This is a genomic window from Streptomyces sp. HUAS 31, assembly GCF_028198125.1.
Lineage (GTDB): Bacteria > Actinomycetota > Actinomycetes > Streptomycetales > Streptomycetaceae > Streptomyces > Streptomyces chartreusis.
On record NZ_CP116353.1, the window covers coordinates 2,393,452 to 2,448,101 of the forward strand.

The following is a 54,650-nucleotide window of genomic DNA, read 5'->3' on the forward strand; positions in this document are numbered from 1 at the left end:
TGGAGGTCTGCGAAGAGGTCGACGAACTCGCCCTTGCGCTCGCGCACCAGCGGCGACAGCACCTGGAAGCGACTCCCCTCCGGCAGCTCCAGGACCCTGTCGACGATGGCCTGCGGCGACTGGCGGGAGATCGGCCGGCCGCACTCGGGACAGTGCGGCTTGCCGATGCGCGCGAAGAGCAGCCGCAGGTAGTCGTAGACCTCGGTGATGGTGCCGACCGTCGAGCGCGGGTTGCGCGAGGTCGACTTCTGATCGATGGAGACGGCCGGGGACAGACCCTCGATGAAGTCGACGTCCGGCTTGTCCATCTGGCCGAGGAACTGCCGGGCGTACGACGACAGCGACTCCACGTAGCGCCGCTGTCCCTCGGCGAAGATGGTGTCGAAGGCCAGCGAGGACTTGCCCGACCCCGACAGGCCCGTGAAGACGATGAGCGAGTCGCGTGGCAGGTCGAGCGAGACATTCTTCAGATTGTGCTCGCGCGCGCCACGGACGATGAGACGGTCGGCCACGCCGGTCCGCACCTTTCTTGAGAGAAGTGACACGAAGGCGAGGCCCCCGTGTGTTCTCGGACTCGAGTCCCCCGTGCTTTCTCAGACTAGGGGGCGCCACTGACAACGCCGGTCCGATTCCCGGATGCGTCAACAATCCCCGACCATCCAGCATGCCCGACGCCACGACCGACCCTATAGCACGCGCATTCGATTTACGGCACTCGTTCACCACCTTCACCCAAAGGTGTGGCGGGGCTAATGTCAGCACCATGATTGATCACGCTCGTGACCTGGTGTCTGTACGTGAAGCGACCGATCGGCTGCTCACCGCAGCGGCAAAACTGGACAACGCGTCAGTGGCCGAGGCGTCACGGCTCCCCGGCTGGAGCCGCGGCCACGTCCTCGCACACATCGCCCGTAACGCGGACGCCCTCGTGAACGTCCTTCAAGGGCGTCCCATGTACGTCTCCGCCACCGCCCGGGACGCCGACATCGAGCGCGACGCCCCGCGCCCCCTCGACGTCCAGCTCACGGACGTGCGCGAGAGCGGCAGCCGCTTCCAGGAGGCGGGCGCCGTGCCCGCGGACTGGGCGCGCACGGTGGAGCTGCGCAACGGCGTCACCGACGCGGCGGCCAGGGTGCCGTTCCGGCGGTGGGTCGAGGTGGAGCTGCACCACGTCGATCTCGGGATCGGATACGAGCTGGAGGACCTCCCGGCGGAATTCGTGGAGCGGGAGATCGACTTCCTCGCGGACCGGTTCTCCGGGCACGCCGACGTTCCGCCGACCCGGCTCACGGACGGTACGCGCGCGTGGAGCACGGGCCGGGAGGCGGACGCCGCCGAGGTCACCGTCCGGGGCACCGCGCCCGGCCTGCTCGGTTGGCTCGCCGGGCGCCGCGACGGGGCCGGGCTGAGCGCGGAGGGCGGCGCGCTGCCGGCGCTTCCGCCGCTGTAGTGCCGGGGGCCACCGGCCGCTCCGCCAACGCTTTCGCCGCCGCAGCGCCTGGGGGCCACCGGCCGCCCGGCCGCTATAGGCTGCCGCCATGACGTACAGCGGACAGGTGACGGTCGGTGGCCCCGCCGACGTGCATGAGCTCAAGGACCTGATGATCACCAAGATCGCGGTCGGCCCGATGGACAACAACGCCTATCTGCTGCGCTGCCGGGCCACGGACGAGCAGTTGCTGATCGACGCCGCCAACGACGCGGACACGCTGCTCGGCATGATCGGGGACGACGGCATCGCGTCCGTCGTCACCACGCACCAGCACGGCGACCACTGGCAGGCGCTCGCCGCGGTCGTCGAGGGCACCGGCGCTCGCACGTACGCCGGCCGGGACGACGCCGACGGCATTCCGGTGCCGACCGACGTCCTGGTCGACGACGGCGACACCATCCGAGTGGGGCGCGTGGAGCTCACCGCGCGCCACCTGGTGGGGCACACGCCGGGTTCGATCGCCCTGGTCTACGACGACCCGCACGGGCATCCGCACGTCTTCACCGGCGACTGCCTCTTCCCCGGCGGCGTGGGCAACACACGCAAGGATCCGAAGGCGTTCGCCAGCCTGATCCACGACGTCGAGACGAAGATCTTCGGCACGCTGCCCGACGAGACGTGGGTCTACCCCGGGCACGGCAACGACACGACGCTGGGCGCCGAGCGGCCGCATCTGCCGGAGTGGCACGCGCGCGGTTGGTGAGCCCGAACCGGGTGCAGGCGTGGGGCCTTTGAACGAGTAGGAGCGCGGGACCAATCACCGCGCGCCCCGCGCACGCGCCCCGTGTGAAGCGTTCACACACTCTGGTGTCATGCGCGCGCTCCCGGCGCGCGTTGTTGCGCAGTCAACTGGAAGCAGCCCCGCGAAGGATGACGGCTCCTGAGCGGAAAGGGCCGCCGGTCTCTCAATCCCCGCCCTCGACCGGCGGCCCCGGCGGTCTCTCGCGCGAGTGTTCACAGGACCGCAACACCCGTTCCCAATATGCGGACATTCACCGTCGTGACCTCGACAAAGTCGACGATGTACTGTCAATCTCGCGCCATGCACCCTGCCCCTCGCGCGCTGCGCCGCGCCGTCGCCTTCGCAACGACCGCCCTGCTCGCCACCGCTCTCGGCTGTGCTCCGCAGCCGGACGAGAAGGCCGCCGACGCGCCGTCGGGTGCGGCCGGGAACACCTGCGCCAAGGGCAAGTTGGCCACGAAGGCCTCCGGCAAGCTGACCGTCGCCACCGACGAGCCCGCGTACGAGCCCTGGTTCAAGGACGACAAGCCCGCGGGCGGTGAGGGCTTCGAGTCGGCGGTCGCGTACGCCGTGGCGAAACAGCTCGGCTACGACAAGAGCGCGGTCGTCTGGCAGAGCGTCCCGTTCAACAAGGCTTTCGCGCCCGGCGAGAAGACCTTCGACTTCGACATCAACCAGGTGTCGATCAGCGACGAGCGCAAGAAGGCCGTGGACTTCTCGTCCGGTTACTACGACGTCCGCCAGGCCGTCATCGCGCTGAAGGACAGCAAGGCGGCCAAGGCTAAGAGCGTCGCCGACCTGAAGGGCCTCAAGCTGGGCGCGCAGGTCGGGACCACGAGCCTCGACTACATCGACGACGTGGTGAAGCCGACCCAGGACGCCGCCGCGTACGCCAAGAACGACCAGGCCAAGTCGGCGCTGAAGAACGGGCAGGTGGACGCCATCGTGGTCGACCTGCCGACCGCCTTCTACATCACCGCGGCCGAGGTGACGGACGCGACGATCGTCGGCCAGTTCGAGAACCAGGGCGGTAGGCCCGAGCAGTTCGGGCTCGTGCTCGACAAGGGCAGCGCGCTGACCCCGTGTGTCACGGACGCGGTGGACGCCCTGCGCAAGGACGGCACCCTGGACAGGCTCGAGCAGCGGTGGCTGTCCGACGCCGTCGATGCCCCGGTGCTCAAGTGACGGTCACCAAGGAGGAGTCCGGCCAGGAGGGAGCGGACGGCGACGGCGGCATGTCCGGCGCGGGTGACGACTACGTCCCCTCGCAGCGGCGGCTCGACCGCGAGCGCCACAAGCGGGCCCGGGCCCGCCGTGCCACCGCCATCGGCGCCCTCTCCACCCTGGTCACCGGTGTCGTCCTCTACCTGGTCGTGGTCAACGCGCCGGGCTGGCCGCGCACCAAGGAGACGTTCTTCGACCAGGAGTACGCGCGCGAGGCGTTCCCCAAGGTGCTCGAAGGGCTGTGGCTCAACGTCCGGCTGCTGCTGATCTGCGGCGCCTGCGTGCTGGTCCTCGGAATGCTCATCGCCGTCGCACGCACGCTGCGCGGCCCGGTGTTCTTCCCGCTGCGCGTGCTGGCCGCCGCCTACACGGACTTCTTCCGGGGCCTCCCGCTCATCATTAACCTCATGATCGTCGTCCTCGGCGTCCCCGCGCTGCGGCTCCAGGGCGTGACCGTCGATCCGGTGCTGCTGGGCGGTACCGCCCTCACCCTGACGTATTCGGCATACGTGGCCGAGGTGTTCCGCGCGGGCATCGAGTCCGTGCACCCCTCGCAGCGCGCCGCGGCACGCTCGCTCGGTCTCACCAACCGGCAGGCACTGCGGCACGTGGTGCTGCCCCAGGCGGTACGCCGTCAGGTGCCGCCGCTGCTGAACGACCTGGTGTCGTTGCAGAAGGACACCGGGCTGGTGTCGATCGGCGGTGCGGTGGACGCCGTACGGGCCGCGGACATCATCGTGGGCCGCAGCCTCAACTACACGCCCTACATCGTCGCCGGCCTGATCTTCGTGGCGCTGACCATTCCGATGACGCGCTTCACGGACTGGGTGACGGCGCGCATGGACCGCCGGCGCGCCCAAGGAGGTGCTCTGTGAGCGACGCAACCGTGAGCGACGCACCCGTGCTGCGCATGGAGTCCGTCCGCAAGACCTTCGGCGGCTCGGTGGTGCTGCGGGACGTCGACCTGGAGGTCGCCCCGCACACGGTGACCGCGCTGATCGGCGCCTCCGGCTCCGGCAAGTCCACGCTGCTGCGGTGCGCGAACCTGCTGGAGGAGATCGACGACGGCGCGATCTGGCTGGACGGCGAGGAGATCACCGACCCACGCGTCGACCAGGACGCCGTACGCCGCCGTATCGGCGTGGTGTTCCAGGCGTACAACCTCTTCCCGCACATGACGGTCCTGGAGAACATCACCCTCGCCCCGCGCCGGGTGCACGGGCAGTCCCGTGCCGAGGCCGAGGCACACGCGCGTGAGCTGCTGGAGCGGCTGGGGCTCGCCGAGAAGGCAGGCGAGTACCCGGACCGGCTGAGCGGCGGCCAGCAGCAGCGGGTCGCGATCGTCCGCGCGTTGGCCGTACGTCCGCGGCTGCTGCTGCTCGACGAGATCACCGCCGCTCTCGACCCCGAGTTGGTGGGTGAAGTCCTCGCCGTCGTCCGTGACTTGAAGGCGGACGGGATGACGATGGTGCTGGCCACGCACGAGATGGGGTTCGCCCGAGAGGTCGCCGACCAGGTTTGCTTTCTGGACGGAGGCGTGGTGCTGGAGCGCGGCACGGCCGAGCAGATCTTCGGTGATCCGCAGCAGGAGCGCACTCAGCGCTTCCTGCGACGCATCGTGGAGGCCGGGCGGCTGTAAGGACTGCACCGCTACGGCGGGCGGTCCTTACATCTGCGCCTCCCGCGTCCGCGGGACCTCTCGGGACATCCGCGCCTTCCCGTGTCCGCGGGCCGGCCGCGTCAGGTGTTCGCCTGTCCCGCCCCCACCAGCGCCGCGACCCGCTCCACGCCGAACACATAACCCTGCACACCGCACCCGGCGATGACCCCGTCCGCGCGCAGTGAGACGTAGGAGTGGTGCCGGAAGGACTCGCGCTTGTGGATGTTGGAGATGTGGACCTCCAATACAGGAATGCCATCGCAGGTGTTGAGCGCATCCAGGATCGCCACGGAGGTGTGCGAGTAGGCGCCGGGGTTGATGACGATCCCGCAGTGGTTCAGCCGTGCCTCATGGATCCAGTCGACCAGCTCGCCCTCGTGATTGGACTGCCGGAGGTCGATCGTGCCGCCGTGCGCGGCAGCCGCCTTGGCGCACAGGGCCTCGACATCGGCCAGGGTCTCGGAGCCGTAGATCTCCGGCTGGCGCTGGCCGAGCAGGTTCAGGTTGGGGCCGTTGAGGATCATGATCGGGGCGTTGGCCAGGGTGCGGGGCACGGTTCCTCCGGTCCGTTCGAAGTGCGGCGGTGCGTCGATGACCGCTGCTCAGACCCCGGTTTATCACGATGCACCGAGCACGCATCGCGCCCTACCCTCCGGACATGACCACGATCTCGTACCCTGCCAAGCCCTCCCCGGGCGACCGCGTCGCCGTCGTCTCGGCCGCCGCGGGCCTCCCCGGGCTGTTCCCGCTGCCCTTCGAACTGGGCCTGGAGCGGCTGCGCGAGGAGTACGGGCTCGAGCCGGTCGAGTATCCGACGACCCGCAAAATGGGCGCGACGCCGCAGGAACGGGCCGACGACATCCACGCCGCCTTCGCCGACCCCGGCATCAAGGCGGTCATCGCCTCGATCGGCGGCGACGACCAGATCACCGTGCTGCCGTTGCTGGACCGGGAGTTGATCCGGGCGAACCCGAAGCCGTTCTTCGGGATGAGCGACAACACGAACCTGCTGATGTTCCTGCGCAACACCGGGATCGTCGGTTATCACGGCGCCACCGTGATGTGCGAGCTGGGCCGTCCGGGCGCGATGCACCCGCAGACCGCCGACTCGCTGCGGGCCGCGCTGTTCACCTCCGGCGAGTACGAACTCGGGCCCGCCGAACGCTGGAACGACATCAACCGCGACTGGGCCGACCCCGCGACCTTCGACGCGGAGCCGGAGACACGGCCCGGCGCCGGCTGGACCTGGGTGAACGCCGACCGGGTGGTGGAGGGCCGTACCTGGGGCGGCTGCCTGGAGATCGTCGGCTGGCTGCTCATGGCCGACCGGGAGATCGCGCGCGACCTCTCGGAGTACGACGGCGGGGTGCTGCTGCTGGAGACGTCGGAGGAGATGCCGAGCGCTTCCGAGGTCTTCTGGACCCTGCGCAACATGGGTGAGCGCGGGCTGCTCCAGCGCTTCTCCGCGCTCCTGATGGGCCGGGCGAAGACCTGGTCCTTCGAGCGCCCCAACGGCCCGGAGGAGGCTGCTCGTTACGCCGCGGATCAGGGTGAGGCCGTGCTGCGGGCCATGCGTATGTATGCCCCGAACACCACCATCGTCTTCGACGTGGACTTCGGCCACACCGATCCACAACTCGTGATCCCCTACGGCGGCACCGTCCGCGTCGACGGCCCCGCCCGGCGCATCACCGCCACGTACTGACGAAACCCCAGCGCGCCCGCACGCCCCCGTAACCGCCGATCACGGTGGGTAGTTGACGCAGCATGCACGATGCACGCACAGTTAAGGCACCCCCGTCCATGCTGCGGCTCGCGGCCGCCTCGCTCGCCGGGACGGCCATCGAGTTCTACGACTTCTTCGTCTACGGAACCGCGGCGGCGCTGGTCCTCGGGCCGCTGTTCTTCCCGACGTTCTCGCCGGTGGCGGGAACCCTGGCCGCGTTCGCCACGTTCGGGGTGGGCTTCGTGGCACGGCCCCTGGGATCGGTGTTGTTCGGGCACATCGGGGACCGCCGCGGGCGCCGGCCGGTCCTGGTCGCCTCACTGCTGCTGACGGGGGCGTCCACGGTCGCGGTCGGCTGCGTACCGACATACGAGACGATCGGTGTGGCAGCTCCCCTGCTGCTGCTCGTGCTGCGTTTCCTCCAGGGACTGGGGCTCGGCGGCGAGTGGGGCGGGGCCGTCCTGCTGACCGTCGAGCACGCGCCGCCCGGCCGCCGGGGTCTGTGGTCGAGCTTTCCGCAGGTCGGGCCCGCGCTGGGTTTCCTGCTCGCCAACGGTGTGGTGCTGGGCCTGTCGGCGACGCTGTCCGACGCGCAGTTCGCCTCGTGGGGCTGGCGTGTGCCGTTCTGGGCCGCGGGGGTGCTCGCGCTGGTGGGGCTGTGGCTGCGGTCGTCGCTCGCCGAGAGTCCCCGGTTCCTGGAGATCGACGACCACGCGCGCGTGCCACTCACCGAGGTCGCGCGCGACCACTGGCGGCTCGTTCTGCTGACGGCGGGCGCGCTCGCGATCGGGTACGCGATCTTCTACGCCGTGACGACCTGGTCCCTCGCGTACGCCACCGAGCGGCTCGGTGTGAGCCGTGGCGTCATGCTGACGTGCATCATGGCCGCGGTGGTGGTGAAGGGCTCGCTGACACCGCTGGTGGCGATCCTCGGCGACCGGTACGGACGTCGGCCGCTGTGCCTCATCGGGTGCACGGCGTCCGCGCTGTGGATGTTCCCGCTGGTCGCGCTGCTCGCCACGGGTCAGCCGCTGCTGATGTTCCTGGGCTTCCTCGGGGCGATGCTCGCCTTCATCACGATGTTCGCCGTGATCGCCGCGTATCTGCCGGAGCTGTACGAGCCCCGGGTGCGCTGCACGGGCGCCGCGGTGGGCTACAACCTCGGCGGGGTGATCGGGGGCGCGCTCACGCCGATCGTGGCGACGGCGCTCGTCGAGCAGAGCGACGGGCGGGTGCCGTGGGGTGTGGGGGCGTATCTGACCGGGGTCGCGCTGCTGAGTCTGTGGTGCTTCACGCTGCTGCCGGAGACGCGTCCGGTGCCTGCCTCGGCTGCGGAGCCCGCCACCGGGTGACGGGCTCCGCAGTCGGGGCGGGTTCACGGATTGATCGCGAGCTCCAGGTAGGCCGCGAACAGCACCAGGTGGACGCCGCCCTGGAGCGGCGTCGCCCGCCCCGGTACGACCGTCAGCGAGCTCACCACCACCGTCAGGGCGAGCAGCACCATATGGGTGGGGCCGAGGCCGAGGACGAGCGGGCCCGTGAGCCAGACGGAGGCCAGGGCGACCGCCGGGATGGTCAGTCCGATGCTGGCCATCGCCGAGCCGAGCGCGAGATTGAGACTGGTCTGCACACGGTCACGGCGGGCGGAGCGCAACGCGGCGATCGTCTCCGGGAGCAGCACCAGCAGGGCGATGACCACGCCGACGGCGGCATGGGGCAGGTCGGCGGCGGCCACTCCGTCCTCGATGGTCGGCGACACCCCCTTGGCCAGACCGACCACGCCGATCAGGGCGAGACCCAGCAGCCCCAGGCTCACCATCGCCGTGCGCGCGGAGGGCGCGTCGGCGTGGTCGTCACCGTCGATCACGTCGCCCTGCCGGGTGATGGGGAGGAAGTAGTCGCGATGCCGGACGGTCTGTGTCGTCACGAAGAGGCCGTACAGGATCAGTGAGGAGACCGCGGCGAACGTCAGCTGCACCGTGGAGAACTCCGGGCCGGGCTTGCTCGTGGTGAACGTCGGCAGCACCAGGCTGAGCGTGGCCAGGGTGGCGACGGTCGCCAGGGCGGCGCCGGTGCCCTCGGGGTTGAAGACGGCCGTGCGGTGCCGCAGCGAGGCTACGAGCAGGCACAGGCCGACGATGCCGTTGCAGGTGATCATCACGGCCGCGAAGACCGTGTCGCGGGCAAGGGTGGCGCTCTTGTCGCCTCCGTCGACCATCAGGGTCACGATCAGGGCGACCTCGATGATCGTGACGGCGACGGCGAGGACGAGGGAACCGAAGGGTTCGCCGACGCGGTGCGCGACCACTTCGGCGTGGTGAACGGCGGCCAGGACGGCACCCGCGAGGACCAGCGTCACGACTGCGACGACCGCGCCGGGCAGGTCCCGTCCCCAGGTGAAGGCCAGCAGGACGACCGCGAGCACCGGGACGAAGTACGTCCAGCCCGTCGCGAGCGACCTGAGCCGATCGATCATGGAGCGATCGTCGCAGAGGGGTTGAGGGTTCGCATTCTGGTCCGTGTGGTTGTCAGGACGGTGGTCGGGCGGCCCCGCGCCCTCGGGGTGCGGGGCGCCTGTGCTTCTTATGTCGCTACGCGAAATCGGTCATCTCCTGTACGTCGCAGTCCGTGAAGGACGGCGGCCTCGTGCACAGCGCGGCCATCTGCTCCGCGAACTTGGTCGTCTCGGGGTCGTCACTGTTGCGCATCGCGTCCTCGTGGGAGTCGAACTCGATCACCACGAGGTAGCGGTTGGCCTGGGCCCGGTCCTTGATGACGAGGCGCCGTGTGGGACCGCCGTCGCGGCCCGCGAAGCGCTGTTCCGTCTCTCGGGCCAGCTCCCGCATCTCGTCGATGCGCTCGGTCTCGAAGTCGATGATCTGTACGAACTTCATGGGTGCGTCCACAGGTGCCTCCACCCCCGGCCGTGGTGTCCCCCGGCGAGGACATCCAGCACCCAAAGAAGCACCGGGAGCGGTGCTCGGCAATTCGCTGAGCACCACTCCCGGTGATGGTTCTTCCTACGTCCGACATGGTCAGACGTCGATGCTGTCCTTCGGAGCGCCATCGCTCCGCTCCTGCGCCGCCTCGGCCGCCGCCTGCTTCTTGGAGGCCCTCAGGCTGGTGATCGTGGTGACGATCAGGACCGAGCAGATCACGCCGAGCGAGACCGGAATGCTGATCTCGGGGACATGGACCCCGGACTCGTGCAGTGCGTGCAGCACCAGCTTCACACCGATGAAGCCGAGGATGATCGACAGGCCGTAGCTCAGGTGGACCAGCTTCTTCAGCAGTCCGCCGATGAGGAAGTACAGCTGTCGCAGACCCATCAGCGCGAACGCGTTGGCCGTGAACACGATGTACGGGTCCTGCGTCAGGCCGAAGATCGCCGGGATGGAGTCCAGGGCGAAGAGCACGTCCGTCGTGCCGATCGCGAGCATCACGACCAGCATCGGGGTCATGACCCGCTTGCCGTTCTCCCGGATCCACAGCTTGGTGCCGTGGTAGCGGTCGGCGACACCGAACCTGCGCTCGGCCGCCTTCAGCAGCTTGTTCTCCTCGAACTCCTCTTCCTCGTCGCCGGACCGGGCCTCCTGGATGAGCTTCCAGGCGGTCCAGATCAAGAAGGCGCCGAAGATGTAGAACACCCACGCGAAGCTCGCGAGGATCGCGGCGCCGGCGGCGATGAATATCGCTCGCAGCACCAGGGCGATGAGGACACCGACCAGCAGCACTCGTTGCTGGTACTGGGACGGCACGGCGAACTTCGCCATGATCAGAACGAAGACGAAGAGGTTGTCGACGCTCAGCGACTTCTCGGTGATGAAGCCGGCGAAGAACTCACCACCGGCCTGTCCGCCGCCGAAGATCAGCAGGCCGAGCCCGAAGAGGCCCGCCAGCGCGATCCAGACGACCGTCCAGATTCCGGCTTCCTTGATTGATACGTCGTGCGGCTTTCGGCCGATGAAGAAATCGACCGCGATCAGGGCGGCAAGGCCCACGATGGTCAAGACCCATAGGGTCGTGGAAACTTCCACTGCGCCTCCGGCAGTACGTAACGGCAGATGTCAGCGTCGTCGCGCGCCGGAGGTCTCTTCCACCCACGATGGGCCGACGCCCCGGGATCTGGCCGGATCCGTATTGACGGGTACGTCGCAGCAGACAGGGAGTACTCCCCTCCGTGCGACAAACAGTACCCCAATCACCAAGGAAAGGTAAAGCGATTGGCAAAAGAAGTATCAAGTTGGCTGGTCAGGAGCCTTTTACCAGTGCTTGGCCCGGGCTGCCGCGACCTGTGTGAGCACCTGCTGGAGGACCTGGCTGCCGGGCGGCACGAGCGAGGGCTCGTAGGTCCAGGCATGCCCCACCCACGGGTCGGCGAGGTGGTCGTCGGCCACCGGCGTCAGACGCAGCAGGGCACGCCACAGCGGGTCGAGCAGCGGGCCGTAGCCGGCCGCCTCCTCGCGGTCCGCGACCATCATGAGGTGCACGCCGACAGCGGGGCCCTCGTCCGCGAGGTAGCGCAGCTGGTTCACGGCCCGGTCGTCGAAGCCGTGCGGGAAGTCGTTGACGATCAGCAGTTGCTGGGAGGTGTCGAAGCCGGGCGGCAGGGAGTCGGGCGCACCGGCGCGCAGTGCCATCTGCACCAGGTCGACGCGCTGTGTGAGGCGCGCGAGGACGTCCGCGACTCCGGCCGCGCCCACGGCGGGCGGAGCCGCGAGCACACCGGTCTGCACCAGGGGTGCGAGCGCCTGGGCGCCCGAACCGGCCGGGTCGATGACGTGCACGGTGAACTCACCGGCCGGGTAGACGGCGAGCAGCCGGGCCGCGTGCGCCACCGCCGTCTCCATCGCGAGGCGGCTCAGGTCGTGGGAGTCGTGGAAGGAGCCGTCGAGCGAACCGCTGCGTCCGCTGTCGATCCACAGGCCGCGCTCCAGCGGCAGCCGGACCAGCATCGGGATGCGCAGCTCGGCGCTCTCGGGCAGGTGGAGCTCACCCAGGCGCAGGGCCATGGGGATCTCCATCGGTACGCGGTAGCCGTGCCAGACCGGGTTGTCCCAGCGGGCGTAGGCGGGCGGCAGCGCGGGCTCGACGACCTGGGACTCCGCGCTGAGCTGGGCGAGGTCCCGGTCGAGCGTCGCCCTGGCCTGGTTGACGAGCTGTGAGTGCTTGGCCTGGGCCGCCTCACGGGCGGCGTCGCCCTGTCCGCCGATCCGGCTGCGCGGGTCCGACAGGACCTGGTCGAGTTCCTTCTCCATGCGCGATTCGGCGAAGTCGACCGCGCTGCGATAGGCGGCGGTGGTGCGGGCGAGGTCCTCGAACATGCCCCACACCTGGTTGTACAGCCGCTCCTCCATGGACCAGCCGGTGGCGTCGCCCGCGACGGGCTGCGCGGGCTGGCCGGGCTGGGCCGGGGGCGCGGTCGGCGGGGGCGGCGGCGGAGCCGCGTTCTGCCGGCGCGGGTGGCTGTAGTCGATGGGTCCGCCGGACGTGGGGGCGGACGGCTGGGTGGGGTCGGTGGTGCCGTACGGAGAGTTCGGCGGAGGCGTCGGCTGGCCGGGCGTCTGGTTGCCGTAGGGCGAAGTCGGCTGCGGTGCCGTGGCACCGGAGGTGCCCTGCTGTGCCTGGCCGGACTGGTCCGGGCCGACGGCGGGTGCGGCGGCCTGCCGGGAACGGTCGCCGTCCGGGCGCGGCGGCGCCGGGATCGAGCGGGCGACGCCCTGGGCCACCGCGTCGTTGATGCCGCCGGCGAGCTGGTGGGCCTGGGCCAGGCCCTGGTCGTTGAAGAGGTCGGCGAGGCCACCGGCGTACCCCTGGCCGATGGCGCGCACCTTCCAGGCGCCCTGGCGGCGGTAGAGCTCCAGGGCGACGACGGCGGACTCGGACTCCAGGCCGGCGACGGTGTAGCTGGCGACCTCGGCGCCGTCGAGGCCGGTGACCGCGAGGAACGGGGCGGGGACGGCGCCGAAGCTGGTCGGACCCCCGACCCCGGTCGGCAGGGCGAGCAGCACACTGACACGGTGGACGGCTTCCGGCATGGCGTCCAGGTCCACCGCGAGGCGATGGTCGGCGGCCGCCTGCCGGGAGACCTCCAGGCCGGGCAGGGTCGGGGCGCCCGGGTGGGCCACCCATTCGACGCCGTGGATCCTGCCCTGCTCGTCGCCGAGTGCGGCGGCGGCCACGATCGGCGTGCCGGCCGAGACCCGGATCTCCAGACGGGCCTGGGAGAGCGGGTGGTTCTGCCCCCGCACCAGCTCGGCCGTCATGCCTTCGTCCCCCTGTGTCAGTTGTCGTGTGCCGCCCGCCGGGCCGCCTTGCGTGTCTTACAGGTGCGGCAGGATCGCCGGCATCAGGTCCTGGAAGGTACGGCCGTTGGCCGGGGTGCCGAGGGCCGTCATCGCCCAGCCCGGACCCGAGCGGTGCACCTTCGCCATGATCTGGGCCGTGTAGGCGCCGCCACCCGCGAGCGTGTAGCGGGCGAGCTCCTGGCCGTTGGTCTCGTCGACCAGGCGGCAGAACGCGTTCTGCACCTCCTGGAAGGTCTGGCCCGTGAAGGAGTTCACGGTGAAGACGATCTGGTCGATGTGGACCGGGATTCGGGCGAGGTCGACGAGGATCGCCTCGTCGTCGCCGCCCTGGCCGACACCGCCGACGAGGTTGTCGCCGGTGTGGCGCACCGAGCCGTCGTCGCTCACCAGGTGGCGGAAGAAGACGACGTCGACCGGCTGCTTGTCCGCGAACAGGACGGCCGAGGCGTCGAGGTCGACCTCCCGCGTGCGCGAGCCGAACAGGCCGCGCCGGGGAGCCGCCTGCCAGCCGAGACCCATGCGCACCGCGGTCAGGCTGCCTCCGTCGTTCTTCTGCAGACTGATTGCCTGACCCTTGGTCATGTTGACGGTCACGTGCTGATTCCCCTCTCGAGCTGTCCCCTGTTGGCCGCGGAGTCCGCGGATGACGAGAACCCTACGCAGGGGCACTGACAGTGACGTACCCCGGTCCCCACTTTGTGTCGGTCTTGCAACACAGCGAGTACGGAAAGCCGCTGGACGGCCGTTCGGGCGGCGCCGGTGCCGTGCTGCGGACCGGCGTCATGGGCCCCGTCAGGCCAGTCCCGCCTCCTTCATCTGCCGCAGTTCCTTCTTCATCTCGGACACCTCGTCGCGCAGTCGTGCCGCGATCTCGAACTGGAGGTCTGCCGCGGCTGCGCGCATACGCTCCGTCAACTCCTCGATCTGCTCGGCGAGTTCCGCCGCCGGCCGGTCGGTCGGCACCGTCTCCTTGGCCTTGCCCTTGGCGGACTTGGCCGACTTCGCGCCCTTGGCCGCCTTGTCGCCGAGGGAGGGCACTGGGGCCTTTGTGCCCCGGCCGTCCTTCTTCGCGCGGTAGCCGGTGCCGAGCAGCTGCTCGGTGTCGACGTCCTCGCGGGCGATCTGCGCGACGATGTCGTTGATCTTCTTGCGCAGCGGCTGCGGGTCGATGCCGTTCGCCTTGTTGTACGCGACCTGCTTCTCCCGGCGGCGGTTGGTCTCGTCGATGGCCTTCTCCATCGCCGGGGTGATCTTGTCGGCGTACATGTGGACCTGGCCGGAGACGTTGCGCGCCGCGCGGCCGATGGTCTGGATGAGGGAGGTCCCGGAGCGCAGGAAGCCCTCCTTGTCGGCGTCGAGGATCGCGACCAGGGAGACCTCGGGCAGGTCGAGGCCCTCGCGCAGCAGGTTGATGCCGACCAGGACGTCGAACTCGCCGGCGCGCAGCTCTCTCAGCAGCTCGACACGACGCAGGGTGTCCACGTCGCTGTGGAGGTAGCGCACATGGATGCCGAGCTCCAGGAAGTAGTCCGTGAGGTCCTCGGCCATCTTCTTGGTGAGGGTGGTGACCAGGACCCGCTCGTCCTTCTCGACGCGCGTACGGATCTCGTGCACCAGGTCGTCGATCTGGCCCTCGGTCGGCTTGACGACGACCTCCGGGTCGATGAGGCCGGTGGGGCGGATGATCTGCTCGACCTGGCCGTCGCCGCGGGACAGCTCGTAGTTGCCGGGGGTCGCCGAGAGGTAGACGGTCTGCCCGATGCGCCCCTGGAACTCCTCCCACTTCAGGGGGCGGTTGTCGAGGGCGGAGGGCAGGCGGAAGCCGTGGTCGACCAGGGTGCGCTTGCGGGAGGCGTCGCCCTCGTACATGGCCCCGATCTGCGGCACCGTCACATGCGACTCGTCGATGACGAGCAGGAAGTCCTCGGGGAAGTAGTCGAGCAGGGTGTTCGGCGCGGAGCCGGGCGAGCGGCCGTCGAAGTGCATCGAGTAGTTCTCGACGCCGGAGCAGGAGCCGATCTGGCGGAGCATCTCGAGGTCGTAGGTCGTGCGCATCCGCAGTCGCTGGGCCTCCAGGAGCTTGCCCTGCTTCTCCAGTTCGGCGAGGCGCTCGCCGAGCTCCTTCTCGATGTCGTTGACGGCCCGTTCCATGCGCTCGGGGCCGGCGACGTAGTGGGAGGCCGGGAACACGTACAGCTGCTCGTCGTCGCTGATGATCTCGCCGGTCAGCGGGTGCAGGGTGGACAGGGCCTCGATCTCGTCGCCGAACATCTCGATGCGGACGGCGAGCTCCTCGTAGACCGGGAAGATCTCGATGGTGTCGCCGCGCACGCGGAAGGTGCCGCGGGTGAAGGCGAGGTCGTTGCGCGTGTACTGGATGTCCACGAAGCGGCGCAGCAGCTGGTCCCGGTCGATCTCCTCGCCGACCTTGAGGGGGACCATGCGGTCCACGTACTCCTGCGGTGTACCGAGGCCGTAGATGCAGGAGACCGAGGCGACCACGATGACGTCACGGCGGGTGAGCAGCGAGTTCGTCGCCGAGTGGCGCAGGCGCTCGACCTCCTCGTTGATCGAGGAGTCCTTCTCGATGTAGGTGTCCGACTGCGGGACGTAGGCCTCGGGCTGGTAGTAGTCGTAGTACGAGACGAAGTACTCGACGGCGTTGTTCGGCAGGAGCTCGCGGAACTCGTTCGCCAGCTGGGCGGCGAGCGTCTTGTTCGGTGCCATCACCAGGGTGGGCCGCTGGAGCTTCTCGATCATCCACGCGGTGGTCGCGGACTTGCCTGTGCCGGTCGCGCCGAGCAGGACGACGTCCTTCTCGCCGGCTTCGATGCGCCGGGCGAGCTCGGCGATGGCCGTCGGCTGGTCGCCGCTGGGCTGGTAGGGGCTGACGACCTCGAAAGGCGCCACCGTGCGTTCGATGCTGGAAACGGGCCGCATGGGATCCACCGTACGACCCCCCACTGACAACGCGGTCCGATCAGTGGTTCTGCGGGGTCCTGGAGCCTCGGGTTCCGGCGGTGCGGCGGGTGCGCAGCGTGGCGCGGCGGACCTGGTGCGGGACGGTGGGGTGGGCCGGGACGCCCGGCTTGTCCACGACGGGGGCCTCGGTCGGACGCCCCATGATCATCTTCGGGTCGAACAGCACGACGGCGCCCGCGAGGAGCAGGAAGGCGAGCGGGCCGACCAGCATCGGGGCGAGCAGGGCGGCGGGTGAGTCGCCCCCGGCGGGCGCGCCCGTGCCATGGAGGTGGACGTTGAGGGCGGCCATGCCGGTGTAGTGCATGCCGCTGACGGCGAGGCCCATGACGAGGCTCGCGCCGACGCTCCACATGAGCCCTCTGACCTGCCCGGCGGCCCACAGGGCGGCGGTCGCGGCGCCCATGGCTATGACGACGGAGACGGCCACGGTGAAGGTGTTGTACTCCAGCTTTCCGTCGAGCCGCATGCCGGCCATACCCAGGTAGTGCATCGACGCTATTCCGAGGCCGGTGATGGTGCCGCCGGTGAACAGGGCCGCGCCTCTGGCGCCTCTGTAGCCGACTATGAAGATCCCGACACCGACCATGACGACGGCGACTGCGAGGCTCGCGAACGTCATGGCCTTGTCGTAGTGGATCGGCGTCTCCTTGACGGTGAAGCCCATCATGGCGACGAAGTGCATCGTCCATATGCCGGAGCCGATGGCCGCCGATCCCAGGGCGAGCCAGCCGGGGCGCCAGGAGCGCGAGACGAGCATCGATCTGGTGGTGCAGCGCAGGCCGAGCGCACCGCCGAGGCAGGCCATGAGGTAAGCCACCAGAGGTGTGACGAGTCCGTAGCTGAATCCGTCGATGGTGCCCTGCATACGCGGCTGCCCTTCCCGCCCTTTTACGTCCCGGAACTCCGTGAAATGCGCCCCCTCCCAGGACCGCCCGAACGGTCAGGGTTGAGGCTGAGGGTAACCCCCACCGGAATGGTCGAACGATTTTCCGGCAAACAAACACGGCCTTGCCCCAGTTGTGCCGCACGAGTGAGCGAGCACAGGCAACTCCATTCAATCTGTGGTCATTCTGTACTCCTCCGCCGTTGACCCTCTGCTGTCACAGTTGAGCTGTTCGTGATCGTCCGAAGCGAGGAGTACGCATGCACGCGCGCGCTGTAGCCGCCACGACGACCGCACTCCTGGGAACAGCCACGCTGCTCGTCCCCGCCCCTCAAGCCCGGGCCGGTTCGGCCCAGCCAACGGTCATCGCCCACCGGGGAGCCTCCGCCTACGCCCCCGAGAACACGCTGGAAGCCGTCGACAAGGCCGCCGAGCTGGGCATCGACTGGGTCGAGAACGACGTCCAGCGCACCAAGGACGGAGAGCTGGTCGTCGTCCACGACGACAACCTCCGGCGGACGACGGACGCGGAGGAGGTCTTCCCCGACCGCGCGCCCTGGAAGGTGAAGGACTTCACGGCTGCCGAGATCGCCCGGCTGGACGCGGGCAGCTGGTTCGGCCCCGCGTATGCGGACGCGCGCGTGCCGACACTGAAGCAGTACATGGGCCGTGTGGAGCTGCACCACCAGAAACTGCTGCTGGAGATCAAGAACCCTGAGCTGTACCCGGGCATCGAGCAGGAGACCCTCAAGGCGCTGGACAACGAGGGGTGGCTCGACGGGCCCCACCTGGAGGGCAGGCTGATCGTGCAGAGCTTCAGTGCCGACAGTGTGCGCACCGTCCACGAGCTGAAGCCCGCTGTGAAGACCGGTCTGCTGGGGACCCCTGCCGTGGCGGACCTGGACGGTTACGCGGCCTTCACAGATCAGATCAACCCCGACTACGGCTCCGTCTCCCCGGGTTACGTCGCCTCCGTCCACGCTGTAGCGGGCGCGCACGGCAAGCCGTTGGAGGTCTTCACCTGGACGGTGAACGACGCCGGCACCGCACAGTTGGTCGCCGGGTACGGCGTCGACGGCATCATCACGAACACTCCCGACGTGGTGCGGGACGCCCTGCCCGCGAGCTGAGGCTCGCACGGCGCCCGCTCCCGGGGCGTTGTCAGTGGTGGGCCGTACGGTGGGCGCATGGACAGCCATGGGCAGTACGAGCAGCAGGCCGTGTGGGCCGTCGTCGGTTCCGACATCGGGCCGCTGATGCTGGCCGCGACCCGCGACGGCCTGGTCAGCGTCGTCTTCCACGCCACGCCGAAGGTGCGCGACACGATGCTCGACCGGCTGGCGTCCCGGCTGGGCGTCGAGCCGGTCGAGGCACCCGACTCCCCACTGCTGTCCGAGGCGATACGCCAGATGGAGCAGTACTTCGCGGGTACGCGACGGGACTTCGAGCTGCCGCTGGACTGGTCGTTGATCTCCGGTTTCAACCGGCAGGTGCTCCGTGAGCTGGCGACGGGTGTCCCGTTCGGCACTGTCGTGGGGTACGGCGACCTGGCGGGGCGGGTCGGGCAGCCGGGCGCGGCCCAGGCCGTGGGGGTGGCGATGGGCGCCAATCCGCTGCCGGTCGTCGTGCCCTGTCACCGGGTCGTGGAGAGCGACGGCGGCATCGGCGGGTTCGGGGGCGGTCTGGAGACCAAGCGGAAGCTGCTGGCGCTGGAGGGCGTACTGCCGGAGCCCCTGTTCTGACGACTCCCCCGCTGTTTCGCGGGGTGGGCAGGCGAGAGCAGAGGGGGGAGACTGCGCCTGTGACGACACCTTTCACCCACATGTACGCGGCCGGTCCGGTGTGCTGTCCCCGGCGGCCGGCCGTTCGGAGGCGTCGTAGCGCCGGGTGCCCGGCGTGACCGCCGTCGAGCGTCAGGTCGTCTTGTCGGTCCCGGCCGACCGGCTGCCGGCCCTGCGGCGACGTATCTCGGCCGTGCTGATCACGACGCAGATCCTGGGCGGGCTGGGCGTCGCCACCGGCATCGCGCTCGCGGCCGTGCTGGCCAAGGAGGTCAGCGGCACCGAGTCGTTGTCCGGGCTCGCGCCCACGGCCACCGTCGCCGGCACCGCGGTGCTGTCGATGCCGCTGGCCGCGCTGATGACCGCACGCGGCCGCCGTCCCGGGCTCGTCCTGGCGTATCTCATCGGTGCCGTGGGCGCCGCCGTCACGGTGGTCGCGGCCCGCGTCGGGAGCTTTCCGCTGCTGCTGTGCGGGATGGCCGCGTTCGGCGCGGCGTCGTCGGCGAACCTCCAGGCGCGGTTCGCCGCGGCGGATCTCGCCGAGCCGGACCGGCGGGCACGGGCGATCTCGCTGGTCGTGTGGGCGACCACCATCGGGGCTGTCCTCGGCCCGAACATAGCCGCGCCCGCCGGGCGCAGTGTCACGGGCCTCGGGATACCGGCGACGGCGGGTCCGTTCCTGTGGGCGGCCGGGATCTTCCTGATATCCGCGCTGGTGGTGGCCGTACTGCTGCGGCCGGACCCGCTGCTGACGGCGCGTGCGCTCGCGCCGGCCGAGGAAGGGTCGCCCGCGGCTCGTTCGCTGCGCGCGGGCATGGCCGCCGTGGCCGCCTCGCCGCGGGCGCGGCTCGCGGTGGTGTCGGTGGCCGTGGCGCACACGGCGATGGTGTCCGTGATGTCGATGACCCCGGTCGCCCTGGCTCATCACGGCGCGGGGATCGATCTGATCGGCCTGGTCATCAGCGGGCACATCGCGGGCATGTACGCGTTCGCGCCGCTCATGGGGCGGTTGTCGGACCGGCTGGGGCGACTGTCCGGGATCGGGCTCTGCGTGGGGCTGCTGGCGTGTGCGGTGTTCCTGGCCGGCACCGCGGGCGGCAGTCACGGGCAGACGGCCGTCGGGCTGTTCGTGCTGGGCCTCGGCTGGTCGGCGGGGCTCGTCTCCGGCTCCGCGCTGCTCACGGACTCGGTGCCGCAGCCCGCGCGGGCGGCCGCGCAGGGCCTTTCCGACCTCGTGATGAACGCGTCCGCCGGCATCGGCGGAGCGGTTGCGGGTCTCGTGGTCGCCAAGGCGAGTTACGGCTGGCTCAATCTCACGGCCGCGTGCCTGCTGCTCCCGCTGGCCGCGTTGGCGCTGTTCACGCGGGGCAGATGGGCGAAGGAAGTTCCTGCGGCCGACTGACGTTCCGTCCCGCTCCACCGGGGAGGCCGGAGGCCTGGTCTCCGGTTGTCACGCGGAGGGTGGCCGGACCGGGGCACCGGTAGCAGACTCCGCCGTGCGCACAGCCGCTGGCATCCGACTGGCATCCGGAAGACACGGAGCCGAAGGGACGGCGATCACGCATGAGCGGAAACAGGGCAGTGGCGTATCTCAAGCCGGGCACGGTCGAAGTCAGGACCATCGACCATCCGACGCTCGAGCTTCAGGACGGACCGGGAGTCGCCCGCGACAACATCGGCCGCAAGTGCCGGCACGGGGTGATCCTCAAGGTCCTCGCGAGCAACATCTGTGGCAGTGACCAGCACACGGTGCGCGGGCGTACGACCGCGCCGGAAGGGCTGGTCCTCGGACACGAGATCACCGGAGAGGTCGTCGAACGGGGGCCGGACGTCGAGACCATCGACGTGGGCGACATCGTCTCCGTACCGTTCAACATCGCCTGCGGGCGGTGTCGTAACTGCAAGGAGCGCAAGACCGGCATCTGTCTGAACGTCAACCCGGCCCGGCCGGGAGCGGCGTACGGCTATGTCGACATGGGCGGCTGGGTCGGCGGGCAGGCCGAGTTCGCGATGATCCCGTACGCGGACTTCAATCTGCTGAAGTTCCCCGACCGGGACCAGGCGCGCGCGAAGCTACTCGATCTGACGATGCTGTCGGACATCTTCCCGACCGGCTTCCACGGTGTGGTCACCTCGGGTGCGGGTGTCGGCTCGACGGTGTACGTCGCCGGGGCGGGCCCGGTCGGGCTCGCGGCGGCCGCCTCGGCGCATCTGCTGGGGGCCGCCGTCGTCATCGTCGGCGATCTGAACGCCGAGCGTCTGGCCCAGGCGCGGAGCTTCGGCTGCGAGACCGTCGACGTCTCTGAGGGCGATGTGGGCGAGCAGATCGCCCAGATCCTCGGGGAGCCCGAGGTGGACGCCGCCGTCGACGCGGTCGGCTTCGAGGCGCGGGGCCACGGCCCGGACGCCGAGGAGGCGCCCGCGACGGTCCTGAACTCGCTGATGGGCGTCACGCGCGCGGGCGGTGCCCTCGGCATCCCCGGCCTGTACGTCACGGCCGACCCCGGCGGGATCGACGAGGACGCGAAGTCCGGGACGCTGAAGGTGCGGCTCGGCCTCGGCTGGGCCAAGAGCCACCGGTTCACGACCGGGCAGTGCCCGGTGATGCAGTACCACCGGGGCCTGATGATGGCGATCCTGCACGAGCGGGTGCAGATCGCCAAGGCGGTCAACGCGACCGTGATCGGCATCGAGGACGCACCGCGGGGCTACGCCGAGTTCGACCAGGGCGCCAGCCGCAAGTACGTGCTGAATCCGCACGGCGCGCTGGACGGGCTCCAGCCGGTCTGACGTCATCGACGCGGGCAGCTGCCTGGGAGGGGGCCACGCGTGCGTGGCCCCCTCTCGCGGCTTGTCAGTCGTAGTGCCGGGCCTCGAAGACGTTGCCGTCGGGGTCACGGAAGTAGAAGCTGCGCGTGGCCTTTCCGCGGGCGCCGAAGGAGTCGCGGGCGATGTCCGACACCGGGGCGCCGTGCTCCTCCAGGCGGGCGCGCAGCGCGTCGAATTCGTCGCCGGGCAGCGCCACGCAGACGTGGTTGACCGGGTGCCCGGAGCTCTCGACGGAGCCCGGCAACATCTTCATCCGCTCCGCCATGGTGAGCGGCATGAGGTCGAGGATGGTCTCCTCGTTGAGACGTACGGAGGGGAACGGAACCGCCCCCGCGGAGAACTCCGAGAGCCTGACCGGCTCCATGCCGACCGCCTTCTCGAAGAAGTCGGCCGACGCCTCCGGGTCGCGCACCCAGAGGACGACATGGTCGAGACGTGCGATGTGGTCCTTCATGCAGCCAAGGCTGGTGTCGTCCGCCACAGGCCGCAAGGGGTTTGATCGGGCGCGGCGCCCGCCAGAGATGAGGGAGTACCGACAGACAGGAGGCAGGCGCGTGGTGCTGGTGGTGTCGGAAGAGGTACGGGAAGCGATTGACGCGCGTCGACCCGTGGTGGCCCTGGAGTCCACGATCATCGCGCACGGGCTGCCGCGCCCGCGCAATCTCCAGGTGGCGCTGGAGCTGGAGGACGTCGTACGGCGGGAGGGCGCTGTTCCGGCGACGATCGCCGTGCTGGACGGGCGCCCTCATGTCGGCCTGGCCAAGGACCAGCTGGAGCGGGTCGCGAACGAGGACGGGATCCGCAAGCTGGGGCACCGGGATCTGCCGCTCGCGGTGGCCGCCGGGGCGAGCGGGGCGACCACGGTGTCGGCGACGGCGCTGCTGGCGGCCCTCGCGGGCGTGCGGGTGTTCGCGACGGGCGGGCTCGGCGGCGTGCACCGGGAGTGGACGGTGACGCAGGACGAGTCGGCCGACCTGGGGCTGCTCGCACGTACCCGGATCACGGTGGTGTGCGCCGGGGTTAAGTCGATCCTGGACGTTCCGGCGACTCTGCAACGGCTGGAGACGCTGGGCGTCGCGGTGGCCGGCTATCGCACGGACCACTTCCCCGGCTTCTACCTCTCCGACTCGGGTCACCCCGTGGACTGGACGCTGCGGTCGCCGGAGGAGGCGGCGGAGGTGATGCGCGCTCAGGACGCGCTCGACGGGCCCGAGTCGGCATTGATCGTCGCCAACCCGGTACCGGAGACGGAGCAGTTGGATCCGGAGCTGCACGCGCGGGTGCTCGCCGACGCGCTGCACGCGTGCGAGGAGCAGGGCGTCACCGGTCAGGCGGTCACGCCGTTCCTGCTGGACTACTTGGTACGGCACACCGACGGCGCCTCGCTGAGCGCCAACCTGGCGGCGGTGCGCGGCAACGTACGGCTGGCGGGGCGGATCGCGGCGGCCTGGGCCGGGGCGTGAACGGGACGCCGTCCGGAGGTCCGGGCGCCTTGCACGCTCGGGACGGTGCGCTGCTGGTCGTCGGCGACGTGGTGACGGACGTCATCGCCCGCCACCAGGGGCCGCTCGCCTCCGGCACGGACACGGCCGCGGCCATCCGAACCGTGCCGGGCGGCGCGGGCGCCAATGTGGCCTGCTGGGCGGCGTATCGAGGCGGTCGCGAGGTACGGCTGCTGGGACGGGTGGGTGCCGACGCCGCCGAGTGGCACGAGCGGGAGTTGACCGCGAGCGGGGTGCGGCCCTGTCTCGTCGTCGATCCGCAGGCGCCGACCGGGACGGTGATCTGCCTGGTCGACACCGGTGCCGCAGCCGAGCGGACGTTCCTGACCGACAGCGGCGCGTCGCTGCGGCTGGAGCCGCGTGACTGGTCGGACGCGCTCCTCGACGGTGTCGCTTGGCTGCACCTGTCGGGCTACCTGCTGTTCTCCGCGCGGAGCCGCGCGCTGGTGACGGCGGCTCTCGCGTCCGCACGCGCGCGTGGACTGCCGGTGAGCCTGGATCCGGCGTCGGCCGGGTTCCTCGTGGAGCTGGGCGTCGACCGGTTCCTTGCGCTGGTGGAGGGCGTGGACGTCCTGCTGCCCAGCCGTGACGAGGCGTGCCTGCTCACGGGGTTGCCGGACGCTGCTGACGCGGCCGCCAAGTTGAGCCGCCATGTGCCGCTGGTCGTCACCAAGCAGGGCGCGGACGGCGCGCTGGTGGCCCGGTCGGGCACGGTCACCGCCCACGTCCCCGCCGTGCCGGCCACGCCGAAGGACACCACCGGGGCGGGCGACGCCTTCACCGGTGCGTTCCTCGCCGCCCTGCTCACCGGTGCCGCTCCGGAGGAGGCGGCCGGGGAGGGGTGCCGGGCGGGGGCGCTGGCGGTGGAACGGGTGGGCGGGAGGCCGCCGGGGGTCGGGTGACGGCACCGACGGGCCGGGGTGCGCAAGCCGTTGACCAGGGCTTGCGTCCACGCCAGCAGGCCGGAGTGCGCGAGCCGTTGACCAGGGCTTGCGTCCACGCCGGCGGACCGGAGTACACGAGCCGTTGGCTACGGCTTGCGTCCCCACGCCGAGATCAGTGGGGCCGTGGCCAGGTCCATCCTGCCGGAGGCGACGTTCGCGAGGTGGCGGTCGATGTCCTGATCCGTGGCGATGCCGCCTGAGACCAGCTGGTCGCGGATCTGGCGGACCGTGGCGGACTCCAGGGCGGCGCACGCGGGCGAGGTGATCGGGAAGTACGCGTCGGCCGTCACCTGACGCAGTCCCGCCTCGCGGAGCAGACGCGGGAGCCTGCGGCCGTAGGAGAGGTCGGCGCCGCGGTCGGCGAGGAGCTTGCGGAAGCCCTGGCGCAGCCGGTTGGCCAGCTGCTGCTCGGGGCCGTACTCGTCGGGGCAGATGAGGGGCTGGAGGGCAGGGTCGGCGTCCTCGATCAGGAGCCGCCCGCCGGGGCGCAGGGACTCGATCATCGAGCGCAACGCCCGTTCCCGGTCGGGCACATGGACGAGGACGAGCCGGGCGTGCACCAGGTCGAACCCCTCCCCCGGCGGTTCGTCGACGCTCACGTCGTGGACGCGGACCTCCACGGGCGGCCGGGCGTCGGAGGAGAGTTGCGAGGTGTCGATGTCGGTCGCGACGATCTTGCCGGTCGGGCCGACCTTCTTGGCCATCCAGGACACCACGGACGTGCCGCCTGCGCCGACCTCCCAGCAGCGCCAGCCGGCTCCGATGCCGAATCCTTCGATGTGCCGAAAGGTCGTGGGGTCGAAGAGGGTGGCGAAGGCGTCGAAACGTTCGCCCGCCTCGGTCTGCCGGTTGTCGAGGAGATACCCGTCGTTTCGCGTCATGCCGCGATCATTCCAGTTGCCCGGCTCGTCTCGACGGGGCGACGCGGCGCCTACGACGAGATGGCGGACGCCGGGGCCGAGCGGGGCGGGATTCGGAGCCGGTGGCATGCGGGGCGGCATGCGGGTCGACATGACGGGGGAATCGGTGGGCAGGGGTTCAGACTCCCAGCGGAACGGTTCATCCGGTCCGGCGGCGGAATGGTTCATCCAGTTCGGCAGCGGGACGGTGCATCCAGCCCGGCAAAGGCTGCGTCCTACCTGGGTGGGCTGGTTGTCCACAGGCAGGAACTAAGCGGAATCAGTGATTCCCACAGGCTTACCCGGCGCTCACCACCGACTGGCAAACTGGCACGCCAAGGCGCAGAGATGCGGCGCGAGGGATCCACGCAAGGAGATCCGGATGTCCATGGCAGGGAATCTGCGGAAGGTCACGGGCCTAGACAGGGTCGGCGGCCTGCGCAAGGTGGCACGGCTGGCTCGACGACGCCCCCGCGTCGACCTCAGCCACCCCGCCAGGTCCCCGCTGGGCTCCTCCGTGGTGAACTGCGTGGCCTATCGGGACGGCGCCCGGATCCCGGAGACCGGTGATCTGGTCGACGTGGTGCAGAGAGTGCGCAAGCGCGGCGGCGGATTCGTCTGGCTCGGTCTGCACGAGCCGACGGACCGGGAGTTCGCCGGCATCGCCGAACTCTTCGACCTGCACCCGCTGGCGGTCGAGGACGCGGTCGAGGCGCATCAGCGGCCGAAGCTGGAGCGCTACGACGAGACGCTGTTCGCGGTGTTCAAGACCGTCTGCTACGTCGAGCACGAGCAGCTCACGGCGACGAGCGAGGTGGTGAACACCGGCGAGATCATGGTGTTCGTCGGCCGGGACTTCGTGATCACGGTGCGCCATGGCCGGCACGGCTCGCTGGGGCCGTTGCGCGAGGAGCTGGAGTCCGATCCCGAGCAGCTCGCAAAGGGCCCGGCGGCGGTGCTGCACGCCATCGCGGACCATGTGGTCGACGACTACCTGAGCGTCACCGACTCGGTGCAGGAGGACATCGACGAGGTCGAGACGGACGTGTTCGCGGAGAACGGCGCGCGGGCCGACCCGGGGCGGATCTACCAGCTCAAGCGGGAGCTACTGGAGCTGAAGCGGGCCGTGGTTCCACTCAGCCGACCGCTGGAGGAGCTGGCCACGGGTCCCATACGGGTGGTCGAGCCGGAGATACAGGCCTACTTCCGTGATGTCTCCGACCATCTGCTGCGGGCCAAGGAACAGATATTCGCCTTCGACGAGTTGCTGAACTCGATCCTTCAGGCGCACCTGGCACAGGTCACCGTCGCGCAGAACGAGGACATGCGGAAGATCACCGCCTGGGCCGCGATCATCGCCATCCCGACGATGGTGTGCGGGGTCTACGGCATGAACTTCGACTACATGCCGGAACTGCGTTGGACGTTCGGTTATCCGCTGGTCATCGGCGTGATATCCGCCGCGTGCGTGGTGCTGTACCGGGGCTTCCGGCGCAACGGGTGGCTCTGACGCGGCGAACGCCGGTCACCGACCGGGTGACGCTCTCGAACTCCCACGCGTCCTCGTCCGGCACGGCCGGCCGAACGAGGACGACCCGTGGAGTGAGGGGCGTTCACCGAAGCGGCGAGTGCGTTCTCAGTGCCTCGTCGGGTCAACGTGTCCTGGGCGCCGCGCTCATGGCATAGACGCTCTCGGCCCATGGGCCGATCTCGTCCTCCGGCAGGCTCCTGGCCAGATCGGACTCGCTGATCATGCCGACGAGGCGCTTGTTCTCGATGACGGGGAGCCGTCGGATCTGGTGATCCTTCATCTCCCGGAGCACGTCGCTGATGTCGGCGCTCGCGTCGATCCAGCGCGGGGTGCCCTGTGCCATCTCGCCGGCGGTGACCTTGCTCGGGTCGTGGCCCACGGCCACGCAGCCGATGACGATGTCGCGGTCGGTGAGGATGCCGCAGAGCCGTTCGTTCTGATCGCTGATGGGCAGGGCTCCGACACCCAGCTCACGCATCAGCTGGGCGGCACGGTCCAGGGTCTCGTGGGTCGGGATCCACTGGGCGCCTCGGTGCATGATGTCTCCGGCAGTGGTCATGGACTACCTCCCGATGCCGGACGGCCGGCGCGGCGCGGGACGCACCGCTAGTCCCGGCGCCCTTCATTCTCGCCGGGGCGTCCGGCCGATGCACCCGGAACCGAGCGGTAACGGCCATCGTCTGCGGGCGGCGATCAGGCCGAGAAGCGCACGAGTTTCCGCGGGACGACGCGGATGATCACGCGGGTCTCGTCGTCCTTCTCGGCGGGCGGGTCGATGCCGAGGTACTTGTGCGAGAGCTCGAACGGGAGCCGCTTGGCCCCGTCCGGGACGATCTCGGCGATGCCGCGGATCTCGACGGAGGAGTAGGGGTTGGCCAGGTCGTAGACGGAGACGCTGATGCGGGGGTCGCGGCGGAGGTTGCGCACCTTCTGGCGGGCGTCGACCGAGGAAAAGAGGACGGTGTCGCCCTCGCGCTTGATCCAGACCACCGAGTTCTGGGGAGCACCGTCGGGGCCGAGGGTGGCCACGCTGGCGAAGTTCTTGCCGTCCAGCAGGGCGCGGACGGAGTCGTCGAAGGAGACCGGATCACTCGCGGAGGTCGTCATGCCCCAAGGATATTTAGATGCACGTGCATGCTGAGGTGTTTTTGCGGATCCCGTCTCAGCCGCTCCACGCGGGGTGCCGTGGGTCGTCGGCACGCACGAGGACGTCGGCGGCGTTGGCCGGGTCGGTCTCACGGTCGTAGCGCTCGAATGCGGGGAGGGTCCAGTGCTCGGACTCGGGGGTGCGGCGGCGCAGGGCGCCGGGTGAGAGGAGGACGTGGACGGTCAGGTCGAAGGGGAACCAGTGGCGCAGCAGGAGGGGACCGTGCATCAACAGGAGTCCGCCGGGCGGGAGCTGGACATGGGGGCTGCGGGTGGCTCGGTCGATGGTCGGGTCCCACAGGTCGGGCAGGACACGGCCGTCGCCGCCGGGTTCGAGGGGGCCGAAGACCTCGCGCCACAGGGCGCCGGTGTCGACCCAGCCGTCGTAGTAGGCCTCGATGTCCCGGTGGCCGTACTCCAGGCGGACGGAGGCGGGGCGCAGGAAGCCCTCCGTGCCGACGGTGAGCGAGGGGCGGCCGCGTACGCGCAGCGCCTCGCCGACCCGCTCGGCGAGCTCGCCTGGACGGGCCGCCGGGGCACCGTCGAAGGCGACGCGCGGCCAAGGGCTGCCGTCGGCCGGCTCCAGATCGAGCAGCCGCTCGGCCAGGTGCTCGCCGAGCCGGTCCCACGTGATCGCTTCCAGTCGCACAGGGCCAATGATGCGGCAGGGGGTGGGTGGGGTGCGTTGCGGTGAGTGTCGGGGGCGAGGGAGGCAGGTACGGGTCCGGTGGGGTTGGAGGTAGAGCCGGCCGGGTGGACGAGCCCGGTCGGTGAGACGTCCCGCGTCAACCCGAGTGACGCGTCCGCAGCATCCCGAGCCGGTCCGCGGAGCCCGTCGGTGAGTTCCTCGGGCCCGGTCCGAGGGGAAGGAATTCGGTATGGCACCTCTCGCAACTCCCCCGCACCGCACCGGCCTTCTGGTGATTCAGCCTCTCAAGCGACGGCATTGCGGGGAGTGTCAGGCGGGGCCGTTGCAGATGCTCGTGCTGGAGGACGGGGCGCCGCGGTGTCTGGACTGTGCCGACCTCGGGCATCTGGTGTTCCTGCCGCGCGGCGACACGGCGTTGACGCGTCGGTCGCGGGAGGAGAGTGCGCTGTCGGCGGTGGTCGTGCGGTTCAACCGGCGCAGGAGTCGTTATGAGCGGCAGGGGGTTCTGGTCGAGGAGGCGGGGCTGGCCCGGGCCGAGGAGCGGTGCCTGGCGGACGCGGAGGCTCGGCGGCGGCGTCGGACGCGGGACGCGCGGCGCCGGGCTCGGGAGGACGTGCGGTTCGCGGAGGTGTTCGGGGCGGAGATACGGCGGCTGTTCCCGGGGTGTCCGGCGGACCGGGCGCGGAACATCGCCGGGCATGCGTCGGTGCGGGGCAGCGGGCGGGTGGGGCGGAGTGCGGCGGGGCGGGCGTTGACCGAGGTGGCGGTGACGTCGGCGGTCGTGGCGGCTGTGCGGCACACGGACACGCCGTACGACCAGTTGCTGATGAGCGGGGTACCGCGGCACGAGGCGCGGCGCCGGATCATGGCGATGGTGGAGACGACGTTGGGGGCGTGGCGGGCGGGGGTGTCCGAGGCCGGCTGATGGTTGAGCACCGTAATGCGCCACGGCTTCCCGGGACGCGGGAGTTCGCGTCGCCGGATGCTCCGGAGCTCTCGTCAGCGGGAGTTCGCCTCCCCCGACGCGCCGGAACTCTCGTCCCCGGCTCCGAAGCGCACGCTCCCGACCGCGGCGCCCCCGGGCCCTCGACGCCGAACGGACTCACGTCCCAGACGGCCCCCGAAGCCCGGCCCCGACACCGAGCGAACTCGCCGCCCCGGCCGCCCGAGGAACCCGCTCGGACCCCGCCGCCCCACCCCCAGCCGGCGCTCGCCATCACCCCCGCGACCTCGACACCCATCCTCACGACCTGGACACCCACCCCCTGGACGTTCGCGTATGCGGTCGCGTCGCTCGGCCATGGTCACTGAGGTCGTACAGGATTTCACTTGAGGTGACGGACGGGGCCGGGCAGGATCTCGGCGGGATGCGGGATGCGGGAGTTGAAGTTGACATGATCGATGGGCCGTACTTCGTACTGATCGTGATCGGTGTGGTCGGCACCGGCCTCGTGGCCGGGGTCTTCTGCGCCTTCTCGACCTTCGTGATGCGGGGGCTCGCCGCGCTGCCTCCCGCGCAGGGCGTGGCCGCGATGAAGGCGATCAATGTGACCGCGCTGATGCCGGCGTTCATGCTGGTGTTCATCGGGACGGCGGTGCTGTGCGCGGTGATCGCCGTGGTGACGTTCGTGCTCTGGCCGGACGAGGGGACGGTGGCGCTGCTGCTGGGCAGCGCGCTGTATCTGTTCGGCTCGTTCGGGGTGACCATGGTGGCGAACGTGCCTCGCAACGACGCGTTGATGAAGCTGGAGGCGGGCACGCAGGAGGCGGCCGACTACTGGCCGACGTACGTGCGGGAGTGGACGGTGTGGAACCACGTCCGGACGGTCGCCTCGGCCGCCGCGACGGTGTCGTTCGTGCTGGCCGTCAGCTGACGGAAACACCCCCGAGAAAGCGCTGTCCCTCCACTCTGCGCACGTGACCGGTGAGACGTATCGTTGCGGGAAGAGTGCCGCCCGATGACGCACGGCTCCACCCGCGTCACGCGCGCACGCGCACGCGCATGCGAGGAAGACGGCCATGGCCGATCCCAAGGGTTTCATGACCACCTCCCGTCAGGAGTGGCCGCGCCGGCCCGTCGATGAGCGGGTCGGGGACTGGGACGAGGTGTACGTCCCCGGGGCGCTGCTGCCGATCATCAGCAAGCAGGCCGATCGCTGCATGGACTGCGGCGTCCCGTTCTGTCACGAAGCCTGTCCGCTGGGGAATCTGATCCCCGAGTGGAACGACCTGGTGTCGCGGGAGGACTGGCGGGCGGCGGCGGATCGGCTGCACGCGACGAACAACTTCCCCGAGTTCACCGGGCGGTTGTGTCCGGCGCCGTGCGAGGCGGGGTGTGTGCTGGCGATCAATCAGCCGGCCGTCACCATCAAGAACGTCGAGTGCGCCATCGGCGACCGGGCGTGGGAGGAGGGGTTCGCTCCGCCCCGCCCGCCGGACCGGTTGTCGGGCCGGACGGTCGCGGTCGTCGGGTCGGGGCCCACGGGGCTCGCGGCGGCACAACAGCTGACCCGGGCCGGCCACACGGTCGCCGTGTACGAGAAGGACGACCGGATCGGCGGGCTGATGCGGTACGGCATCCCCGCATTCAAGATGGAGAAGCACCATCTGGAGCGACGGATCGAGCAGATGCGGGCCGAGGGGACGAAGTTCCGTACGTCGACGGCGGTCGGGCGGGACGTCGGGGCGGCCGAACTGCGGTCGCGTTACGACGCGGTGGTGATCGCGACCGGGGCCACGGCCTGGCGTGAACTGTCAGTGCCCGGCCGGGAGTTGAGCGGCATCGAGCAGGCGATGGAGTATCTGCCGCTGGCCAACCGGGTGTGCGAGGGGGATCTGGAGTCGTCTCCCATGTCCGCCGCCGGGAAGCATGTCGTCATCGTCGGCGGCGGGGACACCGGCGCCGACTGTCTGGGCACCGCCGTGCGCGAGGGTGCCGCGTCCGTGACCCAGTTGGACATCTACGCCCAGCCGGGCGCCGAGCGGGACGAGGACGTCGAGCCCTGGCCGACGTACCCGAAGATCTACCGGCTCTCGGCCGCGCACGAGGAGGCGCGCGAACTGGAGACCGCGCCGGCGGCGGACGCGGACGCGCGGCTGTTCGCGGCGTCCACGCTCCGCTTCGCCGGCGACGCCGACGGACACGTACGGTCACTGCACCTGGTCGAGGTGGACGCGCAGCGCCGCCAACTGCCGGACACCGGGCGGACGCTGCCGGCCGACCTGGTGCTGCTCGCCCTCGGCTTCTCCGGGCCGGACCGGACGGACGGGCTGATCGAGCAGTTGGGGCTGGAGATGGAGCCGCGCGGCACGATCACACGGGACGCCGGGTTCGCGACGAACGTCCCGGGTGTGTTCGCCGCCGGGGACGCCGCCCGGGGGCAGTCGCTGATCGTGTGGGCGATCGCCGAGGGACGGGCGGTGGCGGCGGCCGTCGATCACCACCTGACGGGGAGTTCGAGGCTGCCGGCACCGATCTCGCCGTACGACCGGCCGATGACCGTCTGACGCGGCGCCGCTCGACGGGGTACCGGGGCGGCGGCCAATGGGGCCGCTCACCGACGCCGCCTCGCCCCACCAGCCCCGCCACCTCACCTCCGCCCCACGAGCGCCATCCCACCAGCCCCGCCACCTCACCTCCGCCCCACGAGCGCCACCTCACCTCCGCCTCACAGCGCCACCTCACCAACGCCGCCCCACCAGCCCAGCCACCTCAGCCCAGCCCCACCAGCCCCGCCACCTCAGCCCCGCCTCACCAGCCCCGCCACCTCAGCCCCGCCTCACCAGCCCCGCCACCTCAGCCCCGCCACCTCAGCGCCGCTCGTCCGTCCCCGCCACCTTCCCCGTCGCCAGCGCCACCCTGTTCCAGGTGTTGATCGTCATGATCAGGGCCAGCACATGGGCCAGTTCGGAGTCGTCGAAGTGGGCGGCCGCCTGCGCGTACGCCTCGTCCGGGACGCCTCCGTCGGCGACCAGGGTGACGGCCTCCGTGAGGGCCAGGGCCGCCTGCTCGCGCTCGGTGAAGAAGTGGCGGGCCTCGCGCCAGACGGCGACCAGGTGCAGCCGGTCCTCGGTCTCACCGGCCTTGCGGGCGTCGTTGGTGTGCATGTGGAGGCAGTAGGCGCACTGATTGAGGAGCGAGGCGCGGATCTGGATCAGTTCGACGAGAGCCGGGTCGAGGCCCTCCCGGGCGGCTGCGTCGAAGCCGACGATCGCGCGGAAGACCTTCGGGGCGGACTTCGCGAAGTCCAGTCGGGTGCGGGCGGCCTCGGCCTCGGTGATGGCCCCGGCGATGTCGATACCGGTGCTGTTCTCGATCGTGTTCGTCGTCATGTGGACCAACCTACGGATCGAAAAGACCCACTGTAGGGTGCAATTCCATGGCGGAATCACGGGTCAATTCCTGGATGGACTCGGCGCGGCGGGTCGGCGCCGACCTGCATCTGGACCTCTCGGAGTCGTCCGGTCCCGGTGGTCGGCGGGCCGCACTGACCCGTACGCTGCGGGACGCCGTGCGCAGTGGGCGGCTCGCGCCGGGCACCCGGCTTCCGCCGTACCGTTCGCTCGCCGCCGACCTCGGGGTCGCCCGCAACACCGTGGCCGACGCGTACGCGGAACTGGTCGCCGAGGGCTGGCTCACGGCCCGGCAGGGCTCGGGGACGCGCGTGGCCGAGCGTGCCGAGCCCTTGCGGCGCGCCGAGCGGGTGCCGCGCAAGGCGCCGCCACGCGCGCGTGGCCCTCGGCACGACCTGCGGCAGGGCACGCCGGACGCGTCGGCGTTCCCGCGGGCGGCCTGGCTGGCCTCCTGCCGACGGGCGCTCCAGCAGGCGCCGAACGAGGTTTTCGGGCCGGGCGATCCCGCCGGGCGCATCGAATTGCGCGAGGCGCTCACCGAGTACCTGGCACGCGCGCGTGGCGTGCGCACCGAGCCGGACCGGATCGTCATCTGCTCCGGCTTCGCGCACGCCCTGCGCCTGCTGTTCGGCCAGGACCGGTCCGGAGGCGGCGGCGTGCTGCGCGGGCCGCTGGCCGTGGAGGCGTACGGGCTGGGCTTCCACCGGGAACTGCTCGCCGCCGCGGGCGTACGGACCGTACCGCTCCCCCTCGACGAGGACGGCGCGCGCGTGGACCGGCTGGCACGGGAGCGTGCGGTGCTGCTCACGCCCGCGCACCAGTTCCCGACCGGCGGCCCACTGCACCCCGAGCGCCGTGCCGCCGTGATCGACTGGGCACGCGCGCGTGGCGGCGTGATCCTGGAGGACGACTACGACGGCGAGTTCCGCTACGACCGCAAACCCGTCGGAGCCGTCCAGGGCCTGGATCCGGAGCGGGTGATCTTCATCGGCTCGGTCAGCAAGAGCCTGTCACCCGCGCTGCGGCTGGGGTGGATGGTGCTGCCGGAGCGGTACGTCGGCGACGTGCTCGCGGCCAAGGGCGAGCGCGAGGCGTGGGTGAGCGTCCTCGATCAGCTGAGCCTCGCCGACTTCATCGTCTCCGGGGCGTACGACCGTCATGTACGGCGCATGCGGCAGCGTTACCGGAGCCGCCGCGACCGCCTGGTGGCCGCGCTCGCCGAGCATGCGCCGCACGTCGAGGTGACGGGTGTCGCCGCCGGGCTCCACGCGGTGCTGCGGCTGCCGCCCGGCACCGAACGGTCCACCGTGAAGGCGGCCACCTGGCAGGGCGTCGCCCTGGACGGCCTCGCCGAGTTCCGGCACCCGGACGCGACCGAGGAGGAGACGCCGGCCCGCGACGGCATCGTCGTCGGCTGTGCCACGCCCTCGGAGCATGCCTACGGGGCGGCGCTGGAGGCGTTGTGCGGGGTACTGCCCCCTGCCGAGGAGCCGACACCGGGCGGATGAGAGGGCCGACCAGGCTCCCGATGGACCCGTCAGATCCTGCAGAGCGGCCTCAGTCGCTCTGCAGGATCCTTTTTCTGCAAGGGTCGGTCGCCCTACGGCTTGCGGCCCACCGCCCCGTACCCGGGAATGACCCCGTCGTCCTGCCCCGCCACGGGGTCCCCCAGGTCGGGGTGCCACTGGTGGGGTACTTCCACACCCGGCGGGACCAGTTCGAGACCGTCGAAGAAGCGGGTGAACTCCTCGCGGGAGCGAAGGGCCAGCGTGACGCCCGCCGCCTTGAGTTTCTCGGTCCCCGCCGCCGACTCCTCGGGAGTGAAGTCGGCGGTCGCGTGGGTCATCACCAGATAGCTGCCCGAGGGGAGTTCGGACAGCAGCCGGCCGACCAGCTCGTGCGCGCCGTCCTCGTCGGAGACGAAGTGCAGCAGCGCGACCAGGGACAGGGCGACCGGGGCGCTGAAGTCCAGGATCTTCCGGGCGCCTTCGACGATGGCGTCCGGGTCGCGGACATCGGCCTGCAGATACTCGGTGACGCCCTCCTCCGTGCCGCGCAGCAGGGCCGCCGCGTGGGCCAGCACGATGGGGTCGTTGTCGCAGTACACGACCCGGGCGTCGGGGGCGATCCGCTGGGCGATCTGATGGAGGTTCGGCTCGGTCGGGATGCCGGTGCCGATGTCCAGGAACTGCCGTACGCCCTGCCGGGCGAGCCAGCGGGTGGAGCGGTGCATGAACGCCCGGTTGACCCGCGCCATCACGGGGACGCGCGGGTCGAGGGCGAGCATCTGCTGCCCCATGGCCTCATCGACGGGGTAGTTGTCCTTCCCGCCGAGATACCAGTCGTACATCCGCGCGGGATGCGGCTTGCTGGTGTCGATCTCGGTCATAAGGCACTCCGTAACACGCAATGGATTATCAACTAAGCACCAAATCAAGAAAGTTGCATGAGAGAAGAAGGCAATCGGTCAGGACAGCAGGAAGTCGGCCTCCCCCGCCTTGGCACCCTCGATGAACGCGGTCATCTCGTCCGTGGTGTAGATCAGCGCCGGCCCGTCCGGGTCGGTCGACTGGCGCACGGCGATACGGCCGTCGGCGAGCTTCATCGCCTCCAGACAGTTGCCGCCGTTGCCCCCGCTCCACGGCTTGTGCCAGCCCTCGCTGCCCAAGTCCCGCGCGGGCATGCCGTTGTAGACGCTTATGCGCGGCTTGATGCGATCCATTCACAGCTCCTTGCGGAGATCCCGCAGGATCTCCTTCGTGCGATGTGCCGTAGCGGCCTGCGCCGCCATGCGGTCCATGACCTCGAGGTGGGTCGCCACCTCCGCGCGCGCGTCGAGATAGACGGCGCCGGTCAGGTACTCGCTGTAGACCATGTCCGGCAGTTCTGACATGGCAAATCGGAACAGCACGAAGGGCCCGTACGTGCCGGGGTGCGGCCCGTTCGCGAACGGGACCACCTGCAACGTCACGTTGGGCAGCTTCGTTGCCTCCAGCAGTCTGTCGATCTGGTCGCGCATCACCTCCGGGCCGCCCACCTGGCGGCGCAGCACGGTCTCGTCCATCACGACCCACAGCCGGGGAGCGTCCTCACGGGTGAGCAGTCGCTGGCGTTGCATGCGCAGGGCGACATGGCGCTCGATGTCGTCGGGGCTGGTCTGGCCGATCGCGCCCGACTTCAGCACTCCGCGCGCGTAGCCCTCGGTCTGGAGCAGACCGGGCACGAAGTGGGGTTCGTAGGACCGGATGAGGGCGGCTGCGCCCTCCAGGCTGACGTACATGGAGAACCAGCCCGGCAGGATGTCGTGGAATCGCTGCCACCAGCCGGGCTTGTTGGCCTCCTCGGCCAGCAGTACGAACGCCTCGGCCTCCTCCTCGGAGATGCCGTAGGCCTTCAGGAGCAGTTGCAGGTACGGGATCTTGAGGCCGACCTCGGCCATCTCCATGCGCCGGACCGTCGCGGGCGCGACGCGGAGGACACGGGCGGCCTCCTCACGCTTGAGCCCTGCGCGCTCCCGCAGGTCCAGCAGGCGCCGACCCAGGACGACCTGGCCGACCGTCGGCGCGGACCGCGGCTCGCTCACGCTCCACCTCCAGGAAATGAATCCGTACGCATCCCTACAGACCGACTGGGTCGGACCGGCCGAGTCGAACCGGCCGAGCCGGACCGACTGAATATAGACAGACGGGCCGAATCCCGGCAGATCGACCGAACACCGACAGGCCAACCGAACGCCGACAGGCCGACGGCGCCATTCGAAGATCTATTCGAAGATCGCGGCGGATCCCCGGTGATCCCAACTGGCGCCGTTCGACATGCTGTTGCGAGCAGTGTGCCACGGCCTTCCAGAGAGTCACACAGCACTCTGCATATTTCAGAGTGACACTTGCCAAGTGTTCACGGCGGGGCGATAGTGGCAAGCGTGATTCCGTCCCCGCCCTTAGGAACAAACGCCACTGTGGTCCCCCACGGCCTCGGTGCCCCCACGGGAGTCGGCCCCCAGCGGAGCGTCGGCGACGAGCGCCGGTTCCGGTTCGAACTGGCCGCGCATCCGGGCTCTCCCGCGCAGGCCAGACGCCTGACCAGGGCGCGGCTGAACGGCTGGTCGGTGTGCGAGGACACCTGCGACACGGCGGCACTCGTCGTGTCCGAGCTGGTCACCAACGCGATCGTGCACACCGCCAGCGAGCACATAGTGTGCGAGCTGCACGACGGCATCGATCTGGTGCGCATAGCCGTGCGCGACGAGGGTTGCGCGCCGGGTGAGCCCCACCCGGCGCCCGCGCGTCCCGAGGAGGAGCACGGGAGGGGACTGCTCCTCATAGACGCCCTCTGTCACGCCTGGGGGGCGCAGGAACACGGGGCCGGACTGGTGGTCTGGGCCGATCTGCCGCGCGGAGTTGCTTTCGGCGACGTGCAGCACACCGACAACGAGCCTTGCAACGACCTCGGCTGGGGGTCCCGGCCCAAACCGGGTCCGCCCGGTGTCCCGGGCGACGAGGACGAGGCCGAGGCACGACACGACGGGGGAACGGGATCCGCATGGCTGTGAGCGGTGTGTCCGGCGGCGGTCAGGTGCTGAGCCTGGATTCGCTGGTCCGCCTCCGCCGCGGCATGCGCACCTCTGCCGCCCCGCGCCGCCTGCCCGTTCCGGAGGGGATGACGGCTCCCCTGGGCTGCGACGCGGTGGCGGTTCCCGCCCGCTTCGGTCCACTGGTCCTGCCCCGACTGCCGCGCGTGGGGTGCGTGTACGCCGACGACGTCCACTGGTGGTGGATCCTCCCGTCCGACTCCGACTACGCACTGGAGTGGCCGACGGGAGTGCGGTACAGCACGGGGGCGGTCGTCATGGACACCCCGCGGCTGATCCACCGCGGGGACGGGACGGTGCCCTACACCCCGCCGATCCCGCTGTATCTGGCGCTGTGCAGAGTCATGGGGACCACGCCGACCTGGTCCAAGCAGATCACCGCATAGGGCTCGGCGGACCTGTCCGCCGTGCACCGGACAGGGCTCGGCGGACCCGTCCGCCGTCCCCCGGCACGGGTACCCGACGGCGCACGCCCGCGTGCACCTCCCACCCACACTTACGCCCTCCCCTCGGACGTCCCTGCCCCGCCATAGTGGCCCTCCGTCGTCGAGGGCGGTCGGGGGAGGCTGTGCGGTGGGGAAGAAACAGGGCGCCGGTGAGGCTCGGGTGTCGGAGTCGGAGCGGCTGCTCTTCGGGGGTCCGCTGCGCTACGACATGGGGTGGAACCAGCACCGGGACGCGTTCCTGGAACTGAGCCTGCGGGCCATGGTGACGCGGCTGCCGTCCCTGCTGGGGTCGAGCTTCCGGCTCGCCTGGCAGGCCGACCGGCGCGCCGCGCGGACCGTGCTGGTGGCCGAGGTGGGCCGGGGTCTGGCGCAGGCGGTCGGGCTGCTCGCCGTCAACAGTGTGCTGGGGCGGCTGATCGAGCCCGGGGAGCTGGCGGAGCGGTTGCGAGGTACCGTTCCCGCACTGGTCGCCATGGCCGCCGTGATGGTCGTATCGACGCTGCTGCGGGCCGCGTCGACGTACGCCACGGGGCGTCTGGAGCCCAAGGTGGAGCGCGTGGCGACCGAGCTCTATCTGGAGCGGGCGGCCGCGGTGGAACTGTCCGCGATCGAGGACCACGCCTTCCACAAGCTGCTGGACACCGCGCAGTACGGGGCCGCGTCCGCCCGCCGCATGATCTCCTACAGCGCCCGCGTGGTGAACGCGGCCATCTCGCTGATCGCCGCGGCCGGTGTGCTCGCCGTGCTGCACCCCGCCCTGCTGCCCCTCCTCGCCACCATGACGCTGCCGAGCGCCTGGAGCGCCCTGACCAACGCCCGGCGCCGCTACGAGTCCTTCCACACCTGGGTGCAGCACGCCCGCGCCGGCCATCTGATCAGCGGGCTGCTGACCGAGCCCGCCGCCGCGCCCGAGATCCGGGTCCACGGCGTCGGGCCGTTCCTGCTGCGCCACTACCGGGCGATGTCGGAGACGGCGGAGGCGGAACAGGCCCGGCTGGCCCGGCTCGCCGCGCGCACCGGGCTCATCGCGGCGGCGTGGACGGGGCTCGCGACCGTCGCGACGTACGCGACGCTGGGCGGGCTGCTGCTCGCCGGCGCCATGGCGCTGTCCGTGGCGGGTACCGCCGTGATCGCCATCCGCACCGGCTCGTCGAGCCTGGACAGCCTCGTCCTTGAGGTCAACGCCCTCCACGAGGAGGCGCTCTTCGTGGGCGATCTGCAACGGCTCTACGTCGAGGCGGCCGAACGGGCGATCCCGGTCGGCGGCGCCGCCCTGCCCGAGGACCCCCGGGAGATCCGCTTCGAGAACGTCAGCTTCTCCTATCCGGGCGAGTCCGCCCGCCCCGCCCTCGACGACGTCACGCTCACCCTGCCCCTCGGCCGGATCGTCGCGCTGGTCGGCGAGAACGGCTCCGGCAAGACCACCCTGGTCAAGCTGCTCGCGGGGCTCTACACCCCGGACCGGGGCCGCGTCCTGTGGGACGACGTCGACGCGGCCGGCGCCGACCGGCACCAACTCGCCGAGCGCATCGCGATGGTGGCCCAGGACTTCAAGCGCTGGCCGTTCACCGCCCGGGTCAACGTGGCCGTGGGCCGGTCCTCCGCGCCGCTCACCGAGGAACGTCTGGCCACGTCGGTCGCCGAGGCGGGGGCGGAGGAGGTGGTGGCGGATCTGCCACGCGGCCTGGACACCCTGCTGGCCCGGCAGTTCAACGGCGGGCACGAGCTGTCCGGCGGGCAGTGGCAGCGGCTCGGGATCGCGCGGGCGGCCTACCGGCGGGGCCGCATCCTGATCGTGGACGAGCCGACGGCGGCCCTGGACGCACGGGCCGAGCTGGAGGTGTTCGAGAAGATCCGCGCCCTGGCCTCCACCGGCCAGACGGTCGTCCTCATCACGCACCGGCTGGCGTCCGTCCGCCATGCCGATCTGGTACACGTCCTCGACCAGGGCCGGCTCGTGGAGTCCGGGACTCCGGACGAACTGCTGGCCACCGGCGGTGTCTACGCGGAGCTGTACTCGCTCCAGGCCGAGCAGTTCACGACCCGGGTGCCGGCACCGAAGGCAGGCTGACCGGCACGCGCCTGCCCGGGCTCACGCGGCGGCGTCCACCGCTCCGTCGCCGCGCACGATCACCAGGAACGCGTCCGTCGCGAGGTCCATGACGACCTCGGCGGGCAGCCCCTCCATGCGTCGCGCGTGCGCGAACTCCTCCGCCGGCCACGATCCTCGCGGCCCGCCCGCGGGAAAGCGTTCGAGCACTGTTCGCCCGTTCACCATCCTGACCTCCGATAAGCGTCGTACTTGTAGGAGTTAACGCCTGCCGGAGGTGAATCGCCTCGGTCAGTGACGGGACTGAGACGTAGTTGACACTCGTTCACCGCTATGTGTGAGCACTCGCTCACTCACGATGATCATTCGCTACGTCCCGTGTCAGTCGTCGTACTCGTCGTGATACCGGACGCGTTCGCTGCCGGCGGGCGCCCCCAGAGACGACGCGCGCCCCTTGGGTTCCTCCCACTCCTCCTGCCGGCCCAGCGCGGTGAGGTCGAGGAACCCGGTGGTCGAGCCCAGCCCGTCCAGGCCGCGCTCGTAGGTCGAGTAGGTGTGGAAGACGCGGTCCCGGTCCCGCAGGAAGCAGCTGACGCCTGGCCGCTCCACCTGCTCGCCGTCGAGCTCCAGGGTCACCTCGAAGTCGCGGTTGAAGTCGCTGCCGTACGACGAGAACCAGGGCAGCGTCCAGCCCATCCGCGCCTTGAACGGCAGGATCCGGGTGAACGGCGCCCGGGAGACGGCGACGAAGTTCGTCCCGCGCGCCCTCAGATGCGCCAGATGCCCGATCTGGTCGAGGAACCCGGAGCAGCTGCGGCAGCCGGCGTCCCATTCGGGGGCGAACATGAAGTGGTATACGACGAGTTGCTGCCGCCCCTCGAAGAGGTCGAGCAGGGTCGCCTTGCCGTCGCCGCCCTCGAAGACGTACTCCTCCTCGACCTCCACCATGGGCAGTCTGCGCCGCTCGGCGTTGAGGGCGTCACGCGCACGCGTGGCCGCCTTCTCCTTGACCAGCAGTTCCTCACGTGCCGCGCGCCACTGCTCGCGCGAGACGATCTCCGGAAGCGACATGGGACGCCCCTCCTGTGCAACGGTCCGTTCGGGGTGGTGACCGGAGCTGGGGGCGGAACTCATCGCCGGGCCCGAAGAATTCTCAGAAATCCTTCCCGGAGGACGACTTCCCGGAGTACGACACCGGCAGCGCGAGCAGGCCACGCGCGCGCAGGGAGCGCCGCCACCGCGGTTCCCCGTCCGCGAGGGCGAGTTCGGGGAACCGCTCCAGCAGAGCGGTCAGGGCGATCTCGGTCTCGGCGCGGGCTAGCGGCGCGCCGAGGCAGTGGTGGACGCCGTGGCCGAGGGCGAGGTGTCCGGAGGTGTCGCGGGAGAGGTCGAGGCGGTCCGGGTCGGGGAAGCGGGCCGGGTCGCGGTTGGCGGCGGCCAGGGACAGCAGGACGGTCTCGCCGGCCGGCACGGGGACACCGCCGATGGTCATGTCCTCGGTGGGGAAGCGGCGGATGGCGAGCAGGGCGGGGCCCTCGAAGCGGTTGAACTCCTCCACGGCGGCGGCGATGCGCTTGGGGTCCGCGCGCAGGGCGTCGAGCTGTTCGGGGTGCCGGAGCAGCGCCAGCACCGCGTTCCCGATGAGCTGCACGGTGTTCTCGTAGCCGGCGAAGAGGATGAGGAAGGCGAGGGACATCAGCTCGTCCTCGCTGAGCCGGTCGCCCTCGTCGCGGACCGCGATCAGGTCGGAGAGCAGGTCGTCGGCGGGTTCCTCGCGCTTGTCGGCGAGGAGTGCGCCGAAGAAGCCGAGCATGGCGACGACGGCCGCCTTCGCCTCCTGCGGGCGGGACGGGTCGGGGGCGACGAGGGTGTCGGTCCAGACCCTGAAGTCCCGCCGGTGCCGGTCCGGTACGCCGAGGAGGTCGCAGATGACGGTGATGGGCAGGGGTGCCGCGTAGGAGTCGATCAGATCGGTGGTGCCGTGCGGGCCGAGGGCGTCGAGCAGCCGGTCGGCGGTCTCGCGGATGGGCGCGCGAAGCCGCTCCACCCGGCGCGCGGTGAAGGCACGCACGACCAGCCGGCGGATGCGGGTGTGGTCGGGCGCCTCCATGTTGAGGAGGTTGGCGTCCAGGGCGGGCGGCAGCGTGAGGCCCTGGTAGTTGCCTTCCTTCGCGTGCCGCTTGTCCACGGAGAGCCGTGGGTCCGTCAGTGCCTCACGCACGTCCTGGTACCGGGTCACGACCCAGGCCGGGTTGCCGTCGGCGCCGGCGATGCGGTGTACCGGCGCGGTGTCGCGCAGGCGCCGGTACACGTCGTGGGGGTGGTCGATGAGGCCGTCGGCGGGATCCATGGGGATCAGCCTAGGGGCGGCCCGAGCTGTCGTAGTCCTGGATCCGCCTGCCGTGACCGCGGTCGAGGAGCGCGGGCAAACGCTCCCCCAACTCCCTCACCACCTGCGGAACATCGATCGTCAGCAGCTCCCGGTCGCGCATCAGGATCCGCCCGTCGACGACGGTCGTGCGCACGTCGGAGGAGCGGGCGCTGTGCACGAGGGTCGCGGCGAGGTCGTGCACCGGCTGGGTGTGCGGGCCGCTCAGGTCGACCAGGACGATGTCGGCACGCCGGCCGGGTGCGAGAGTGCCGAGGCGGTCGCCGAGTCCGACCGCGCGGGCGCTCTGGAGCGTCGCGTGGTGCAGGGCTTGACGCGCCGTCAGCCAGCGTGGGTCGCCGGTGGCCGACTTCTGGACGAGGGCGGTCAGGGCCATCGACTCCCACACGTCCAGGGAGTTGTTGGAGGCGGCGCCGTCCGTGGCGAGGCCGACGGGGATGCCGATGTCGTGCAGGGCGCGCACGGGTGTTGTGGTGGGCCAGGCGAACTTCAGGTAGCCGCGCGGGGCGGTGGCGACGGCCGTACTGCCGTCGGCGGCTTCGAGGAGCGGCAGGTCGCTGTCGAGGATGCCGGTGCCGTGGGCGATGAGGACGTCGGTGTCGAGGATGCCGGTGCGCCTGAGCACCTCGATGGGGGTGACGCCGTGCCGGGCGAGGCCGGCCTCGGCCTGGTCGCGGTTCTCGGCGGCGTGGAGGTGGACGGGCAGGCCGTGGTCGCGGGCGAGTGCGGCGGTGGCGGCGAGGTCGGCGTCGTCGACGGTGTAGGGGGCGTGCGGGGCGAGGGCGGTGGTGATACGGCCACCGGCGCCGCCGCGGTGCCGCAGCGCGAACTCCAGCGACTTCTCCCGTCCTTGGGGCCCCTGGGAGGAGAAGAACGCCTCTCCGAGATGGGCCCTGATCCCGCACTCCTCGACGACGGCGGCGACGGCGTCCATGAAGAAGTAGTGGTCGGCGAAGCAGGTGACGCCCGCGCGGATCATCTCGGCGCACGCCAGCCGCGCCCCCAACTCCACTTCCTTCTCGGTGAGGTTGGACTCGATCGGCCACACGACGTCGTTGAACCACTCCTCGATGGGCAGGTCCTCGGCGACGCCGCGCAGCGTGACCATCGGGGCGTGGGTGTGGCAGTTGACGAGGCCGGGAAGCGCGACCTGCCCGGCGGCCTCGATCCGCTCGACGGCGGGCCGCCCGCGCACGGCGTCGGCGCTGGTGACGGACTCGACGACTCCGTCGCGTACGACGATCGCGGCGTCCTCCTGGAACCCGATCCGCTCCTGGTCGTCGTGCACGAGGACGGTGCATCCGGTGATGATGAGGTCGGCGGGAGCTTCTGCGGGAGAAGGCGTCATCACGCCAACGTACGACGCGGTCGTCGGGTCGGGTGAGGTGAACCGCGCATCCGGTCAGGGGTCTGTCGCACGGGCCCGGCGCACGGGCACGCTGTGCTCGTCACGGCCTGCCCGACGGCCGCACCAAGGCCCTCCGGCGGCATCGCGGCCCACGGCTTCTGGAAGGAGCCCGGCATGCTCCTCGGCACCTGGAACCTCGAGAACCTCTACCGGCCCGGCGGCGAGTTCGGCCCCAAGGACAAGGCGGCGTACGAGTCGAAGCTCGCGGCGCTGGCGGGGGTCGTCACCGAACTCGACCCGGCACTGCTCGGCGTGCAGGAGGTCGGGGACCCGGAGGCCCTGAGCGACCTGGCCGGGCTGCTGACCGGCGACTGGCACATCGCGCTCTCCGAGCACCCGGACGGCCGGGGCATACGCGTCGGCTTCCTGAGCCGAACGCCGCTGCGCGTCCTGCACGACACGTCCGCCTTCCCGCAGCGCCTGAAGCCGGTGCAGACGGACGACGACGGCGCCACCGTGTCGGGCTCGGGCCGTGGCTTCCTCGCGGTGGAGACCGAACCGGAGCCGGGGGCCGGGCCGCTGCGGATGGCGGTAGCGCACCTCAAGTCGAAACTGCTGTCCTACCCAGGGGGCCGCTTCAACCCGCGCGACGAGGGCGAACGCGCCCGCCACGGCGCCTACGCCCTCTACCGACGGGCAGCCGAGGCGACGACGCTGCGCGCGCTGGCCGACGTACTGCTTGCCGGGGACGGCCGCGAGCGGGACGTGGCGGTCGTCGGCGACCTGAACGACGAGGTCCAGGCGGCGACCACCCAGATCCTGCTGGGCCCGCCCGGCTCGGAGATCGGCACACCCGGATTCCGGGTGAAGGACAAGGGCGACGCGGCCCGCCTCTGGAACGTGGCACCGCTGATCCCCGCCGAACAGCGCTTCTCACGCGTCAACTCCGGCCGGCGCGAGCTGATCGACCACATACTGTGCAGCCACCGCCTGATCGGGCGGGTGACGGCGGCGGGGACGGGAGTGCCCGGGGCGGTCGGTGTGCCGGAACTGCCGTCGGTGGGGCCGGATCCGCAGCAGCGCCGGGGCGAGGCGGGCTCGGACCATGCGCCGGTCTGGGTGCGGGTCGGGGACTAGGTGGTCCCGTGGGCCCCCGAGGGGCTCCCGTGCGCTCCCGTGGGGCCACGGCTCCGGCGTCACCCGGCGAGTGGCACCTCGGTGTCACCCGGCGAGTGGCACCGCGGGGGCGTCGGGTATCCGTAGCCCGATCTGGTCGCGTTCCTCGGCGAGTTCGTCGAGCAGTTCGTTCAGCTGAGCGAGGTGCCAGGGCGTGAGCCGCCCCGAGTCGTCCAGGTGGACGGCGCACGCGGTCGTCGTGTCGACGATCCGTTCGAGGGTGGCGACGACGTCGTCCGCGCCCTCGGTGTGCCGGGCGAGCGCGGGCAGTTCGGCGGCGGCGAGGGCGATGGCGGTACGGGCCTCGGCGAGCGCCCGGTAGGCCTCGCGGCGGAGGGTCCAGCGCAGGGCACGGGCGTCGGCCCCGTGGTGGGCGGCTCCGTGGTGCGCGGCCCCGTGGTGCGCGGCCCCGTGGTGTGCGGCTCCGTCTGACTCGCTCAGCACATGATCGAGATAGGCATACGCGGCCCGCCCGGCCGCCCCCAGCCGCGCCCGCACACCCCCACCCCCCTGTCCCGGCATCGGCAGATGCCCCACGACGAGCACGATCGCGCACGCCAGCAACGTCTCCCCGATCCGGCTCACGGAGGCCTGCGGCTCGCCGCCCACCATCACCAGGGCGAGCACGAGGACGGTCACGACGGCGGTCTGCGCGGCGAAGTGCCGGGTGGCCACGGGAATGAGGGCGCCGCTGAGAGCCACGAGCGCGATGAGCCCTTCCGGACGGGGCAGCACGGCCGCGAACCCGGCGAACAGCAGGGCGCCCAGCACGGTGCCGGCGGCCCGGCACAGCACCCGGGACACGAGCGGCCCGAGGTCGGGCTTGACGAGGAAGACGGCGGTGGCCGGGAGCCAGTACCAGTGCTCGTGCTGCCCGTACCACTGGGCGCGGTACAGCCCCTGTGCGATGGCGGCGCTGGCCCCGAAGCAGAGGGCGACACGCAGCCCGTACTCCCTGCCGCCGGCCCCGAACACGGACCGCGCGAGATCCCCGGCCGTACGACGCCGGGTGTGCAGGTCCCGGTTCTCCCTGCCCCGGTCGAAGGCTTCGGCGGCGTGCAGCAGGGCGTCGTCGAGGGCGCGCAGAGCAGGGGCGGAACGCGAGGGCGCGGGCAGCGGCCCCGTGTGGGTGTTGCCGCGCACGGCGGCAGCGAGGCGCCGGGGCCCTTCGGAGGCGCGGGCGGGCACGGGTTCGCCGGCCCAGGCGAGCGCGGTGACGGCCTCGCCGAGCGGCAGGGCGGCGGCGTACTGCGCGTGCAGCCGCCGCTCGGCCGACGAGGAGGCGTACCGCCGCAGCCGGGGTCCGGTGAGGGCGTCCTGCGCATGGTCGAGGGCGGCGGTGAGGGCGGCACGGCGGGCGGTGGCCCGGTCGCTCCCCACGGCGTCGAGCAACTCGGCGACGGCGTCGTACACCCCGGCCACCGCGTCCCGCTCGCCGTCGAACCGGAAGTCCCCGACGAGGGACCCGGGCGTGGGCAGCACGAGCCGGAGCAGCACCAGCCACAAGGCACCGCCGAGATAGGCGAGCGCCCGCTCCCACCCGCTCTCGGGCAACGGCATCCCGGCCCCGATGGCAGCGGCGACCAGCAACTGGGTCCCGGCGGCGGACGCGACGGGCCCCACGGCGCTGATGCCTCCGGCGAGGAGCCCGAGCCCGGCGAACAGAACAGTGAGCGCAACGGCCCCGAGCCGATCCCCCGCGACCGTCCCGACGAACAACCCGACCGCCCCCACCACAGCGGGCACCCCGAGCCGCCGCACGGAGCCCCGACGGCTACCGGGCCGGTCGTTGATCCCGGCGAGCATGGCGGCAATGGCCGCGACAACACCGAGCGAGTTACGACCAACAGCCACCGCGACCAGCAACAACGGCCCAGCAGCCAACGCCCCACGCGCAACCGCACTCCATGGAACGGGCCCCCGCTGCGCACGCAGAGCATGCGCGATCCAAGGCGGAAGCTGCGGCCGAGGCAGCACAACACGACGCACGGGGCGGGACACAGGGCTCCTGTCGGTACGAGGGCGAGACTGCACGCCTTCGGGCGACGGTGGCCGAGCGACGAGACCGCGACATCGAGTGCGGCCTGTGGTGTCCACGGTAGGGGTGAGTCTTGGTGGGGATGGGACTTTCGGGTTTCGGGGATGTGACGATGCTTGAAAACAGCACGTTCTTTATGAACGCAATCGCGAAGCGTGGCTTTTGTCGAACAGCGTCTCCGCGTCGGTGATCGCTCGCAGCAAGGCCGCCGGTTGCGGTCGCAGAGTTCCGAGGATCTCGTCCACTCCGCGCAGCCCGGCCCGCTCCAGCAACCTCTTCTCGTTCGTCACCCACTCCCCCCGGCCCGCCAGCACCGCGTGCCCCGTCTGAACGGCGGCCGTGGCGAGGGCGCCTGCGACCTCGGTGAGGCGGGCGGCGGGGGCGTGGTTGGCCTTTGCGTAGGCGAGGGTGGCCTGGGCCGTGCCGTACCAGCGTTCGCTCGCCGTGCGGCGCAGTTGCTGCGGGTAGTGGGCGGAGCTCGGCAGATCGCCCCGTAGGACTTGGTTGATCGCCAGTTCCGCGACGACCAGGTAGCTGGGAATCCCCGCGAGATGGAAGAGCAACGGCTCCACCCGGAACCGTCCCTCCTCCGCCTCCGCCAACTCCCGCTCCACCACGTCGAGATCGCGGTAGTGGACGTCCACCCGCCGCCCCTCGATCGTCAGCCACGCTCCCCCGTTGAACACCCCGCCGCCCCAGCCGCCGACCTCCGACACCTCGCCCTCCCAGCCGAGGGCGCGCAGGTCGGACGGGTCGAAGGGGCCTCGGTAGTAGACGGCCAGGTCCCAGTCGCTGTCGGGGCGGTGCGTGCCCTGGGCCCGGGAGCCGCCGAGGGCGACGGCCCGGACGGTCGGGAGGGCGGCCAGGCGGTCGGCGGTGGTGTTGAGGAAGGTCGTGTCGTCGGGGGTGGGCATGGGGGTGAGCGTACGGAGTGGTGGGGCGTGGCTCCAGGCAATTGGTGGGGGCGTGGCTCCAGGCCGTTGGGGGCCGTTCGCCCGGCGGGCAGAGCGGGGCATTGTCAGTGGCGCGCGTTATCAATGAAGTCGTCACTCAGTGTTATGGCGACGGGGGAAGCAGTGATGACGATGTTCGAGGAGAGTCCGGAGGAATTCGGCGGGGAACGGAAGCGGGAGCGGCCGGGGCAGCGCACGCATCTCTCCGCCGCCGGGCTGCGGGCTCGTGGCTGGACACCGGCGATGGTGCGCCAACTGCTCGGTGAGCCCGATCTGTTGCTCGCTCATCCGCAGTTCCGGTCCGCCCCTCAGACCCGTCTCTACCGCGTGGAGCGCGTTGAAGCCGCCGAGCGGGGCGAGGCGTTCCGGGTCGCCGCGGCGGCTGCCGTGCGGCGGTCCGCCGCCGCGCGGGCCTCGGCGCTGCGCAGGCGGCGGAAGGTACTGGACCTGCGGCGCAGGGTCTACGCGGCCATCGCAGGCGCCTACCCGGATCTTGCGCGGGAGCGGGTACGGCAGTTGCCTGCGCCGACGGGGCCGGGAAATTCGGATGCGTCGGCCGACTCGGGCACGCATGATCGGCAGATTGACCGCCGAACGCCCCGCACCGGCCCGCAGGAGCCCGCATGATCCGCCGCGTCACCTCCCCCGCCCTCTTCCCTCCCCCGACCTACTCCCACGCCTCCGTCGTGGAGGCGGGCACGAGAATCGCCTTTCTCGCCGGGTCCGTGCCGCTCGACGGTGCGGGGAACATCGTCGGCGAGGGAGATCCCGTACGGCAGGCCGAGCAGGTGATCGCCAACCTCGGTGAGCAACTCCGGTCCGTCGGCAGTGACTTGGCGCATGTGCTGTCGACCGATGTGTACGTCGTGAGCAGTGACACCGCCGTACTGTCCGCCGTCTGGGAGGTCGTCGAGGCGTCCGGGCTCAGCGTCGGGCCGCACTCGTCGACGCTGCTCGGGGTGGCCTGCCTCGGATACACGGGGCAGTTGGTGGAGATCACGGCCACCGCCGCCGTTCCCGACGAGCGCGCGCAGGGGGCCTGACCATGACCGCCGTCGTTTCCGGCGAGAGCCAGGACGGAGCCCAGCCGTGACCGCCGTCGCTCTCCGCCGCGCCCTGCCCACCGACGCCGGTGCCGCCGCCGACGTCTGGCTGCGGTCCTTCGCCGCCGCGCTGCCGACGGTCGTCCGGCCGCGTTCCGACGACGAGGTGCGGACGTACTTCCGGGAGGTCGTGGTGCTGTTGCGGGAGACCTGGGTGGCCGAGGCCGCCGGCCGGGTGGTCGGGGTCATGGTGCTCGACGGCAAGGTGCTCTCCCAGCTCTACCTCGACCCCGACTGGCGCGGGCGCGGCATCGGTGACCGGTTCGTCGACCTCGCCAAGCGGTGCCGGCCCGGCGGGCTGAGCCTGTGGACCTTCCAGGTCAACGAGCCCGCCCACCGCTTCTACGAGAGACACGGCTTCGTCGCCGTCGAGCACACGGACGGCAGCGGCAACGAGGAGCGCGAGCCGGACGTGCGATACGTCTGGCAGCCGGGGCACGCCCAGTCCGGCTGAGCCGCAGCCGCAGCCGCAGCCCGGCTGAGCCCCGCCCGGGCACGCTCCGGCCGGCGGACCGCCGCCGGAGCACCCTCAGCCCGGCTCAGCTACCCGCCTGGACACGTTCCGTCGGGCCGACCGCCGCCGGAACACCCTCAGTCCGGCCGAGCACCGCCAGGACACCCTCAGTCCGACTCAGCACCGCCAGGACACCCTCAGTCCGACTCAGCACCGCCACCCCACGCCCGCCGCTTCGGCAACGGCCTCGCGTACCCGCCGACTCGACTCGTCCGCAGTCCCAACCCCACCAGCGACTCGGCGAGTTTGACGGCCGCGCCGACCCCGTCGACCACCGGAATCCCCAGCTTCTCCGACACGGCCTGCTGCAACCCGGTCATCCCGGCGCACCCGAGCACCAGGACCTCGGCGCCGGCGTCCCGGGCCCGTTCGGCGGCCGTCAGGAAGGCGGCCTCCGTGCGCTCGGCGTCCTCCAGCTCCAGCACCCCGAGCCCGGTGCCGATCACGGCGGCGCAGTTCCGCCCGACCCCGGCCAGCTCCAGACTGTCCTCGATCTGACCGCACGAGCGCTCCAGCGTCGTCACGACGCCGTAGCGCCGGCCGAGCAGGCAGGCCAGGTGCGCGGCGGCCTCCGTGATGTCGACGACGGGTGCGTCCACCAGTTCCCGGACGCCTTCCCGCCCGTGCTCGCCGAAGCCGGCCATGACGACCGCGTCGTACGGGGGGCCGTCGTACGTCCGCAGTGCGTCCAGCACCGCGGCCGCCGACAGATAGCTGTCCAGCCAGCCCTCCGCCGATTCCGGCCCCCACCCCGGGGTCAGGCCGGTCACGGTGGTGCCCGGGCCTGCGGCGGCCCGGGCACCTCGTACGATCTCCTCGGTCATCTCCTGCGTGGTGTTGCAGTTGGTGACGACGATCCGCACGTCCTTCAGACCTCCCGCTCCACGGACCCGGCAACCGTCGCGCCGGGCACACCGGAAGGCTCGCCGCCGGCCCGCTCGCCGCGGCACAGCACCAGGTACAGCCCCGCCGCCGTCGCCGTCCCGATGAACCACGAGTACGGCGCCACGTCGCTGAACGTCTTCACCAGCGCGAGCACCGCCGCCAGACCCGCCGTCGGCAGGAACGCCCACAGCGCCTTGGGGTTGAAGCCCTTGCGGTAGTAGTAGCGCGAGCCGGGCTCGGCCGAGAACAGCTCGTTCACGTCCACCCTGCCGTGCTTGACCAGGTAGTAGTCGACCATGATCACGCCGAACAGCGGGCCCAGGAAGGCGCCGAGGCCGCCCAGGAAGTAGTTGACGACCGTCGGGTTCGAGAAGAGGTTCCACGGCGTCACGACCAGCGCCGCGACCGTGCTGATCATGCCGCCGACCTTGAAGGTGATCTTCTGCGGCCAGACGTTGGCCAGGTCGTACGCCGGTGAGACGAAGTTGGCGACGATGTTGACGCCCATGGTGGCGATGGCGAACGTCAGCGCGGCCAGCACCAGCACCCAGGTGTTGCCGACCTTCGCCACCAGTTCCGCCGGGTCCGTGATGGCCTCGCCGAAGACCTCCAGCGAACCCGCCGTGACGATCACCGAGACGACCACGAACGCCGTCGAGTTGATGGGCAGGCCCCAGAAGTTGCCCTTGCGGACCGTGCGGTAGTCGGGCGCGAAGCGCGAGAAGTCGCAGAAGTTGAGCATCAGCGTGCCGTACGTGGCGAGGATCAGGCCGATCGCGCCGAACCACTGGCGCCACTGCTCACCGACGGACACGGGGTGCGGGGTGGACGTGAGCGAGATCGTCCAGCCGGCCTTGGCCAGGACCCAGACCGCCAGGGCGATCATCACGACCCAGATCGCCGGGCCGCAGAAGTCCTGGAACTTGCGCACCGACTCCATGCCCTGGCTGATGATCAACGCCTGGATGAGCCAGAGGGAGAGGAAGGAGACCCAGCCGAGCGCGTGCAGGCCGAGGAAGGAGCTGTGGGTCCAGGACTCCAGGCCCGGCCAGGCGGCCAGCAGCATCACGTTCACGGCGACCGAGGCCAGGTACGTCTGGATGCCGTACCACATGATGGCGATCACGGCCCTGATGAGCGCCGGGATGTTGGCGCCCCAGACGCCGAAGCTGATGCGGCTGACGACGGGGAACGGGACGCCGTGGCGCTGGCCGATCTTCCCCATCCAGTTCATGCCGACGTAGATGAGCACGAAGCCGACGAGCAGCGAGGTGAAGACCTGCCACACGTTCATGCCGAGGACGAGCAGGCCGGCCGCGAACGTGTAGTTGCCGAGGTTGTGGACGTCGGACATCCACAGGGCGAAGAGGTCGAAGACCTTCCAGTTGCGCTTGCCCGCGGGCGCGAGGTCTTCGTTGGTGAGCCGGGGATCGGGGACGAACGCTGATGTGCCGGTGGTGGCTTCGGCACGGTCGGCGAGGGACACGGGGCCTCCAGGAGGGAGGGGACGGAGGAGGGCTGCTTTCCGGTCGCTTGGCTATTTTCCGGTCACTTGGCAACGCGTTTGGTATACCAAACTGTGCTCATGGTCCTCCCGTCAACCGTTCGGACAGATATCGCTGCTGTTAACGCTCCGTAAAACAGGCCCGGAGTCGGCGAAGATGGGCCCATGACGAAGATCGAACCGCTCGGGGCGATCCGCGAGCGCGTCCTGGCCACGCTGCGGCAGGACATCATCGCGGGCCGCCTGCTGCCGGGCGATCGCCTGGTCGAGCGCGAGCTGGCCGACCGCTTCGGGGTTTCCCGGGTGCCGGTCCGCGAGGCGATCCGCGCGCTGGTCGCCGAGGGATTCGTCCACTTCGAGACGCCTCGCCGGACAGTCGTACGACGGCTGAGCCCCGCCGACGTCAAGGAGCTCTTCGAGCTGCGCGAGGCGCTGGAGGTGTACGCCGCCGGCCTCGCGGCGTCACGGGCGACGCCGGAGGACCTCGCGGACCTGCGGGAGCTGCTGCGCGCCGCGGCGAGCGCGACCGAGGCCGGGGACGCCGAGAAGATCACCGACGTCAACACCCGGTTCCACGACAGGATCCTGGCCATGGCCGGCAACAGCCTGCTGACCTCGGTCATGGAACCGGTCGACGGCCGCCTGCGCTGGCTCACCCGGCAGAACGAGGAGTGGCCCCAACTCCTCACCGAGCACCAGGACCTGTACGAGGCCATCGCGTCCGGCGACCCCGACCGCGCCCGCAGCCACACCCTCACCCACGTGCAGGCCAACTACCGCTCGACGGTCCGCCACCTCTTCGGAGACGATCCCTTTGTGGACGACGGGGACGACGGGGACGCCGGGGACGGCAAGGCCCGCTAGCGCCGCGCGTACTTGTCCGTCGCCGCCACCAGCGCGTCCGCCACGCCCGGCGCCCCGGCGTCGTGCCCCGCCTCGTCGACGACCACCAACTCGCTGCCCGGCCAGGCGTGATGGAGCCGCCACACGATGCCCAGCAGGTTCCCGAAGTCGAGGCTGCCCTGCACCAATGTGCCCGGGATGCCCTTCAGCAGATGCGCGTCCCGCAGCACGACACCCTCACGACGACCGGCCTCGCCACCGCCCTCGCCGAGGAAGTGCCCATTGCCCCAGTAGTGCGTCACGGTCCGCGCGAAGCCCATGCGGAACCCCGGGTCCTCGAACCGCTCCACCGAGCGCGGCGGCGCCGGGACGATCGCCGTCTCCCAGTCCGTCCAGGCCCGCGCCGCACGCGCCCGCACCTCGGCGTCGGGCGACTCGATGAGCCTGTTGTAGGCGGCGGCCAGGTCCCCGTCCCGCTCAGCGGCCGGCAGCTCGCCCACGAACCGCTCGAACGCCTCCGGGAAGATCCGCCCCAACCCCCGGGTCAGGAGCGCGACTTCGGCGTCCGACCCGGTCGTGACCCCCGTCAGCACCAGCTCGGACACCACCGCCGGATGCGTCTGCGCGTACCGCAGCCCCAGCACCGACCCCCATGACACGCCCCACACCAGCCACCGCCCGATCCCCAGGTGCCGCCGCAGCAGCTCCAGGTCGGCGATGAGATGAGCGGTCGTATTGACGCTCATGTCCGTCCCGTACGCGCTCGCGTGCGGTGTCGAGCGCCCGCACCCGCGCTGGTCCAGCAGCACGATCCGGTACACCGCGGGGTCGAACAGCCGCCGGAAATAGGGGGTGCAGCCGGACCCGGGCCCGCCGTGCAGCACGAGCGCGGGCTTGCCGCGGGGGTTTCCGCAGGTCTCCCAGTGGACGCGATTGCCGTCGCCGACGTCGAGCAGGCCGTGGTCGTACGGTTCGATCTGCGGATACAGGCCCATCCGGGCAACGTATCGTCCGTACGGCGACGGCGTCCCCTCACTTTCCGAGGCCCGCCGCCCGAGCCGCCGTACTCAGCACCTCCCGCAGCATCGCGGGCGTGAGCTTCCCGGTGAAGGTGTTGCGCTGGCTGACATGGAAGCACCCGAAGAGCTCCAGCCCCTCCGGCCCGCCACCCCCCTGCGGCCCGCCACCCCTGTCCGGCCCGCCACCCCCGACGGACCCTTCGGACCTGTCGATCCCGACCCGAACCCCGTGCCCGAAGGCGGGCCGCGGCCGGGGCACCCGCCACCCCGCCTCCGCCAGCGCCGGCAGCGTCGCCTGCCAGCCGAAGGCGCCCAGTACGAGGACCGCCCGGACCGTCGGCCGCAGCAGCCTCAGCTCCTGCACCAGCCAGGGCCGGCACGTCTCCCGTTCGCCGGTGGTGGGCTTGTTGTCGGGCGGGGCGCAGTGCACGGGGGCCGTGATGCGGACGCCGTACAGCTCCAGGCCGTCGTCGACGGCGACCGACGTGGGCTGCGAGGCGAGCCCGACGTCGTACAGGGCCTGGTACAGCACGTCACCGGAGCGGTCGCCGGTGAACATCCGGCCGGTGCGGTTGCCGCCGTGCGCCGCCGGTGCGAGCCCGATGATCAGCAGCTGGGCGTCGGGCGGTCCGAAGCCGGGCACGGGGCGGCCCCAGTACGTCTGGTCGGCGAAGGCGGCGCGCTTGGTGCGGGCCACCTCCTCCCGCCAGTCGACCAGCCGCGGACAGGCCCGGCAGCCCGAGACCCGCAGGTCGAGATCGTCTAGGGCGTCCACGGCTCCACCGTACGGCCTTGCCGGTTCCCTGCGGCGACTAAGGTCGAGGCATGGCAGCCGAGGATGACGAGCAGCGCGGCGGCGACGCGGCCGAGGGACAGCACGTGGACGCGGCGAGCGCCGAGAAGGCCGCCGAGGCACCGAGCACCGAGCAGCCCGTCGACCCGAAGATCGCCGAGGCCGTGGCCGCCGCCGAGGCCGCCGGGGTGCAGAACGGCGAGTCCGTGCGCGTCGACAGCTGGATCTGGGCCGTACGCCTGGTGAAGACCCGTTCCATGGGCGCCACCGCCTGCAAGGGCGGCCATGTGCGGGTGAACGGCCAGAACGTGAAGCCGTCGCACACCCTGCGCATCGGCGACGAGGTG

At 70.9% G+C, this 54,650-nt stretch carries 55 protein-coding genes (2 of these 55 only partly in view); 27 read left to right on the plus strand and 28 right to left on the minus strand.

Features of this window, described 5'->3' with window-relative positions; all coding sequences use genetic code 11:
• A protein-coding gene (gene uvrA, locus PGH47_RS10530) for an excinuclease ABC subunit UvrA (protein ID WP_271663201.1) crosses the window boundary here: on the minus strand, nt 1-512 show its beginning. 2,545 nt of this gene lie to the left of the window's left edge; 512 of the gene's 3,057 nt are visible here — the first part of the coding sequence; its start codon is at nt 510-512; its stop codon lies beyond the left edge, outside the window.
• Nucleotides 513-763: 251 nt separating this feature from the next.
• Between uvrA and PGH47_RS10535 the strand changes: the two genes are divergently transcribed.
• From PGH47_RS10535 to PGH47_RS10555, 5 genes are all read left to right on the plus strand, one after another.
• Nucleotides 764-1,450, plus strand: coding sequence for a maleylpyruvate isomerase family mycothiol-dependent enzyme (locus PGH47_RS10535; protein WP_271663202.1), 687 nt, complete (start codon nt 764-766; stop codon nt 1,448-1,450).
• An 88-nt stretch (nt 1,451-1,538) separates the two neighbouring features.
• Entirely contained in the window at nt 1,539-2,195 is a 657-nt protein-coding gene (locus PGH47_RS10540) for an MBL fold metallo-hydrolase (protein WP_093745612.1), read from the plus strand.
• Nucleotides 2,196-2,534: 339 nt separating this feature from the next.
• The gene (locus tag PGH47_RS10545; RefSeq protein ID WP_271663203.1) at nt 2,535-3,419 is read left to right on the plus strand and encodes an ABC transporter substrate-binding protein; all 885 of its coding nucleotides are present in this window, start codon (nt 2,535-2,537) and stop codon (nt 3,417-3,419) included.
• Nucleotides 3,416-4,333 carry an amino acid ABC transporter permease gene (locus tag PGH47_RS10550; RefSeq protein WP_271663204.1) on the plus strand — a complete coding sequence of 306 codons (918 nt, stop codon included), beginning with the start codon at nt 3,416-3,418 and terminating at the stop codon, nt 4,331-4,333. The genes PGH47_RS10545 and PGH47_RS10550 overlap by 4 nt, the downstream gene beginning before the upstream one ends.
• A 35-nt stretch (nt 4,334-4,368) precedes the next feature.
• Nucleotides 4,369-5,097, plus strand: a complete 729-nt coding sequence (locus PGH47_RS10555) for an amino acid ABC transporter ATP-binding protein (protein ID WP_271668023.1) — start codon at nt 4,369-4,371, stop codon at nt 5,095-5,097.
• Between the two features lie 101 nt (nt 5,098-5,198).
• Here the strand turns inward: PGH47_RS10555 and aroQ are convergent, their stop codons facing one another.
• Nucleotides 5,199-5,672, minus strand: a complete 474-nt coding sequence (gene aroQ / locus PGH47_RS10560; RefSeq protein WP_030967234.1) for a type II 3-dehydroquinate dehydratase — start codon at nt 5,670-5,672, stop codon at nt 5,199-5,201.
• 104 nt (nt 5,673-5,776) lie between these two features.
• On the opposite strand from aroQ, the gene PGH47_RS10565 reads away from it, so the two are divergent.
• Both PGH47_RS10565 and PGH47_RS10570 read left to right on the plus strand, forming a co-directional pair.
• Nucleotides 5,777-6,823, plus strand: a complete 1,047-nt coding sequence (locus PGH47_RS10565) for a S66 family peptidase (RefSeq protein ID WP_271663205.1) — start codon at nt 5,777-5,779, stop codon at nt 6,821-6,823.
• Nucleotides 6,824-6,921: 98 nt separating this feature from the next.
• Nucleotides 6,922-8,196, plus strand: a complete 1,275-nt coding sequence (locus tag PGH47_RS10570) for an MFS transporter (protein ID WP_271663206.1) — start codon at nt 6,922-6,924, stop codon at nt 8,194-8,196.
• A 23-nt stretch (nt 8,197-8,219) separates the two neighbouring features.
• On the opposite strand, the gene PGH47_RS10575 is transcribed toward PGH47_RS10570, so the two are convergent.
• From PGH47_RS10575 to PGH47_RS10605, 7 genes are all read right to left on the minus strand, one after another.
• Nucleotides 8,220-9,320, minus strand: coding sequence for a calcium:proton antiporter (locus tag PGH47_RS10575; protein ID WP_271663207.1), 1,101 nt, complete (start codon nt 9,318-9,320; stop codon nt 8,220-8,222).
• 115 nt (nt 9,321-9,435) lie between these two features.
• Nucleotides 9,436-9,738 (minus strand): hypothetical protein, encoded by a 303-nt coding sequence (locus tag PGH47_RS10580; RefSeq protein ID WP_030967238.1) that lies wholly within the window; start codon nt 9,736-9,738, stop codon nt 9,436-9,438.
• Nucleotides 9,739-9,879: 141 nt separating this feature from the next.
• A complete protein-coding gene (locus PGH47_RS10585; protein ID WP_030967239.1) occupies nt 9,880-10,881 on the minus strand; it encodes a TerC/Alx family metal homeostasis membrane protein in 1,002 nt (333 codons plus the stop codon).
• A gap of 225 nt (nt 10,882-11,106) precedes the next feature.
• On the minus strand, nt 11,107-13,110 hold the full coding sequence (locus PGH47_RS10590) for a TerD family protein (protein ID WP_271663208.1): 2,004 nt from the start codon (nt 13,108-13,110) through the stop codon (nt 11,107-11,109).
• A gap of 57 nt (nt 13,111-13,167) precedes the next feature.
• Nucleotides 13,168-13,746, minus strand: coding sequence for a TerD family protein (locus tag PGH47_RS10595; RefSeq protein ID WP_107907157.1), 579 nt, complete (start codon nt 13,744-13,746; stop codon nt 13,168-13,170).
• 198 nt (nt 13,747-13,944) lie between these two features.
• The gene (gene uvrB / locus PGH47_RS10600; protein ID WP_269643950.1) at nt 13,945-16,092 is read right to left on the minus strand and encodes an excinuclease ABC subunit UvrB; all 2,148 of its coding nucleotides are present in this window, start codon (nt 16,090-16,092) and stop codon (nt 13,945-13,947) included.
• A 40-nt stretch (nt 16,093-16,132) separates the two neighbouring features.
• Nucleotides 16,133-16,999 (minus strand): MHYT domain-containing protein, encoded by an 867-nt coding sequence (locus PGH47_RS10605; protein ID WP_030952787.1) that lies wholly within the window; start codon nt 16,997-16,999, stop codon nt 16,133-16,135.
• Nucleotides 17,000-17,277: 278 nt separating this feature from the next.
• Between PGH47_RS10605 and PGH47_RS10610 the strand changes: the two genes are divergently transcribed.
• The 4 genes from PGH47_RS10610 (at nt 17,278) to fdhA (ending at nt 21,588) form a co-directional block, all read left to right on the plus strand.
• Nucleotides 17,278-18,147, plus strand: a complete 870-nt coding sequence (locus PGH47_RS10610) for a glycerophosphodiester phosphodiesterase (RefSeq protein ID WP_271663209.1) — start codon at nt 17,278-17,280, stop codon at nt 18,145-18,147.
• Between the two features lie 57 nt (nt 18,148-18,204).
• Nucleotides 18,205-18,759: a methylated-DNA--[protein]-cysteine S-methyltransferase gene (locus PGH47_RS10615; protein WP_271663210.1), complete on the plus strand. Its 555-nt coding sequence runs from the start codon at nt 18,205-18,207 to the stop codon at nt 18,757-18,759.
• 154 nt (nt 18,760-18,913) lie between these two features.
• Entirely contained in the window at nt 18,914-20,200 is a 1,287-nt protein-coding gene (locus tag PGH47_RS10620; RefSeq protein ID WP_271663211.1) for an MFS transporter, read from the plus strand.
• Between the two features lie 161 nt (nt 20,201-20,361).
• A complete protein-coding gene (gene fdhA / locus PGH47_RS10625) occupies nt 20,362-21,588 on the plus strand; it encodes a formaldehyde dehydrogenase, glutathione-independent (protein ID WP_271663212.1) in 1,227 nt (408 codons plus the stop codon).
• A 64-nt stretch (nt 21,589-21,652) separates the two neighbouring features.
• Here the strand turns inward: fdhA and PGH47_RS10630 are convergent, their stop codons facing one another.
• Entirely contained in the window at nt 21,653-22,081 is a 429-nt protein-coding gene (locus tag PGH47_RS10630) for a VOC family protein (protein ID WP_271663213.1), read from the minus strand.
• A gap of 100 nt (nt 22,082-22,181) precedes the next feature.
• Between PGH47_RS10630 and PGH47_RS10635 the strand changes: the two genes are divergently transcribed.
• Complete coding sequence (locus PGH47_RS10635) at nt 22,182-23,090, plus strand: pseudouridine-5'-phosphate glycosidase (protein WP_271663214.1); 909 nt, start codon at nt 22,182-22,184, stop codon at nt 23,088-23,090.
• On the plus strand, nt 23,075-24,031 hold the full coding sequence (locus tag PGH47_RS10640) for a carbohydrate kinase family protein (protein ID WP_443048609.1): 957 nt from the start codon (nt 23,075-23,077) through the stop codon (nt 24,029-24,031). Before PGH47_RS10635 ends, PGH47_RS10640 begins: the two co-directional genes overlap by 16 nt.
• 128 nt (nt 24,032-24,159) lie before the next feature.
• Here PGH47_RS10640 and PGH47_RS10645 read toward each other — a convergent pair whose 3' ends face one another.
• A complete protein-coding gene (locus tag PGH47_RS10645; RefSeq protein ID WP_271663216.1) occupies nt 24,160-24,954 on the minus strand; it encodes a methyltransferase in 795 nt (264 codons plus the stop codon).
• A 400-nt stretch (nt 24,955-25,354) separates the two neighbouring features.
• On the opposite strand from PGH47_RS10645, the gene PGH47_RS10650 reads away from it, so the two are divergent.
• Nucleotides 25,355-26,482 (plus strand): magnesium and cobalt transport protein CorA, encoded by a 1,128-nt coding sequence (locus tag PGH47_RS10650; RefSeq protein WP_271663217.1) that lies wholly within the window; start codon nt 25,355-25,357, stop codon nt 26,480-26,482.
• Nucleotides 26,483-26,624: 142 nt separating this feature from the next.
• Here PGH47_RS10650 and PGH47_RS10655 read toward each other — a convergent pair whose 3' ends face one another.
• The 3 genes from PGH47_RS10655 to PGH47_RS10665 form a co-directional block, all read right to left on the minus strand.
• Nucleotides 26,625-27,062 carry a CBS domain-containing protein gene (locus tag PGH47_RS10655; RefSeq protein ID WP_271663218.1) on the minus strand — a complete coding sequence of 146 codons (438 nt, stop codon included), beginning with the start codon at nt 27,060-27,062 and terminating at the stop codon, nt 26,625-26,627.
• A 134-nt stretch (nt 27,063-27,196) separates the two neighbouring features.
• A complete protein-coding gene (locus tag PGH47_RS10660; protein ID WP_271663219.1) occupies nt 27,197-27,610 on the minus strand; it encodes a PPOX class F420-dependent oxidoreductase in 414 nt (137 codons plus the stop codon).
• A gap of 55 nt (nt 27,611-27,665) precedes the next feature.
• Nucleotides 27,666-28,298, minus strand: a complete 633-nt coding sequence (locus tag PGH47_RS10665; protein ID WP_271663220.1) for a uridine kinase — start codon at nt 28,296-28,298, stop codon at nt 27,666-27,668.
• Between the two features lie 229 nt (nt 28,299-28,527).
• Here PGH47_RS10665 and PGH47_RS10670 point away from each other — a divergent pair, with 229 nt between their 5' ends.
• The 3 genes from PGH47_RS10670 to PGH47_RS10680 all read left to right on the plus strand — a co-directional run bounded on the left by PGH47_RS10670 (nt 28,528) and on the right by PGH47_RS10680 (nt 31,805).
• Entirely contained in the window at nt 28,528-29,223 is a 696-nt protein-coding gene (locus PGH47_RS10670; RefSeq protein WP_271663221.1) for a DUF2293 domain-containing protein, read from the plus strand.
• A 469-nt stretch (nt 29,224-29,692) separates the two neighbouring features.
• Nucleotides 29,693-30,172, plus strand: coding sequence for an anthrone oxygenase family protein (locus PGH47_RS10675; RefSeq protein ID WP_271663222.1), 480 nt, complete (start codon nt 29,693-29,695; stop codon nt 30,170-30,172).
• Nucleotides 30,173-30,317: 145 nt separating this feature from the next.
• Nucleotides 30,318-31,805, plus strand: coding sequence for a glutamate synthase subunit beta (locus PGH47_RS10680; protein ID WP_271663223.1), 1,488 nt, complete (start codon nt 30,318-30,320; stop codon nt 31,803-31,805).
• A gap of 303 nt (nt 31,806-32,108) precedes the next feature.
• Here the strand turns inward: PGH47_RS10680 and PGH47_RS10685 are convergent, their stop codons facing one another.
• Complete coding sequence (locus tag PGH47_RS10685; RefSeq protein ID WP_271663224.1) at nt 32,109-32,630, minus strand: carboxymuconolactone decarboxylase family protein; 522 nt, start codon at nt 32,628-32,630, stop codon at nt 32,109-32,111.
• 47 nt (nt 32,631-32,677) lie between these two features.
• Between PGH47_RS10685 and pdxR the strand changes: the two genes are divergently transcribed.
• A complete protein-coding gene (gene pdxR, locus PGH47_RS10690) occupies nt 32,678-34,159 on the plus strand; it encodes a MocR-like pyridoxine biosynthesis transcription factor PdxR (protein WP_271663225.1) in 1,482 nt (493 codons plus the stop codon).
• Between the two features lie 92 nt (nt 34,160-34,251).
• Here the strand turns inward: pdxR and PGH47_RS10695 are convergent, their stop codons facing one another.
• The 3 genes from PGH47_RS10695 to PGH47_RS10705 all read right to left on the minus strand — a co-directional run bounded on the left by PGH47_RS10695 (nt 34,252) and on the right by PGH47_RS10705 (nt 36,234).
• Nucleotides 34,252-35,040 carry an SAM-dependent methyltransferase gene (locus tag PGH47_RS10695; protein WP_271663226.1) on the minus strand — a complete coding sequence of 263 codons (789 nt, stop codon included), beginning with the start codon at nt 35,038-35,040 and terminating at the stop codon, nt 34,252-34,254.
• A 78-nt stretch (nt 35,041-35,118) separates the two neighbouring features.
• Nucleotides 35,119-35,373, minus strand: a complete 255-nt coding sequence (locus PGH47_RS10700; RefSeq protein WP_125529574.1) for a DUF397 domain-containing protein — start codon at nt 35,371-35,373, stop codon at nt 35,119-35,121.
• Complete coding sequence (locus PGH47_RS10705) at nt 35,374-36,234, minus strand: helix-turn-helix domain-containing protein (RefSeq protein ID WP_271663227.1); 861 nt, start codon at nt 36,232-36,234, stop codon at nt 35,374-35,376.
• Nucleotides 36,235-36,564: 330 nt separating this feature from the next.
• Here PGH47_RS10705 and PGH47_RS10710 point away from each other — a divergent pair, with 330 nt between their 5' ends.
• The 3 genes from PGH47_RS10710 to PGH47_RS10720 all read left to right on the plus strand — a co-directional run bounded on the left by PGH47_RS10710 (nt 36,565) and on the right by PGH47_RS10720 (nt 39,759).
• Nucleotides 36,565-37,203 (plus strand): ATP-binding protein, encoded by a 639-nt coding sequence (locus PGH47_RS10710; protein WP_271663228.1) that lies wholly within the window; start codon nt 36,565-36,567, stop codon nt 37,201-37,203.
• On the plus strand, nt 37,194-37,628 hold the full coding sequence (locus PGH47_RS10715) for a hypothetical protein (RefSeq protein ID WP_030948262.1): 435 nt from the start codon (nt 37,194-37,196) through the stop codon (nt 37,626-37,628). The genes PGH47_RS10710 and PGH47_RS10715 overlap by 10 nt, the downstream gene beginning before the upstream one ends.
• Nucleotides 37,629-37,896: 268 nt before the next feature.
• A complete protein-coding gene (locus tag PGH47_RS10720; RefSeq protein ID WP_376058181.1) occupies nt 37,897-39,759 on the plus strand; it encodes an ABC transporter ATP-binding protein in 1,863 nt (620 codons plus the stop codon).
• Between the two features lie 21 nt (nt 39,760-39,780).
• Here the strand turns inward: PGH47_RS10720 and PGH47_RS10725 are convergent, their stop codons facing one another.
• The 4 genes from PGH47_RS10725 to PGH47_RS10740 all read right to left on the minus strand — a co-directional run bounded on the left by PGH47_RS10725 (nt 39,781) and on the right by PGH47_RS10740 (nt 43,475).
• Nucleotides 39,781-39,966 (minus strand): hypothetical protein, encoded by a 186-nt coding sequence (locus PGH47_RS10725; RefSeq protein ID WP_030948256.1) that lies wholly within the window; start codon nt 39,964-39,966, stop codon nt 39,781-39,783.
• A gap of 153 nt (nt 39,967-40,119) precedes the next feature.
• Complete coding sequence (locus tag PGH47_RS10730; RefSeq protein ID WP_271663230.1) at nt 40,120-40,809, minus strand: DUF899 domain-containing protein; 690 nt, start codon at nt 40,807-40,809, stop codon at nt 40,120-40,122.
• 82 nt (nt 40,810-40,891) lie between these two features.
• Nucleotides 40,892-42,088, minus strand: coding sequence for a cytochrome P450 family protein (locus tag PGH47_RS10735; protein ID WP_271663231.1), 1,197 nt, complete (start codon nt 42,086-42,088; stop codon nt 40,892-40,894).
• A gap of 10 nt (nt 42,089-42,098) precedes the next feature.
• Nucleotides 42,099-43,475 carry an amidohydrolase gene (locus tag PGH47_RS10740; RefSeq protein WP_271663232.1) on the minus strand — a complete coding sequence of 459 codons (1,377 nt, stop codon included), beginning with the start codon at nt 43,473-43,475 and terminating at the stop codon, nt 42,099-42,101.
• 174 nt (nt 43,476-43,649) lie between these two features.
• Between PGH47_RS10740 and PGH47_RS10745 the strand changes: the two genes are divergently transcribed.
• A complete protein-coding gene (locus PGH47_RS10745; protein WP_271663233.1) occupies nt 43,650-44,612 on the plus strand; it encodes an endonuclease/exonuclease/phosphatase family protein in 963 nt (320 codons plus the stop codon).
• A gap of 84 nt (nt 44,613-44,696) precedes the next feature.
• Here PGH47_RS10745 and PGH47_RS10750 read toward each other — a convergent pair whose 3' ends face one another.
• Complete coding sequence (locus PGH47_RS10750; protein WP_271663234.1) at nt 44,697-46,457, minus strand: FUSC family protein; 1,761 nt, start codon at nt 46,455-46,457, stop codon at nt 44,697-44,699.
• 366 nt (nt 46,458-46,823) lie between these two features.
• Nucleotides 46,824-47,603, minus strand: coding sequence for a nucleotidyltransferase domain-containing protein (locus PGH47_RS10755; RefSeq protein ID WP_271663235.1), 780 nt, complete (start codon nt 47,601-47,603; stop codon nt 46,824-46,826).
• 165 nt (nt 47,604-47,768) lie between these two features.
• On the opposite strand from PGH47_RS10755, the gene PGH47_RS10760 reads away from it, so the two are divergent.
• Genes PGH47_RS10760 through PGH47_RS10770 form a run of 3 tightly spaced genes read left to right on the plus strand, consistent with a single transcriptional unit; the run spans nt 47,769 to nt 49,199 of the window.
• A complete protein-coding gene (locus PGH47_RS10760; RefSeq protein WP_271663236.1) occupies nt 47,769-48,269 on the plus strand; it encodes a hypothetical protein in 501 nt (166 codons plus the stop codon).
• Nucleotides 48,266-48,685, plus strand: coding sequence for a RidA family protein (locus tag PGH47_RS10765; protein WP_271663237.1), 420 nt, complete (start codon nt 48,266-48,268; stop codon nt 48,683-48,685). Before PGH47_RS10760 ends, PGH47_RS10765 begins: the two co-directional genes overlap by 4 nt.
• Nucleotides 48,686-48,731: 46 nt before the next feature.
• The gene (locus PGH47_RS10770; RefSeq protein ID WP_271663238.1) at nt 48,732-49,199 is read left to right on the plus strand and encodes a GNAT family N-acetyltransferase; all 468 of its coding nucleotides are present in this window, start codon (nt 48,732-48,734) and stop codon (nt 49,197-49,199) included.
• A 197-nt stretch (nt 49,200-49,396) separates the two neighbouring features.
• Here the strand turns inward: PGH47_RS10770 and PGH47_RS10775 are convergent, their stop codons facing one another.
• Together PGH47_RS10775 and PGH47_RS10780 are read right to left on the minus strand one after the other, a co-directional pair.
• Nucleotides 49,397-50,122, minus strand: coding sequence for an aspartate/glutamate racemase family protein (locus PGH47_RS10775; RefSeq protein ID WP_271663239.1), 726 nt, complete (start codon nt 50,120-50,122; stop codon nt 49,397-49,399).
• A 5-nt stretch (nt 50,123-50,127) separates the two neighbouring features.
• Nucleotides 50,128-51,630, minus strand: a complete 1,503-nt coding sequence (locus tag PGH47_RS10780) for an NCS1 family nucleobase:cation symporter-1 (protein ID WP_271663240.1) — start codon at nt 51,628-51,630, stop codon at nt 50,128-50,130.
• Between the two features lie 183 nt (nt 51,631-51,813).
• Here PGH47_RS10780 and PGH47_RS10785 point away from each other — a divergent pair, with 183 nt between their 5' ends.
• Nucleotides 51,814-52,512 (plus strand): GntR family transcriptional regulator, encoded by a 699-nt coding sequence (locus PGH47_RS10785; protein ID WP_271663241.1) that lies wholly within the window; start codon nt 51,814-51,816, stop codon nt 52,510-52,512.
• Here PGH47_RS10785 and pip read toward each other — a convergent pair.
• Both pip and PGH47_RS10795 read right to left on the minus strand, forming a co-directional pair.
• Entirely contained in the window at nt 52,509-53,486 is a 978-nt protein-coding gene (gene pip / locus PGH47_RS10790; RefSeq protein WP_271663242.1) for a prolyl aminopeptidase, read from the minus strand. The two genes, PGH47_RS10785 and pip, sit on opposite strands and share 4 nt — an antisense overlap.
• 37 nt (nt 53,487-53,523) lie before the next feature.
• Nucleotides 53,524-54,285, minus strand: a complete 762-nt coding sequence (locus PGH47_RS10795) for a uracil-DNA glycosylase (RefSeq protein WP_271663243.1) — start codon at nt 54,283-54,285, stop codon at nt 53,524-53,526.
• A gap of 50 nt (nt 54,286-54,335) precedes the next feature.
• Here PGH47_RS10795 and PGH47_RS10800 point away from each other — a divergent pair, with 50 nt between their 5' ends.
• Nucleotides 54,336-54,650 carry the 5' portion of an RNA-binding S4 domain-containing protein gene (locus PGH47_RS10800; protein WP_271663244.1) on the plus strand. The gene runs 246 nt beyond the window's last position, so 315 of the gene's 561 nt are visible here — the first part of the coding sequence; its start codon is at nt 54,336-54,338; the stop codon falls past the right edge of the window.

What these genes read in the sequence shown, in the direction of transcription:
- PGH47_RS10735 (WP_271663231.1), bottom strand. Translation starts at nt 42,088, where the DNA reads ATGGATCCCGCCGACGGCCTCATCGACCACCCCCACGACGTGTACCGG.
- PGH47_RS10695 (WP_271663226.1), bottom strand. Translation starts at nt 35,040, where the DNA reads ATGACCGAGATCGACACCAGCAAGCCGCATCCCGCGCGGATGTACGAC.
- PGH47_RS10580 (WP_030967238.1), bottom strand. Translation starts at nt 9,738, where the DNA reads ATGAAGTTCGTACAGATCATCGACTTCGAGACCGAGCGCATCGACGAG.
- PGH47_RS10725 (WP_030948256.1), bottom strand. Translation starts at nt 39,966, where the DNA reads ATGGTGAACGGGCGAACAGTGCTCGAACGCTTTCCCGCGGGCGGGCCG.
- PGH47_RS10555 (WP_271668023.1), top strand. Translation starts at nt 4,369, where the DNA reads ATGGAGTCCGTCCGCAAGACCTTCGGCGGCTCGGTGGTGCTGCGGGAC.
- PGH47_RS10730 (WP_271663230.1), bottom strand. Translation starts at nt 40,809, where the DNA reads ATGTCGCTTCCGGAGATCGTCTCGCGCGAGCAGTGGCGCGCGGCACGT.
- PGH47_RS10610 (WP_271663209.1), top strand. Translation starts at nt 17,278, where the DNA reads ATGCACGCGCGCGCTGTAGCCGCCACGACGACCGCACTCCTGGGAACA.
- uvrB (WP_269643950.1), bottom strand. Translation starts at nt 16,092, where the DNA reads ATGCGGCCCGTTTCCAGCATCGAACGCACGGTGGCGCCTTTCGAGGTC.
- pdxR (WP_271663225.1), top strand. Translation starts at nt 32,678, where the DNA reads ATGGCGGAATCACGGGTCAATTCCTGGATGGACTCGGCGCGGCGGGTC.
- PGH47_RS10670 (WP_271663221.1), top strand. Translation starts at nt 28,528, where the DNA reads ATGGCACCTCTCGCAACTCCCCCGCACCGCACCGGCCTTCTGGTGATT.
- PGH47_RS10715 (WP_030948262.1), top strand. Translation starts at nt 37,194, where the DNA reads ATGGCTGTGAGCGGTGTGTCCGGCGGCGGTCAGGTGCTGAGCCTGGAT.
- PGH47_RS10750 (WP_271663234.1), bottom strand. Translation starts at nt 46,457, where the DNA reads ATGCTCGCCGGGATCAACGACCGGCCCGGTAGCCGTCGGGGCTCCGTG.
- PGH47_RS10685 (WP_271663224.1), bottom strand. Translation starts at nt 32,630, where the DNA reads ATGACGACGAACACGATCGAGAACAGCACCGGTATCGACATCGCCGGG.
- PGH47_RS10765 (WP_271663237.1), top strand. Translation starts at nt 48,266, where the DNA reads ATGATCCGCCGCGTCACCTCCCCCGCCCTCTTCCCTCCCCCGACCTAC.
- PGH47_RS10605 (WP_030952787.1), bottom strand. Translation starts at nt 16,999, where the DNA reads ATGCAGGGCACCATCGACGGATTCAGCTACGGACTCGTCACACCTCTG.
- PGH47_RS10570 (WP_271663206.1), top strand. Translation starts at nt 6,922, where the DNA reads ATGCTGCGGCTCGCGGCCGCCTCGCTCGCCGGGACGGCCATCGAGTTC.
- PGH47_RS10650 (WP_271663217.1), top strand. Translation starts at nt 25,355, where the DNA reads ATGTCCATGGCAGGGAATCTGCGGAAGGTCACGGGCCTAGACAGGGTC.
- PGH47_RS10680 (WP_271663223.1), top strand. Translation starts at nt 30,318, where the DNA reads ATGGCCGATCCCAAGGGTTTCATGACCACCTCCCGTCAGGAGTGGCCG.
- PGH47_RS10675 (WP_271663222.1), top strand. Translation starts at nt 29,693, where the DNA reads ATGATCGATGGGCCGTACTTCGTACTGATCGTGATCGGTGTGGTCGGC.
- PGH47_RS10660 (WP_271663219.1), bottom strand. Translation starts at nt 27,610, where the DNA reads ATGACGACCTCCGCGAGTGATCCGGTCTCCTTCGACGACTCCGTCCGC.
- PGH47_RS10575 (WP_271663207.1), bottom strand. Translation starts at nt 9,320, where the DNA reads ATGATCGATCGGCTCAGGTCGCTCGCGACGGGCTGGACGTACTTCGTC.
- fdhA (WP_271663212.1), top strand. Translation starts at nt 20,362, where the DNA reads ATGAGCGGAAACAGGGCAGTGGCGTATCTCAAGCCGGGCACGGTCGAA.
- PGH47_RS10535 (WP_271663202.1), top strand. Translation starts at nt 764, where the DNA reads ATGATTGATCACGCTCGTGACCTGGTGTCTGTACGTGAAGCGACCGAT.
- PGH47_RS10545 (WP_271663203.1), top strand. Translation starts at nt 2,535, where the DNA reads ATGCACCCTGCCCCTCGCGCGCTGCGCCGCGCCGTCGCCTTCGCAACG.
- PGH47_RS10785 (WP_271663241.1), top strand. Translation starts at nt 51,814, where the DNA reads ATGACGAAGATCGAACCGCTCGGGGCGATCCGCGAGCGCGTCCTGGCC.
- PGH47_RS10755 (WP_271663235.1), bottom strand. Translation starts at nt 47,603, where the DNA reads ATGCCCACCCCCGACGACACGACCTTCCTCAACACCACCGCCGACCGC.
- PGH47_RS10760 (WP_271663236.1), top strand. Translation starts at nt 47,769, where the DNA reads ATGACGATGTTCGAGGAGAGTCCGGAGGAATTCGGCGGGGAACGGAAG.
- PGH47_RS10655 (WP_271663218.1), bottom strand. Translation starts at nt 27,062, where the DNA reads ATGACCACTGCCGGAGACATCATGCACCGAGGCGCCCAGTGGATCCCG.
- PGH47_RS10615 (WP_271663210.1), top strand. Translation starts at nt 18,205, where the DNA reads ATGGACAGCCATGGGCAGTACGAGCAGCAGGCCGTGTGGGCCGTCGTC.
- PGH47_RS10645 (WP_271663216.1), bottom strand. Translation starts at nt 24,954, where the DNA reads ATGACGCGAAACGACGGGTATCTCCTCGACAACCGGCAGACCGAGGCG.
- PGH47_RS10720 (WP_376058181.1), top strand. Translation starts at nt 37,897, where the DNA reads ATGGGGTGGAACCAGCACCGGGACGCGTTCCTGGAACTGAGCCTGCGG.
- PGH47_RS10740 (WP_271663232.1), bottom strand. Translation starts at nt 43,475, where the DNA reads ATGACGCCTTCTCCCGCAGAAGCTCCCGCCGACCTCATCATCACCGGA.
- PGH47_RS10630 (WP_271663213.1), bottom strand. Translation starts at nt 22,081, where the DNA reads ATGAAGGACCACATCGCACGTCTCGACCATGTCGTCCTCTGGGTGCGC.
- PGH47_RS10540 (WP_093745612.1), top strand. Translation starts at nt 1,539, where the DNA reads ATGACGTACAGCGGACAGGTGACGGTCGGTGGCCCCGCCGACGTGCAT.
- PGH47_RS10745 (WP_271663233.1), top strand. Translation starts at nt 43,650, where the DNA reads ATGCTCCTCGGCACCTGGAACCTCGAGAACCTCTACCGGCCCGGCGGC.
- PGH47_RS10590 (WP_271663208.1), bottom strand. Translation starts at nt 13,110, where the DNA reads ATGACGGCCGAGCTGGTGCGGGGGCAGAACCACCCGCTCTCCCAGGCC.
- pip (WP_271663242.1), bottom strand. Translation starts at nt 53,486, where the DNA reads ATGGGCCTGTATCCGCAGATCGAACCGTACGACCACGGCCTGCTCGAC.
- PGH47_RS10565 (WP_271663205.1), top strand. Translation starts at nt 5,777, where the DNA reads ATGACCACGATCTCGTACCCTGCCAAGCCCTCCCCGGGCGACCGCGTC.
- PGH47_RS10700 (WP_125529574.1), bottom strand. Translation starts at nt 35,373, where the DNA reads ATGGATCGCATCAAGCCGCGCATAAGCGTCTACAACGGCATGCCCGCG.